We start from the raw sequence: 57671 nt of genomic DNA on the forward strand, positions 1-57671 counted from the left end.
TTTAAACATTGCTTCCATAATTGCATCTTTAAAAGTTGCCATTTCAACAGGTGATGTTAACAGTTCCACATCATCTTCCGTTAACAACTCTTTCTTTTCTTCATTTAATCGATTATGGATATAGATACTTTGATTGGCAAGCAGGGTAATTAACCAGACAATCTCGTCTAAAGCCATTTCAAAATTTTCAGCTTTCATTAACTTCTCACCTAAATCTTCAAGGCCACCATACCTTTTTGCAATTTCCTTTGTCGCTTTTGTTGTTAAGATTAATTCATAGTCCAAACCACCAATCGTAATCTTAGCACTTCTTTCATTCGTCATAATTGATCGCTCCTTTTATCCTTCAGTCCCCGCAGCAAATACTGGTTCATACACTTCGCTATACCAACCAGTAATTATTTCCTGATTCACACCATCGTCACCTTCACTTACTTCAGCTTTCCATGGATGCTTTCCTTGACCATCAAGTTTGTTTCTTCGTAAAACCGTACCCTCAATTGTTGGTGTAGAGAAAGTAATACTATCTCCTTTTGTTGCGAGGTTTGTTGCTGGGATACCAAACTTTACTCGGTATAGCCAAAAGTATCGGTATTTTCCATTTGCCTTTTTCGCTCTAAATCCAATTGCAACTGGGTCCCCGCCATCTTCACTTGTAGAAATCAATACATGGTTGTCATCAATTGTTGCTCCAGTTAAATCACTAGCTGCTGCCACACCGATATCATCAATACCAAGCGATAGTGTTCCGCTTTGAAATTCTTTAATCACTTCAGCCGCACCATCATCTGCATATAAAGTTGCCTCAGCTAATTCAACAGATAATTCAGCACTAATCGCCTTTGCTAAAGGAGTAGGAGTTTCATAGGTTTCATCACCGTTTTCTCCTTCTGTTATTGTTGCATAATAAAGCCGATCAAGACCAATAGTCGCCATAAATTATTCCTCCATTTCAAATTCATAATATTTTGCTACATCAATAGCTAAATGATGATATCCAGTATCATCTTCGTGACCAATATATCGCCTATCCGTAATAACAAAGTCCGCACCCAATAGAGTACGGACTATAATATTTTTAATTGATGTATAATTCTTTTTTGAAAACAACGAAACCCTAACTTCTTGTACATCATACTTTGGAATATTATCTGCATGTAATTCAAACATATCAACGATTGGTGTGATTACAATGTATAAATCAGGAGCAGTATCTGAAAAGATACCTGTTTCAACTGGAATACCACATTGTTCCGCAATTTGAGTTACTTCGGCTAATACATTCATATGCTTTCCACTTCTTCTTCCAATTTTTTAATCATCGCATCCATACAAGGTTGCCTTGATGTTCTTCTTGCTGGTTTTAAAAATGGCTTTGCAGGTTGACCCGATTTTCCGTATTCGATTATATTAGCTAATTTAGCGTTGCTAACCCCATCTTTACGTGGTTCATTAAACCCTACTTTAACATTATGATTTCCTCTTCGGTCAACTAAGGCAGGTGATACTCCTAATGCAGATACCAACTCACCAGTTGATCTACTCGGAAGTTTTGTGTCCTTCCCAATAACCGAGCTTAAATTAGACTTCATTTTATCTAATACAATTGCTCCTCCTGCTTCAAGAACCCTCGGAACGATTTCATCTGTTTTACTTCCCAATCTTGAAATCTTCATCAAGAATTCTTCTGGCATTTTAATATTAACTTTAGCCATCTGATGCCACCACCTTTTTTGTTAAAACCTCGATATACATATTTCTGTTTTTCACATTATCAACGCTTACTACTTCATATCGCCCATCATCACATACAATAAACATTTTCGGTTTAATGGTTAAATCGGGAATGTTTCTAAAACGAAATAACGCATTCGCTTCAGAAAAGGCTGCCCTATTTGCCCAAGTCTTACTACCAAAGCGTTCTTCTTTGTATGCTGTCACAGATGCTAGGATTCTATCGGTTTCTTCACTGAAAGACTCTTCATCTTTTACAATTTCACGTGTTACGATATCGATAAATGTACGCATTTTACCAAAACTCATACGCTATACCTTCCAATCTCTATCTAGCCTTAATAAAAGGTTGACTGTTTTCCAAACTTGCTCTCCAGCAAGTGCGCTATCTGCGAAAAATCCACCTGTACTGCCATCTCGACTTTCGTAAAAGTGTGATGCCAACATGATAACCGCTTGTTCCGTTGTCGCGGGCATATTCTCATCTAAATATGTGCCTTCTTTAATATGTTGATAACTCTCTGCATAAGAAATGGCGGCAGTGATGTACATTTCTATTAAAGCATCATCTTTATCATGTTGGAGTATTAAATTAGCCTTTACTTTTTCTAGTAATGTCATCACTTTCGCCACCTTTATTCTTCTGACATATAACCAGATGTTTTTAATTTCGATAGTAATGCATTAAAATCCGCAACTAAGTCTTCTATTGTTTCTGCTGTACTATCAGATTGATTTGCCATTTTTTCATTTGAAGAAGAAGGAAGGCCAGTGACCTTTGCTCCTTCTTCAATAACAAGTTCCCCGCCAATCACCGTTTTTTCTCCGCCTTGTTCTGTATAGTTTTTAGCGCTATACCCCATCGCACTCTACCCCTTTATTATTTTTGTTGTAAGACTTTGATTGCTTCTGGCAAGATTAACTTTCCATCGACACGTTGACTTGCTAGGAAACCAACTTGTCCTGTTGTTGCAAAAAGTTCATTTAAACGCTTGAATGAACGACCTTGTCTGTCTGCAATCCAATAATATCCGAAATCACCAAAGGCAATAGACTTAGCTTTCGTTTCAATAGTCGGTGCATAAGCTGAAGTGAATACTGGACGATTCAATAACGTATCTGGTGTACCGGCAGTTAGTGATGGTTGCCATAAGTACTGACCTTGACCATCTTTTAATTTTCGAATTGCTTTTATTGTTGCATCATTCATAATGAATACAGCATTTTTACGATATGGTGCTTTTAAAGAGTAAACTAAGTCAATAATTTCATCTGCAGTAATAGCTGTTGCTGATGATGCAGTAACTCCTAATTCTGCACCACCAGTATCATGAAACACTCCAGTCGGCTTTCCTGCTCCATCACCGACAAGAAACGCTTCTTCTTCTTTTGCTCCAATTCTTCGAGCAAATTCAGTTGAAATGTAATTCTCTAAATTAAATACACTATCGTTCAATAATTCATCCGAAACTTTAATCATTGTACCTAACTTATAAGCACTGATTGAAGTCTGTCCAAACACTGAATCGCTTTCTTCAAATTCTTCTCCTTCATCCAACCATGCCGCTGAACCTTTAGTAGTGACAACTGGAATTTTACGATCGCCACTGGACGTTTTTACAATCTTAGCAAGTTTTCGGAATACGTTCTCTTCTTCTAATGACTGTACAAGTGTACGCTCGAATTCATCGGGAACTAAAAATCCTCCTTCTGAATCTGTTCCCACTGATAGTGAGTTCATAATTTCTTGTGTTGGATTTTTACTTCTCATCGCATTCCAGAATGCCTTTGTATAACCTTCAGAAGCTCGTCCACTCTTTGTTTCCATTCCTGGAACAGATGGATTTCCAATGATAGGTGTATTTATTGGACGATTTAATTCTGCATCTAAAGCCTCTTGCCGTTCTAATCGTTGAATTTCTTTGCCTAAATTCATAATATCCTCTTCCATACGATCATACATCTGTGCATCTTCAGCCGCTACCAAACCATCACTTCCACGTTTAGTATCTAAAAAAGTTTTAGCAGCCTCCCATGCTTTTGCTCTTTTCTCACGTAATTCTAAAATTTTATTCATATTGGTTTCCTCCTAATATTTCAATAAATTAAGCCGCTCATAAAGCGGATCAACCGATTGACCTTTTTGTGGTTTTTGTATCTTGTTTATTAATGAATTTGTTACTGCTCGTCTACTAAAAACAAAGCTGTTCTCAGGTTGGTTTTCATCTTTACCATTTGCGAACATAATGGCATCCGCAAATCCGAGTTCAATTGCTTTAAGTGCATTAAGCCACGTTTCAGCATCCATTAATTCGGATAGTTTATTTCTTGATAAACTTGTTTTAATTTCATATGCGTTAATAATGCTTTCTTTTACTTCGTCAAGCATATGCACCGTCTTTTTCATTTCTTCACTATCACCAATTGCGACAGTAAATGGATTATGAATCATCATTAGGGACGTTGGTGACATTTGAATTTCAGTGCCTGCCATCGCAATCACAGATGCTGCCGATGCGGCAATCCCATCAATTTTGACAGTGACATCACCTGGATATTCCATCAACATGTTGTAAATTTGCGCAGCTGCAATACAATCACCCCCTGGCGAATTAATCCAAACTTCAATATCGCCTTTGCCTTGCACGAGTTCTTCCCTAAAGGCAGATGGTGTGACTTCATCATCAAACCAACTCTCCTCTGCTATTGCCCCATATAAATGAAGGGTTCGTTTATCAGTTTCATTATTCTTTGTCCAGTTCCAAAACTTCTTCATCTTCGGTTTCCTCCTTTTCATATTTCTTTGCAAACACACCTGCGTCTTGGAGTTTCGTCATATTCCCATTGATTAAATATAAATCTCCCCCAAGTTCATCCGGTATCCGGTCTAAATTCTCAAGTTCACGAATGTCATTAGCACTCATCCAGCCATTTTGCCTTGCTGTTGCATAGCCACTCATTCGTGAAGCATAATCACCTCTAAGCAATCCATCCACATTAAATTTCACAAAGTACGCTTTCTTTTCACTTTTAGTAAATAGTGAACGACTAATTGCTTGTTCCCACCGAATAACCCATGGATCAAGTGTGTATTTAACGAATTCTAACGATTGTTGCTCTATATTAGAAAAGCTCGACTTTTCCAAGTCACCTACCATGTGAGGTGGCACTCGGAAAATTCGAGCAATCTCGTTAATCTGAAATTTTCTTGTTTCAAGAAATTGTGCTTGATCGGGTGCAATTGCGATTTGTTGATACTTCATCCCTTCTTCTAATACAGCAACTCGATGGGCATTACTTGAACCTTGATAAGCTTTATTCCAACTATCCTTTACTCTTTGGGGGTCCTTGATAGTTCCCGGATGTTCTAAGACACCACCTGGTGCCGCTCCATTAGCAAAAAACTTTGCACCATATTCCTCAGTTGCCATTGCTAGACCCACTGCATTTTTAGCCATCGCAATTGGTGAATATCCAACTAAACCATCAAAACCAAGTCCGGGTATATGAAGTACATCTTCAGCTTTTAATGCAATAGTTGTCTTCTCTGACCCATTCATTTCCTCAAATGTTTTTGTGTATAAATAATACAGATTACCTCTCGCATCTCTTTCGACTGACATTTTATTTGGCATAAGTGGGTAAAGTGCAATAACCTCCCCTTTTCCATTGCGAATGATCTGAGCATACGCATTTCCCCATAATAAAAGATGAGTCATTAATGTTTCTCTAAACACAAATGAACTCATCTCAGGATTTGGTTCGTCATGAAGTAAAAAATATAAGGTATGGGATATTGCTTTTTCCTTCCCACCTGTATCTGTGTACTTATATAAGTGCAGTGGTAAACCAGCTACCGCTTCAGCTAATATGCGTACACACGAATATACTGCAGTCATTTGCATTGCTGTAAATTCATTAACGGATTTTCCACTACTAGAATTTCCAAAGATGAAACTATAATTGCTCCCAAATGAATAGTTTTGTGGTTTATCTCTTGCTTTAAATAAATTTGTAAACCACCGCATATGAACATCACCTCCTCAACGTTAGAACACAATCAATCCTCTATCATCATAAACGGAATCACTTGTTCCGCTTCTTCTTATCGCTCGGTCGAGTGCCATAATTGTTGCCACCGCACCATCAATCTTTTCCGTTGATTTTTCCTTGTCAGGTTTAATGTTTCCAGCTGGATCCGTTCGAACATGAATGTTATCCATCATCCAACGTAAAACTGGATGTCCGCCGTGAGCAAGTTTTTCTTCTAATGTTAATTTCATCAACTCTTTTGATGATGGGCTCATATCTTTAAAACCTTGTCCAAAAGGAACTACAGTAAAGCCTAATCCTTCGAGGTTTTGCGTCATCTGAACAGCTCCCCAACGGTCAAAGGCAATTTCCTTTATATTGTATTTCTTTCCTAATTCTTCGATGAACTTTTCAATATAAGCATAGTGAACAACGTTTCCTTCTGTTGTTTGCATGTGACCTTGTTGCTCCCACACATCGTAAGGTACTCTGTCCCTATCCACACGCTGTCTAATGTTTTCTTCAGGTATCCAAAAGTAAGGCAAAACAACATATTTATCATCTTCATATTCTGGTGGAAAGATTAAAACAAATGCTGTGATATCTGTTGTCGATGATAAGTCTAAACCCGCATAGCACTCTCTACCAATTAACCTTTTAGGGTCAACTGGCAAACCACATCTGTCCCACTTTTCCATTGGCATCCATCTGACAGATTGTTTTACCCATTGGTTCAATCGTAACTGCCTAAATAAGTTCTCCTCAGCAGGATTCTGTTTCGCACTTTCACATGCTTGTTCGACTTTCTCTATATCTACTGTAATTCCTAGTGATGGATTTGCCTTCTTCCAAACTTCAGGGTCTGTCCAATCATCATCTTCCTCTGCACCATAGATAACAGGATAAAAAGTAGGATCTATTTTTCTTCCCTCAAGTACATCTTTTGCTTTCTGATGTACTTCGTAACATATTGAATGCTGGTCATTTCCTGCAGTTGTGATTAAGAAATACAATGGTTGTTTCCTTGCGTCCCCTGAACCATGAGTCATAACATCGTATAGCCTTCGGTTCGGTTGTGCATGTAACTCATCAAAAACTACCCCATGGACGTTCAATCCATGTTTTGTATAAGCTTCCGCAGATAACACTTGATAGAAACTACCCAATGGTTTATAAATCAATCGTTTTTGTGAAAGGACGGGTTTAAATCGTGCCTTAAGTGCGGGTGATTGTTCCACCATATCAACTGCAACGTCAAATACAATCGATGCTTGTTGCCTATCCGCAGCACATCCATATACTTCTCCACCATGTTCAAAGTCACCACATGTTAAAAGTAAGGCAACCGCAGCGGCAAGTTCTGACTTTCCTTGTTTCTTAGCTATCTCAATATAGGCAGTATTAAACTGTCGATAGCCATTAGGCTTCATCGTCCCAAATACATCTCGAATAATCTGCTCCTGCCAATCTATCAAGTCAAAGTTTTTTCCAAACCATTCACCTTTTGTATGTTTTAAATAACTTATAAAGTTTACTGCCATATCAGCAGCATCCTTATCGTAGTAAGATTGTTCAGCTTTAAAGATTGTTGGTTTATAAATTTCTAGCTTTCTAATTATAACCACCCCCTTAGCAAATAAAAAAACTAAATGAATTTATAAAGTTTTGCACGACAAAAAAGCCCAGATTGCTATCTGAGCTTAAGACATCTATTTAATTGTTCCACAATCTGTACCCTTTTGCAGAACAATATTCACTGTTTAATTCACAATTTATGTGTTAAAATAACTTTAGGTTTAACAAGGAGGAATTTAAATGGGTAATTGTTCATTATTTGTAATTGACTTCTCCATTTTCGTCTAAGTTTTAACACTTAAAACGGAAGGAGAATTAGCACTTGGGTATTTTTAGCATTTTTGTAATAAATACAGTTCATTATCAACCAAATGAAAAATAATTGGTTATAATGAATTGTTAATATAGAAAATTCATTATAACCACATTGGAGTGGGTTATAATGAACAAAAAAGAGATAAAATTTAGTCAAAACTTTATTACCTCGAAACGACATATAAATAAAATTATGAGTAATTTAGAATTAAATAGCGATGATAATGTTTTTGAAATTGGTTCAGGAAAAGGCCATTTCACACTAGAACTGGTTCAAAAATGTAATTATGTAACAGCTATCGAGATAGATTCAAATTTATGTATTCAAACACAAAATAAAGTTACAAATTACGATAATTTTCGAATTATAAATAAGGATATATTACAGTTCAAGTTCCCAAACAACAGAACATATAAAATCTATGGTAATATACCTTATTATATAAGTACGGATATAGTACGAAAAATTGTCTTTGAAAGTAATGCAACAGTTAGTTACTTAATAGTCGAGGAAGGATTTGCTAAAAGGCTACTCAATACAAATCGTTCTCTAGCGTTACTTTTAATGACTGAAGTAGATATATCCATATTAAGTAAAATCCCTAAAGAATACTTTCATCCAAAACCTAAAATTAATAGTTCTTTAATTATGTTAAAAAGACACCCATCAAAAATATCACACAAAGATAAAAAAATATATAATAATTTTGTTATGAAATGGGTTAACCAAGAATACAGAGAACTATTTACTAAAAACCAGTTTAATAAAGCCTTAAGTTATGCAAAAATAAAGGATTTAAGGAACATTAACTTCGAACAATTTTTATCAGTATTTAATAGCTATAAATTGTTTAATAACTAAGTGACAAATTCCTTAGCATTTAATAAAAAGGATTGCCATCTAGGCAGTCCTTTTTTGGTATTTTCCATTCACCTAGTGTGTTCAACTTTGCTTATATATTATCATATTATTCGGACTACACTAATTTCCCTCCATTAGATTCGTTTTCTAAAGTAACACCGTCTTTTTTATATGAATTCTCAACTGCTCTACGTAAATATTCGACATCAAATCCTGCGCTTTGATAACCTTCTAAAATGGTTGAGTAATAGTAACAACTCGGCTGCTCAAGTGGTCTGCCTTCATTCATAATATAGACCATCGCATTTACTGTCTTTTTATCTACTTTAACTTTCATCATTTCTTTTCTATACAGATGTGGCCATCCTTCATAACGATCAAGTGCCTTTTCGTCACTAGAGGTAATCTGCCACACAAGGACCGGAACGCTTTCTCCCTTGCATGGTTCAACCGTTGCAACTGCATGCGCGTGTGGCCCCCTAAAAACGAGTTTGTGCCCCTTTATTTCACTTGGTCCTACTACTTTTGCAGTCGGACATCTATTTGCCATTTGTTCTAGATTTAAATTTGATCCGTAAGCAATATATAATTTACCCATCATGTCAATCCTTTCACAATTTATTTTTGAATGATTCCGGGTAGCTTATCCAACCCGGAACCTCCACGCTGCTGAGCCTGACAAAGGCTTGGTTAAGTGTGCCCTACAGTTTGCGAACTCTTCTCCAATCAATCCGATTCGATTGAGGTATGTTCGCATGGCAAATTTTTCATTTTCAACTTGCGGTTTTTTCGATGAAGCGCTTTTCTGTGTTAATGCTTGATTGTTGATTGCTAGGGATAAAACTATGAAGCTTCTTATTTTCCCTGCGTGAAGGACACTGTTAAAGCCTCGTAACTCAACCGTTCGGTTTCTTCTAAAAAAGCTATGTAGATTTAAGAAATGGTATCGGCTATTATGATAGTGTCTACTTCTGCTTTCGCTGTATCCTTCATACCAAATGTCTTCAATTTCCCGCATTGTCTTTGGCTTTTTCCGATTCATCTTTTCTACTAAAATGTCATCCATCCGTTTGCAATAACGCATTCTCTCATTCTTGATTTCTAGTGCCTTGTAAAACAAATCGTTCCTACTTGCGATGATGTTTACAAAGTTTCGTATGCTCCTTGGTGTATGTGGGCTCCCATCTAAGTGAATGTGAATTCCACAAGATGAATTGGTAAAGGCTCCCGCTTTCCGTATCCTTCGAACAAGCTCCTGTAAAGTGTCAATGTCTTTTCGGTAGGTTAGAATTGGGCTTACAATCTCAACGCTATAATCTCTGTTTGCATTAACCCTTCTACCGTTTCGACTAACTTGCGTCCGAATACTTCCATCATAAACAAATTCCCATATCCGTCCGTCTGGAACTTTCACTTTCTTTACATCGTAGTATGTTCCACCTTCGATGTATTTCCCCTCAAGAAACTTTGCTGCTACCTTCGCTGCTTTTTCTCTTGTGATTCCTGTGAATTCAATTTCAATTCCAAACTTTGCGTTTAACATTTCATCATCCCCTTTTAGAGTGTATGTGTGTTTTTGTTACATACATATATCACTCTAAAAGCCTTATATATCAAGTGTTATCTACAGTTATTTGAATGTATTTTTATTGTTCGATGATTAGACACTTATCAACTCCAAATACAATTCCGAGTGAACTTCCTTTATCCCATTTTATGTGTATTGTTCCTATATCATCGACATAAGAAACAGTTCCTTCATCACCTGGGATAAGATTTGAATATGGATCATCCATTTCAATCAAACGTACTCTTGTTCCAGGCTGATATTGTTTTTTTAACTTGGTCAGCGATTCTTTCGTTATATTGTTCATGAAGCTTCCACCATTTTTTTCGTTCTTTTAAATGAAGAATCACCTGACAGTTTTGACATCAAGAGCTTTCTGTCGGATTTATATTCATCGCCTATAAAATTTAGCTTTAACAGGAAACATCGAAATGCATATTTTTCGTTTTCGACTTGTTTTTCAACTGCCGTCACTCGTTTTTGCTTTAGAGCTGTTTCGCATAATGCGACAATAAACTTTGTGTATGTTTCTAATTCCTCTGGTGTCAATTTTCTTTCAAACCAAGGGAATATGATACGGTCGTCTTCTAGTGCAATTTTAGTTGTTTCAATAGCTAGTGCCAGTTTAATTAATGTGGTTTTACTCTGAATCAGTTTTTCTAAATTCTCTATTGTTTGCTCATCGAAGGGGTCTCGGGGATATTCAATGGAAAGTATGAACGTTTCCTTTGACTCATCCCGATCCGCTCCAAAGTTATATTTACTTTCTAATGTATGGATTAACTCTTCATTAGTCGGGCCTTCCAAAGTTCCAACCCTATCAACTACATACTCTCCAATCTCGTAAGCAAAGCTTGGTGTTCCTTTATACTCAAAAGGAATATTCAAATGTTCGCTGATTGCTTCCACTAACTTTTTCCGTTCTTTTCCCTTCACATTAAATTTTACAATCATTTTTTATTCCACCTTTCAATTTTGGTACATACATATATCACTCTAAAAGGTGTTTATATCAAGTGTTTTGAACAGATTCCATCTGACTTCCTAATCTTTATTTAATTGTATGGCAATTCCAGTTAAAACATATATAACACAAGGAAGTGCGACTCCATTTCCCCACATTTTATATTCAGCAGTATCAGAATGTGGCTGGCTTAACCATTTGACGATTTGCTTTCGAGTTTTAGGTCGCTTATTTTTACTAATCAATTGTCGGTGCGTTTCCCACACTTTCTCCCAAAAGTTAATCTCTTCATCCGATGGGTTGTCTTCACTTAAGTTATCGCACCATCCATCTGGGAAACCTTGCAATCTACCACATTCAGTAGGGGTGAGCCTCCTCACAATTAAATCTTCAACATTTACAAGTGGGGGATCCTTATAATCAGTAGCAACAAGCGTACTAGCGAGTTCTTTTTCGGCACTTGTAAAATGTGAGTTTTTACTAGATGAATAGGTTGATTGTTTTCCTTTTCTTAATTCATCTTTACTACTCACAATTGCAATTCCGCCTTGATTACTGTTTGGTGAGTTACCAGATGTATCTATTGTTCTTGACACATCACTTTCATAAATATTTGCTCGAACGTTAACCGTTCCTTCAGATGTCAAACGAATATCAAAGGTTCTCGGTTTCTCTAAAACAAATGGCTGATTGTTTCCACCAGTTCCATATAAAGACACAACGGTCTGGGCAACATCAACCGGTCCTTTAATTCTTGCATCCCTTCCATGGTTATCGAATACAAGTGGAGGATGATTTGATTTTGCTCGTAAAGTTGCTGTTACCCCTTTGGTTACATCCATTCGGCTACCACCTTGGTCATTTAAGCAGATATTGCTTGTTTCTTTAGCACTTTTTGAAGTATCTCCGGTAGTTCCTTGCTCCGCTGTTTTGCTCTGCGTAAAATACCCTCGCAAGCTCTCTGACTCAAATAATATTTTGGATGCACTTCTTCCATTAAAATCTGCGACAAGAAAGATTCGTTTTCTTCGCTGGGGTACTCCCCAATATTGCGCATCAAGGACTCGCCAGGCAATTGAGTAGTTATCTCCCAACACTTCTCCTGCATTTTCCCATTTATCTGGTTTAGGGATATCAACTTTCTCGGCCTTGACCTTACAGAATTTCTCGATGACACTTTTGAAGTCTTCTCCTTTATTTGAGGAGAAGGCTCCACAGACATTTTCCCACACTGCATATCTTGGATATTCACCATTTGTTTTACACCTCATTTCCTTTATAATTCGCATCGCTTCATAAAATAAAGAGGACTGACTTCCGTCTAGTCCTGCACGTTTTCCTGCAATTGATAGATCAGTACATGGTGAACCAAAAGTGATAATATTAACTGGTTCAACCTCTGCACCGTTGATTGAACTAATGTCCCCTAAATGTTTCATTTGAGGAATTCGTTTTGATGTAACACGAATTGGAAATGGTTCAACTTCAGATGCCCACTTTGGTTCAATTCCGCAAATGATACCTGCAAGTGGAAATCCTCCAGAACCATCAAAAAGCGAACCTAAAGTAAGTTTACGCACTTTCACTCACCTCAAGTTCGCTATAAGCAATCTTTTTATTATTTCGAATAACATACACACCTTCATCTGTTCCAACTTGTTCAATGTATCTTTTCGCAATCACATCACAAAACTTTTCATCTAATTCAATCATATAACATATTCGGTCGGTTTGTTCCGATGCAATTAAAGTCGAACCAGAACCACCAAATGGATCGAGTACAATACTGTTTGTTAAACTTGAATTCATAATTGGATAGGCAATTAAGGCAATTGGTTTCATCGTTGGATGGTCGGCATTTCGTTTAGGTTTATCAAACTCCCAAATAGTCGATTGCTTTCTATCTGAATACCAGCGGTGTCTACCATTCTTTTTCCAGCCAAATAATATCGGTTCGTGTTTCCACTGATAAGGTGAACGGCCAAGTACAAGTGATTGTTTCTTCCATATACAAGTTCCAGATAAATAAAAACCAGCTTCTTCAAATGCTCTGCGGAAATTAAGACCTTCTGTATCCGCATGAAACACATAAATGCTGCCATCTTTCGCAAGCGCATCTTCTGTGTTCTTAAAAGCATCCAATAAAAACTGGTAAAATGTATCATTATTCATATTGTCGTTTTTAATTTTCCCCGCACTGCCTTCATAATCAACATTATAAGGTGGATCAGTGACCACTAAGTTTGCTTTCTTGTCCTCCATTAACTTATCAAACGTTTCTTTTTTCGTACTATCTCCACATACAAGTCGATGTCTACCTAAAAGCCATATATCACCTTGCATTGTTATTGGTGGGTTTTGAAGTTCTTCATCGACATCAAAGTCATCATCTTCTACTCCATCTCGAAGTGTATCTTTAAACAAATCATCAATTTCAGCAGCGTCAAAACCTGTCAGTGAAACATCAAAGTCTGCTGCATCTAAATCTGTCATAAGTACAGCTAATTTTTCTTTATCCCAATCACCGCTAATTTTATTTAAAGCAACGTTTAATGCTTTCTCTTTTTCTTCGTCTAATTCGACCACGACACATTCGACTTCAGTTCTTCCCATACTTGCTAGAACTTTCAATCGTTGATGTCCACCAACTACTCTTCCAGTTGTTTTATTCCAAATAACGGGATCAACATATCCAAACTCTTCAAGTGACCGTTTAATCTTTTCATATTCACTATCGCCAGGTTGTAAATCTTTTCTCGGATTATAATCGGCGGGAATAAGTTGTTCAACTTTAATCTTCTCTATTATCATGTTTACTCACCGCCTGATTAAATTCTTTATACCTTTTCACGTCTTCCCATGGATATAACCAACTATCAAAATGTCCGTAAACTGCTGTATCGGCATACTGAACATCTCGCAACTGTAAGTATTCAATAATCGCTGCTGGTTTTAAGTTAAATACTGCTAGAGCTGCTTGTTCAAGTATTGAAACTGAAACACTTCCCGTGCCAAATGTATTTATTGAAAATGCGACAGGATTTGCCTTTCCTATGGCATATGAAATACTTACTTCACATTTTTCTGCGTAATCACACCACACGATATGCTTTGCAATATGCCTTGCCATATAAGCTCCACTTCTATCAACTTTGGTAGGATCCTTTCCTGAAAATGCCCCACCACCATGCGCTGTAAAACCTCCGTAAGTGTCAACCATTAGCTTTCTCCCAGTTAATCCTGTATCAGCTGTTGGTCCTCCAACAACAAATCGCCCTGATGGATTGATTAAAATATCTGTATTTTCATCAAACGGGAAGTCTTCAAAAACCTGCCATAAGACATTTTCAATAATATCTCTTTCAATTTCTGTTTGTCTTTTATAAGGCTCGTGCTGTACAGATACTACGATTGTTTTCACTCTAACTGGTTGATTATTTTTATATTCAATTGTGACCTGGGCTTTCCCATCTGGAAAATAACCTTTAATAATTTTTCCTTTGCGGACTTCATCTAATCGTTTTACAATTTTATGTGAAAGCACTAATGGTAATGGCAGCATTTCCTTTGTTTCATTTGTCGCATAACCATACATTGTTCCTTGGTCACCTGCGCCAATTGTTCCGTAAGGCTCTTTGATTCTCTGACGAGCTTCAAGTGCTGTATCTACCGCTTGTGCAATATCTGTACTTTGTTTCTGTACATATACAGATATTTTAAAATCTGTAGGTTTGTAACCCACATCAACTAATACACTTTTTACAACATCTTTAAGATTAAGTTTTTCGCTACAGGAGATTTCGCCCGCCACGATGATTCTTCCTTTTGTCGCAAGCACCTCACATGCCATACGTGAAGCTTTGTCTTTTGTTAAACAAGCATCCAAAATACTATCTGATATTAAATCACAAAGTTTATCCGGATGACCCGCACATACACTTTCAGCTGTTAAATATTTAATCGTCATCACATTACCTCGTTTCAGTTATTTGCCTTTACGCATCGTTAATAAACGCTCCATCATATCATCTTGTGGATTCGCACCAATGAATTCTGTTGCACTGTTTTCTCTTATAATTTGATAAATTTCTAACCAGAGTCGATTGGTTTGTGTCATGAAGTTTTGACTCATAGCAACATACGGGCTTTGCATAGCATTTCCCGTTGTTGGATGTTTTGCTAAAAAGCCAAACTCTGTCACAGCTGCCTCGCACTGCATCCATCTTGCTGCACTCATAGCATACCTTTCTAAAAGTTGCGGCATGATTAAATGAGCACAGTCCCTTTCATTTAACCAATTCCACGTTTCTTCATAAATTTCTGCCGCTTCAAGAGTTGAACCGTCCTTTTCAGTGGCAGATAGCATCTCTCTTGGCGGTGGCATTTCTTGTCCTTGAAGGTCAGGTGCATGTGTAAATTCGAGCACTTCTAATTTTCGTCTACCTGGATTTCCATCTTCTAATTTTTCGTATAATGGCTTTCTTTTACGTCCAGAACCAACCCGAGCACCGCCCCTATTTGTTCCATCCTTGGCCATTTCAACACCTCATTTCTGCTCGCCCCCTATATACCCTCTTTGAAATCGCGACTTTTTGCGTGACGTTCCCCGCCCGTTGTCCACATCATAAGTTGTAGAGATTGATTACCCCCTACCCCTTCGCCAACGATCACCATCTCGAGCAGTAATCGATGAGTGACAAGGGGTGCAAACAGACATGAGATTGCTTTCGTCATGCGTTCCACCTCTTGACAGCGGTAGGATGTGGTGTACTTCTTGCACTGGAGTCAGCTTCCCATTTCGCTTACATTCCTCGCAGAGCGGGTTCTTTGCAACGTAACGGTCACGTATCCTCTTCCAGGCACGTCCGTATCGCTTTGCGGTGTTTGGATCACGTTGATACCTTTCATATCTTCTCGCCTCTGCCTTCCGGTGTTCATCACAAAAGCGTTCATGCGTTAACTCAGGACATCCTGGCTGTGAACAAGGTCGCTTTGGTTTTCTCGGCATAGCTTTCACCTCCAAACAAAAAAGCCCCCGCAGGATTTATCCCACGAAGGCTCGCAATATTTTGTCTATATTAATACCATAACATGCTCAAAGTCAAAAAGCGTCCGCAATATTACTCACTTGAATATTCAAAGGTCCATTTTGTTTCTCTTTGATACTTTTACCATACTACCACTATAACCTGCGTAATGTCTAAATGCATCCGCGATTTTACTCACTTGCCATAAAGCAGTAGTGTCAACCTATCCAACGCTCTGTTCTTTTTATTGTAGGCAGATGACCTTTCAATTTTAAAGTAATCACAAATCGTATGCACAGCATCGGTTCGTCTTTGGTTTTCCACCATATAAAATTCATACAAAACAAACTGTTCATCTTCAGTTAACTCATCCCAAGCAGGCTGGAACCAATTCATATATTCGACGGCTTGTCTTAACCTTTCTTTCAGAACATCAATTTTATCGATGCTATAAGCAATACGGTTTTCATTTGCTTTTGGATTGTGTACAGACGGCATGCCATCATTCACTGGTGCACTTGGGGACATCATTCCATCATGAAGGATTGCAATATCGTCATCGGTATTATCTATAATGTGTTTCATACTATTATAATCTTTTATCACATCAATCGTTGCTGCTCGTTTATCTAGGTAGTGCCATACAATATTCATACAGGAATTCCCCCTTTTAACGTTGCTTTCACCGCATCAATGAGTGCTGACTGCGTATTATTCTTTTTATTTAAAGCATCCATCACACGCTCGTCCATTGTTTCTTTAGCGATTAAATGATGGATAATCACTGTGTCTGTTTGTCCTTGCCTGTACAGCCTTGCATTTGTTTGTTGGTATAACTCCAAGCTCCAAGTTAGTCCAAACCATACGAGTGTTGAACCACCCGCTTGTAAATTTAAACCATGTCCCGCTGATGCTGGATGAATGGCTGCAATTTGAATCTTTCCCTCGTTCCATTTTTTAATGGAATCACTACTTGTTAAAACTTCTACCTTAAATCGGTTTTGTATTCGGAGCAGGTCGTGTTTAAACCAATAAGCAATTAGCACAGGTTTTCCGTTTGCCGCTTCAATGATATCTTCTAGCTTTTCAAGTTTTCGGTCATGTATTTGAGAGACAGAACCGTTATCATCGTAAACTGCACCATTTGCCATTTGAAGAAGTTTATTTGATAAAGCCGCTGCATTTGAAGCGGTTATGTCCTCACCTTTTATCGTTGTAATCAAATCACGTTTCATGACATCAAGCGTTTCTTTTTCTTTCTGATTTAACGAAACAGGCATTTCATTCATGACTAAATCGGGTAGTTTTAAATAGTCCGTCCCTTTCATGCTGATAGTGATATCGCTTATTTTTTCATATATCGCTTCTTCTGCCCCTGGTTTTGGTTTATATGAAAAAATCATATGTTGATTTCTTTTGTCGGGATCGAAGTATGATTCTCTGAAACGTCCGATGAATTTCCCTAATCTTTCACCCATATCAAGTAATCGGTACTCCGCCCATAAGTCCATTAAGCCATTCGATGAAGGTGTTCCTGTTAAACCAACTATTCTTTTAATGTTAGGTCTCACTTTCATCAAACTTTTAAAGCGTTTTGATTGATGAGATTTAAACGATGATAATTCATCAATAACGACCATATCAAAATTAAAATCGATACCGCTTCTAGCAATCAACCATTCTACATTTTCACGATTAATGATATAAATGTGGGCATCTGAATATAGTGCTTCTAAGCGCTCTTTTTCTGTCCCAACAGCAACAGCATAAGTTAATCCTTTCAAGTGACTCCATTTTTCAATTTCTTCTGGCCACGTATTTCTAGCAACCCTGAGTGGTGCGATTACTAAAACCCTATCAACTTCAAATCGTTCTAACATCAATTCATAAATAGCAGTCAGTGTAATCACACTTTTACCGAGACCCATTTCAAGAAATATTGCCGTTATAGGATTTTCTATAATAAAATTTGTTGCAAACTCCTGATATTTATGTGGCTTGAATTTCATCCAACATCCCTCCAATACTTTCAGGATCATCTAGACAAAAGACGATAAAACCTAGTGATTCTAACTGCTGTTTTCTTTTCTGCTGAAGCGGTCTGAGTTTCTTCCCAGGTGCCTTCACTTCAACAAAGCCGATTTTTCCGTTTGGCAGTAACACTAACCGATCAGGCAAGCCATCAAAACCTGGAGATGTAAGTTTAATAGATAAACCCTTCATATTTCTAACTGCTTCACTTAATTTTAACTCGATAGATTTTTCTCGCATTCCAAACTCTCCTGTTCCAAACGTTTTTAAACTTTCTTACGCGCGTATATGCGTATTTGCGTGATTTAACCCTATATTCTTATATTTTCCTAATATCATATTTTTCTTGGAACATTGGAACAAGTTTTTCACAAACCCTTATACAACATAGGTTGATTGCTGTTCCTGACTATGTGACGAACTTCTTTTATTTTGTTCCAGGAACATAATATTCTGTTCCAATGTGATGTTTTTGTTCCAAACTCGATTTTTTGGAACGTCACTTTTTTAATTCATACACCCACTGCGTTCCGTAAATGGGAAGTCTCTTTTTCTTTGATAAACCTGTCCAGCCACCAATGCTGGCCATAATGGTTGATATTTCGTTACCATCTATCCGTTTTAAATTGGAACGTTCCTTTTGGAAACATTCGCACCAAATCTCCATATTAGAAACATGCTCCCGTTTCCAAACACCTTGTTTTGGACTATCGCCAAATTCAGTTCCATTGATAAATGCTCTACGTTCAAATAAGTCCATATCGTCCCAATCATCAGGAAGTAGCGTTTCAAGGTATTCACGAACCAAACCTTCTCGCTCGTCCGATTCCATCGCCATTCGTTGTTCTTCTTTCGCTAACTGATCAATATCATGTTCAAGGTACAGCTTTTCACCCTGCTTCACGTATTCGAGTGTTTCTGCCCATATTTGCAGCACTTCTTCTTCAGTTACTTCCCACGATTTTTTTACTCCATCGCCTGGAGTTTTCACAGGCCAAAATCGTCTGTTACCTGTCGTATCCCTTAAATAACCTTTTTCAGCATTAGTTGTTCCAAAGAATACACATTGCCTTAAATGTGGTGTAACTCTTTTAGCAAAACTCGCTCGATAAATGTCGTTTTGTCGTGAAAGGAAACTCCTAAGTGTTTCTACTTCTGCTTTTTTAAGTCCAGCAAGTTCTCCGATTTCAATGATCCAGTATCCTTGTAACTTCTCAGCAGCTGTCTTATCTTTTGTATCCGATAAACTTAAGCTATCCGAAAACCATTCACCACCAAGCCTTGCAATAAGCGTACTTTTCCCGACTCCTTGAGGTCCGTTTAAAACGAGCATTGAATCAAATTTAATGCCAGGTGTGAGAACTCTAGATATTGCCGCACATAATGTTTTCCTTGTTACAGCACGAACATATGGATTATCATCCGCTCCTAAATAATCAATTAATAACGTATCGACTCGCGGCACTTTATCCCACTCGGGCAATTCATCAAGATAATCACGAATCGGATGATACGACCTATCATCAGCTACTTTCGCAATTGCGATATCATAATTTCTAGCTGAAAACGTTCCATAGTGCGTATCGATATAACTAACTAACTGAGCATCATCCGCATCCCGCCAATATTTAGATGGATGCGCCCAAGGAACAGGACTAACAATCTCCAAGTTGTCTGATAGCTCATTAAAAACAATACCTTGAAGGTTTTCATCATGTTCCAAAATTAAAGTAAGGTTTCTAAGTGTATTTTTTACTGCACCTGTTTTATCAAGATCAAGTTGCCCTTCCCAGTCATCTTCTGTAAACTCAATCTCTGCTTGTTCTTTTCGTTCTTCTGCAAACTGCACCTTTACCTGCTCATCCTTTAAAGCAAACTCAGTCATAGCCTTAAAGGATGGAAGTTTTGTTACTGCGGTTGAATAAGATGTTTTATCATCTAAATCTTGAAACAAATGTAATCGAACTAGGTCAAATGCATTGAGTAAGTTCCCTGAAGCAGGATCTGTTGCATGATGGCTATAGGCAAACTTTCCGTTATATACAACAACCCCTGCAGACGAATCAGCTGGTATATAATCAAATCTTCCTTCCATCAAACTTGGTTCATACACATGCGACAAAAAACTATCAATGGCTTCTTCGATAGAATAAGCCCTACAAAAAGCGCCAATAATACCATCCTTCTCTAGAGGATCAGCCTGTCTTTTAATATTCCTTTGTACAACTTCGGATTGCCTTGATGATACTGGCCATGTTGTCGTATCACGCCAATCGTCATATTTCGACAAATAGAAATCAGGATCTAATAACTCACCATCTTTTTGTTCGAAAAAGAACTCACCATTTGACGGTGTCGATGGCCAGTACATTAATCTTGATGGTTCATATGTGGTATCATCAAAATAATCAATACCGATTTCTTTTGCGACCATTCTTGCGACCGCTGGATATTCATCTTCCGAAACATCACGTTTAAACGGAATAATTAAACGTAACCTTGGTTTTTCAGGAGTGTGTTTATGTGTTGAATATACGCAGCACTTAAAATCATAAAGAAGTTCAATTTGATCCCAAATACCAGGTACTGCATAGTCCATATCAAGGGTAAGAAGCGAACGAGACAAAACATGTCCGTTCCTTCTTTTCCCCTGCTTTAAAGCACCGCCAACAAAGCCACCAACATCCTTTGTTGCATCTTGTTTTGCACGATTCATTTTTCTATATTCAGCTACCGTTTCAGTTGTACGGATTGTCTGATTTACAAGATTAATAAACTCGTCCCACGTTACATCTTTGTTCTTCCACTTTCTGTCCATTCGACTATTTCCGACAGCTATTTTCATATTGATTACCTCCAATGCTTAACTGTCCATTTCAATTTTAGGTAAGATTCCTTTTGCTTTTAGTAAGTCATAAATAAACAATCGGCCTTTTTGTGTCCAGTACGTATGCACACTTGAGCGGGCATAACCATTAACTTGGAATGTATGAGTCTTGGTTGCTGTATAGCCATATTCCGCATAGCCCTGATAAAGCAACCAAATCTTCCCTTGTTTATATTGAACACCTTGTTCGTGTAAATATTTATTTAACCAACGGGCAGACTTTCCATAATCTTTTGCAATCACCGAAATCGCAACTGCATCCTTACAATTTAAAACAACATCGTAATAACTAGCTTTTGGTTTCATTTCAACAATTTGCTGTTCCTGGACTTTCACTGTTTCTGATAATTGATTATTTTTTAATCGCTCTGCCTTTAATTCTTCCAGTGCTTTAATCAAAATATCTGGATTAGCTAATACTTCATCTACTGCATACAAACCATGCTTTCGAATCGAAGGAAGAACGTCATGCGTAATCCATCTTCTAAATTTTTTAGCATTTGGTTTATTTGAGCGAATAATCAACGTGTATAAACCACTTTCATTTATACAAACCATATTTTGCGGCCCGCCAAGGGTGTCCACCTTTATCGGCTCCCTTTCATCAGCATCAAGTTTTTCAACAGCATCACGATGTTTTGATATACCTAAGACTTCACAAACATCCTTTGCGACCCACCATGGATTGCCTTCCTTTAATACCGTTCTAACTGAACTGCCTTCAAAATCAAATACTTTTAAATTGTTCATCATATTAATGAACCTCCTACAAATAGTTGTAGAGTAAATAAATTTACCCTCACCTATATGCGAAGAAAAAGGGGGATTCGAACCCCCTATAATTAATCTTTTTTATAAAAGCTTGTATCAAATCCGTCCGCACGTAATTCCAACGTTTCTGCCCAAGGGGGAGACTCACTCATTAAATCACTGATATATTCGACCGTTACATCGTTTAGTGCTTCAATTACTATTTCATCATGCACATGCATGACAATACGATAGCCTTCATCGTGAACACGCTGTAAGGCAAAACATAATAAATCCCTTGATATTGCTTGGACAATATTCTCGACAAACTTGGGACCATAGCTGAAAATTCGCTCCCACTTCTTTGTTGCACCAATACCTTCATACGAAACAGACTCATTTCCAAAACTATTTATCCCTATTCTCGGCTTTACATAAGAGAGCCATCTACCGGACGGTAAACCAATGAGTAACATTCCGCTTTGATATTCAAACTTAATACCATGGGTCATATGTGCTTTTCGTTGCCTCACAGTTTCTTTTGCTGCACGATCAACATCCCACCAAAATTTCACTATTTTTGAATTCGACTGCCGCCACACATCAACAAGTGGTTTTAATTCATGTTCTTCAAGTCCCATACTAAGTGCACCCATTGATTTCAGCGCACCAACAGAACCACCATAACCAAGTGCCAATTCGGCAATTTTACCTTTTTGTCTAAGTGGACTATCCTTAGTAATCTCATCCAAGGGAACTTTAAACATTTGAGAAGCAGATGCTTCATAGATTTTTCCGTGTGATGCAAACACTTCATTTCTCCATGTTTCTCCTGCAATCCAAGCAATCACGCGAGCTTCAATTGCACTAAAGTCAACGATTATGAAGCGATTGTTCCGAATAGGAACAAATGCTGTCCTTATAAGTTGAGAAAGTACACTCGGGACAGATTCATATAAAATTTGCAAGGCTTCAAAGTTCCCTTGTTTCAATAAAGCACGTGCCTCATCTAAATCGGATATATGGTTTTGCGGTAGGTTTTGAACTTGAATTAATCTTCCTGCAAATCTCCCCGTACGATTTGCACCGTAAAATTGAATTAATCCCCTTGCTCGTCCATCACGACAAACGACATTTTCCATAGCCGCATATTTTTTCACGCTGGACTTTGCTAGTTGTTTTCTCAATTGAAGGACTTCTTTAATTTCACCTTCATTGGTTTCAATTAAATGTGTCACTGCAGCCTTATTTAAACTATCTGTTTCTACACCTTTTGTTTGTAACCATTCCCGCATTTGCTTTACGGAATTTGGGTTTTCTAGCTTAGTTATTTCCTTCATACGACTGACTAACTGATTGCGAATTAAATCATCACATTTAATAGCCTGAGCAACTAACTCCAAATCTAGCTTTATTCCTCTATCATTTATTAACTGATCAAGAAGATAGTTATCCCACTCTGCTTCGGGCATTGGAAATTTAGATAGTTTATCTTGTATCGCAATTTCAGTTTCTACATCACGTTTGTTATATGCTTTAAAACTGTCCCATTTGTTAGGATCATGTTCTTTTAGATTTCTTGTTCGACTGCCATTTGTTTTTGTTGGCTTACAAGGGATAGAGAAAAAACGAATTAAATCTTTCCCTTCCGACAGCTTTTGTTTATCCGCTCCTGTTACCATTGCAGCACCTTCTAAAGATAGCGGTAAGCCTAAATAAGCAGACCACACCATAGTGCATCGCCAATCGACAGGTGATAAATGTTGCTTAAAATGTTTACTTAAACAAATCCGTTCAAACTGAGCATTAAATGCCCATTTTGTTATATTTTCATTAAATATCGCTTGTTCAATTTCAGACGGGATAGACTCACCATTCGCTAAATCAATAACATGAACAGGTCCACTATCCACACTGTAAGCAAATAGCATTACTTCAAAATCATCTGCCTCCACATAGCGATAGACCCCGCTTTTAGCGAGGTCCACACTACTATATGTTTCAATATCAATATTTAATGTTTTCATGATAAGAAGTCATCATCCACATCAGTAGCAAAGTCTACCGATGCATCCGTTCTTCCACCTAATGGCTCCCCATCACGAATCTTTTGAATGTTACCAAGACCACAGGCAATGCCTCGGTTACCATTTGAATTAAACGCATAAAAGTTAATACTTACCCGAGCATACACACCTGAATAAACTTCTGAGCGCTCTAAAATTGGATTAATATCAGCATCTACAATCTGTGGTGGTGTAATGCTGTTTGCATTTACAAAGAAACTATCTGCATACGCTTCATCATCCGAACGATCAATATCTCCATCACGAAGCGGTAATTTTAACGATGCCTTGTTTGGAATTTTCCCGCCAAACTTTCCGCGACCTTCTTCAATTGCAGCATCGACTGCTTTTTCAATTGCCTCTAAAGTTTTCGTATCACTTTTTGGAATAATAACACTCACACTATACTTTTCTTTTCCACCATTAATTGACTTTGGCTCCCACACGTTGGCATAAGATAAACGCACTACCCCTGTAATTACTTTTGTTGGATTTTTTACTGTTTTCGACATAATTATTTCTCCTCCATAAATTCATTTTTTGCTGTTGAAATATTTATTTCTGGACGCTTATCCGATACCGGAACAAGCGTTGGTTTCCCTTTTGGCTTAGTAATGAAATCACCAAGCAGTTCATTAAACTTCTTTTTACCCATCAGTTTTTCCATGTTGGTTATCGTTAGCAGACTTTGCTTGTAAATATCTTCATAGCCTGCCTTCTTTGCAGCTTCAGCTACCGCTTCTTCATCTGTATATTTACGATTAGACCGACCTTCTACAACCTTAAAACCTTTCCACTGTTTTCCTTGTTGAACAGCGGCATTCGTTGCATAAGCAAATATTTCATTTGCCCATTTAGTAAGGTCATTCACATGAAGCAAGATTTCTGCAATTTCATCATCTGTTAATAAAGGCGGATTTTTAAATTCAAATTTTGCTACCTTAAAATTTTCTTCCGCCCTTGCTTTGCACTCCACAGATGCCCTACAAAACCTACACCAATCACCAGGCTTATATTCGCCATCACCTTTGAACGCTAATTCTGCTTTTGGTTTAAGTGTATTTTCCGCCCAATCTATAAGATTCGTTTTGGGTATTTCAAAGGTTGAGATGTTTTCACGTCTCGGTTGATAAATGGTCATTTTTACTACATTGATATCATAAATTGCATCAAATAGATTAAGCGCCCCTAATGCATATAGCATCATTTGCGGATTATTTTCTGCTTCAACTAAAACACCTTGTCCATATTTAAAATCAATAACATGAGCTACATCGTCTGCAACAATCACACAGTCCCCTGTTCCAAACCCTTCTGGTACATAATTTGAAAAGTCCAATCGCTGTTCAATCAGAAGAAGTGGATCTTTCGTTATTTGTTTTACTGCCGCTAGTTCTTCCAAGATAAACTGGACATACTCATCGGTATAACGTTCCATCTCTTCAGAATCATAAATGGATGTTGGTTTCTTCGTTGGAATCTTTAACGCTTCTCTAAGCTTATGTTCCCCCAGTTCATGAGCGGCTGTTCCTTCCTTAGCCGCTTCACCACTAGAATCATCAAACTCTAATTCAAGACGTGCCGATGGAGTACAATTCATCCATCGATGTGCTCCTGACGCAGATAAAATGGCATGTTTCGTCATTTCAATTCCTCCGCATCTTTCATCAATGCTTCATAGTCTTTTTCTTCAATTTCGCTTAACTTAGTTGCACCATATTTTTCAAGTAACTTTTTAATATCAGATGTAAAACCCGCTTGGCTCTTTTGTGCAAGTAGTGTACGAACTTCGTCAAGTGATATTTTTTGCTTTTCCGGCTTCGCTTTTTTAACTGGTGCTTTTTCTTCCGTTCGTGGTGATTCTTCATTACTCGCCAACACTCCAGCAATCGTCTGAAGTGAGCCAGCTAAATTTTGCAAATCAGTGACTACATCAAGAAGTAATTTTGTTCTGCTCATATTAAGCCTCACCGCCTTTCCGAGTTTCTTTTATTTCCACTGTTTCTACTGAGTCACCAGGTGTGATAACAAGCAGATTTACTTTTTTACCAAACAATAAATCTAGCATTCGGCTACGTACAGTTTTACGTTTACCTTCAACTACTCTTGTTTTCTCACCATTTTCATCTTTAACATTGATGATTACCTTGTGTTTTAGACTCATCTGGAAACACTCCTTTCTAAGGGTTTTATTTCGTCCCTTACTAGTAAGCGAAAAATCATGCCCTTTCGAACCCCTTTTTTAAAATAAAATTTAAAAGGCTCAATTAAGAGCCCTTTCTTATCAGTTTTTCTAATCTTCTGTATATTTTATTTAAACGATTTCTGATAGCCGCTTCGGTCACACCCTCTTCGGCAGCAATCTCAACATTTGTTTTTTGGTCGTAAAACTTCTTTTGTATCGTTCTAAATTGTTTATCTGTTAACTGATCCATTGCTTTATGCAATTGTTCGATTAACTTTTGTTTCTCTTCATAGTTCTCCATTTCCAAAATTTCATTAAACGGATCTGCATCCCAATCTGCTAAATGTTTGTTATGTTCAGCTTTTGAATCTCCGTTTTCATCTACATAAGATTCTAAATTACAAGCAATTCGGTAATCATAGCGGCGACCTTCGTCCACTTCCTGATCATCTTCAGAATGTAAATATTCAATATCAACCTCTGTTACACCATTTTCTCCTGGTACGATGGTTGCTATCTTTTTACCTCCTGAATAGTAAATATAAGATTCTCTGTTCTTTTGGCTTGTTTTGTACTTTTTTGTCATTGTTTGGCATCCTCTCCGCCAATTTGCGGAGGGCAAAGGATGCAAACAATGAAGAGCTTGTCCTTTAGTAACCTGACCTTTACTTAAAAAAGTGCGCAACAAGGTAAGGGTACTAATATTGAGACACTACAATCCTGGTATGGATTGCGTACTTCAATATGTATCCTTTGCCCTTATTGCAAATCAGGCATTTGATATTTTTTTAATCTATCTAAAGTGTATAATGAAATTCTGCATTGCGGTCGGACATGGTTATGCCCGTTTTGAGCATAAAAAATAGGCTAATACTACTTCATTTATAAAAATGAAGTAGTATTAGCCCGCATAAAATCAACAAAACAAAAACGGACATGAGCATGTCCGCTTTTTCATAAAGTTACATCATATTTTTTTAAAAAATCTCTTGTTTCATCTACTGATTTCCCTTGAAAATACATTAAAACATATCGATACCATTGATGACTAGTTACTCTTGTTGATAATCGATGTGCGGATTGATCTATAATGTGAAAACTAATTTCAGGTGGTAAGTATAAAGCTATACATATCGCCACTAAAGTTTCCAAGCTACCATTAGATTCACCATTGAAAATCCTTCGTACTTGACGATCATCCATAGGGATTTTTGCTGCTATTTCTTTATAGGTTAACCCGCGCCAATCTTTAACTTTAGCTAAGCAATCACAAAAATCATTACTCATCTTTCCGTACATTTCCATATTCTCCATGATAACTTTTTCCAAAAATAATTCTTGTTTTTCTGGTGTTGAATTTTCGTAGCCTTGATGAAAACTAATATCAAATTCAAATGGGGAGTTCTCATCTCGATTCAGCACACATTCACTATGATAATTTGCACCTATTCTGTCACTCGAGCGTACTGTAATTGTAAAAACCAAACAACATTCATTCATGTTGTGCCTTGCATAATTTGTTAATGTTAAATTACCAAATAAATCTTTTTCAACATATTTAGGAGTGTTTAATACAAAATGCGAATCTATATAAACATAGCGACCGCTAGATGTAAGCTTTGCAAAATCAGCATCAGTGAATGATAATATTCCCGCATCGACTGCTCCAATTGAAAAAGTTTGATTTCTTTCTAATGTTCCTTTTTTAAAACTATGTGTAGGTATATACCTACCATCGATGAAGTTAAATGCACCAATAGCTTCCTCATAACCCACATCAATCATTCTGATTTTCGCAGCCAATCGAGAAACACCAAAAAACTCAGCTAATTTATCGATAGTCTCTTCTATTATAACTAACAAATCATTGGTGCCTTTTTCTTTCATTAAATCCTGAATTATAGAATATGCTTCTTGTTTAAACATATTCAGTGGCATCAATATCTTAGGAGCTAAGCTATTAGCCTGCCATTCCATCCAATCAATATATTCCTTTTTATTACCTTTAACTCCACCTGATACCTTACAATTAATTTTTGTTATATCTTCATCAAACAAATTTTTAAGCATAAATGCTTTTTTATGTAAATGCCAGTGAACACATTCATGAACAATAGTATTATTATATGAACCTAAGTTTCTAAGAAAAAAACAATTAGGGTCTACAAAAATGCTACCTTTTTCAACCTTTTTCTCTATTGTTTTATCATGCGTTTCATCGTAAAATGTACTTACAGTATCCTTAAAATAAATTTGCCCAAAGATACTATTATCTTTTGAAATTCTAGTCATATGAACAGTTAAACCCATCTGTCTTGCTAATAATTCTGGATCTATTTTGATTGGAGTAATTAAAGCTTCTGGATAATGTTCTTTTAAAAAATTAGTTGCCACATTATCTAAATCTTCCTTGTAAATAATGGGTACAAAATATTCAGATAATCCATTTTTGATTTTTTTTCGATTTTTTCTCTGGTTATATATATCGATGTGTTTAATAACAAAATTTTTAAAATGGGTATCCAAATTAATAGTACATTCATAGTGAAACCATTGATAACATATTTCTTGTTCATCAACTAACCGTTTATTTATATCACTAACCTCAATGTGAGCTTCTAATAAAATATCGAAATCGATTTTTGTTCCAGGTAAATCTTCTATGTAAATTTGTTTTATTTCTATATCTGATAAGTTTACTTCATCAATTTCTTCAACAACATTTAGGCGTAGTTCTAAATTTTCTACTTGGTCTGTTATGAAGTCCTGAAGGGCTTCAAACAACTCATTATAATATTTCTCTTTCACATAATTAGTAAATGAATGTTCTAGCCCCATACGCAAGACTCCCTTTCTATTTATATTTACCAATATGCATTTTATACGTGTCCCAGGTAAAGTGTACGATAGTTAATGATGCGTTCATTGCTAATTTAGCGTATCGCACAGGTAATTCTGTATAATTCTTTCCTTTACCATGCCCATCACCTTTATCATTTCTAAGAGAATTTAAACCATCAACTACCTGAATGAAACTACTTAGTATTTTCTTAACATCATTATTATTTTTAGCTGAGACATTTTCTTTCGGATCTAGATTTAATTTTAAAAACACTTGTTTTCTTAATTGTACTACAGTGGATGATGGAGAATATTCCTCGTCAAATTCATCTAAAATGTGTTTGAAACAGGACTCTAATAGTTCTTTAGATTTCCCTATCACATCCGAAGGTGATTCTTCAACTAATGACATCATTATGCTGAGTTGACTAGCTATATAGACATCATTAAACTTTTCTTTGACATCAGTAACCAATGTACTGCTAAATGTTTGATTAGTTGAAAACTTTGACATAAGCGCTTTCAATTTCGGATAAAGATTTCTCTTTTCAACCGTAAGTAAATCTTCAATGTTTTGATATTCTATATATTCAATTAAATCAGTAACTAATTTTATAATTTCACCATCGTCAGCTTGATTTATAAACTCAACAAAGGATTTTCCTTTTGATAACTTATATTGCGTTTGGAGTGGTATTCCAACAGAATTCAGCGTAAAATCATCAAATTCTGAATTACTAAAATTCAAAACATACCCACCATCATTAAAAAAAGTACTAATGAAATTTTTATCATTAAAGCTAAGCAAACCCTTACACACCTCGCAGTCTTACTACATGTTTTAAGGATAACATCGACTCTTTATGCATCAAACGATATGCATAAAGAGTCATAACACTATAATTACTAATCAATCTTTATATCTAGTAATGTCTTTTCAACTGTATCCACAAATAGATTAATAGATTTCAGGAAATCTTTTCCTGATTTATCAGCAATATTTATAAAACAAGCCGTTATTACATAAGGATTAAATATATCTGAATTTAAAGTGAGCGTCTCCGGTCTTTTGTTTAAAAAAGAAGGATACAGTAGAATTACTTTTTTACTATTTAATAATCTTGCATATGTAACAATTTGATAAATATCGCTATTATTAAAGACATTATAAGCTTTATTTTTAACATCTAAAACTCCATAAGCAGAAGGTAAATAGTCATAACTTTCATCTTCTACAAGATAACGATAAACGATATCCGGTTGATATTCTCTACTATCATAACAATTATCACTTTTTAGAATATCTGCAAATTTCTTGGAATTTTCCCATGTGAAAAACTCCCTTTTATCTGGAGTTTCTTTTAATATTTTAATAACAAAATCCTCAAATAACCTATCGAAATTTATAATAAAACTTTCTGTTCCAATTGTGTTTCCCACATCTTCATAATCTAATTGATCTATTATCATTGATGCGTAAATCAATGTATTTCGATACCTTGAAGTATTGGAATTAAAATTTATATTCTTTAATAATTCGCTACCATTTTTAACATTTGGAGATACATTTTCAAAATACATTAAAAGTTTTGTAGCAGTTGAAGTATATTTCTTTACATTTTTTAGTTTCATTAAAGCAGTAGCAATAAGTCTATTAATATCATTATTTAATGAGAGTCTTGATACCTTTGTGTCGACATATTTCTTTTTGTTTAAAAGATAATTCTTGTAGGTGCTGGGATAATGGACATTACCTTTAATAGTTCCAAGCTTTTCATTCGATATTCGATAGGACTGTATAATACCCAACTGAATATTTTTTTGAAGGTTTTCCAAAAAAAGCTCCGCAACATCTACCTCATTTTGGGCTTCTGAGATATCTAATACAGACGAACTATCAGAAGTCCTATACCCATAAACATATAAGTACATTCGAAAAATATGCTCGAATCCTATTTCATTATACTTTGGTTCCAAATTTATTTTGCGAACAGGTGTTACAAGATACCCAACATAGGATTGGCTTATAGTTAAAATAGAGTTGTTCTTTTCTTCTCTCGCCCATCTTATATTGTTCTTATGTACAAATTGTTCAAAATAACTAAATTCTTCATCCAATACATTTATAATTGTTTGTCCAGCAGTCTCAATTTTATTAAACATTCACTCACCTACACTTGAAACTCTGCTTGAAAAGCTATTTTAAATTCATCTATATCTTGAATACCATCTGCAAGGTTTTCACCAACTATAGTATTTATTGCATTAATATCATTAAAACTATATTCCACCAAAGTTGGTAATAGCACAAAATTAAATTGATTTTTAAACTCTTCAAAGTTCCAAATAAAGTCATCACCTGTTTTGTTTGGAATGAAATAAGATTGCCCTAAAATCAATTCGGAATCACCTAACGTTTCTAAAATTCTTTGATTTATAATTTTTAATATGTTACCTAGGTCAAAATCTTCAAGAATGACCTTTTCTGATAAAAAGTCGTAATTTGGTAATAAATTTATAAAAGCAAAACGCCTTCTGATTGCTAAATCTAAAAATGCTATGTTTCTATCACTAGTATTCATCGTTCCTACAATATATAAATTATCGGGAATGTTTAATTCTTTAATTCCTTTAATTGGACGTGAAAGTTTTACCGAATATCCTCTATCTAAAGTAAGGATTGTCTCACCAAATATTTCTGCAATATTACCTCGATTTAATTCATCGATTACAAATAGGTATTTATTATTTTTATCCTGCTTTGCTTTTTCTACAAAGTCTAAAAACAAGCCTTTTTGAGTTGAAACAATCGTTGCATTTTGGTCATTTACCGTCAACGTCTCAGATCCTATAAAATCTTCATAAGAATAGTTAGCGTGAAATTGAACCATTTCTGTTTCTGCAAACTCTCCACTATTTTTTAATAGATTGGTGTATCTAGATTTCCCAACTCCAGGAACCCCCGTCAATACAATTTGCTTTTTATAAAGTAGCGTATCTAGTATTTCCTTATCTGAGGGATTATCACCACTTAAAGCTAAATATTGTGTCGTTTCTTCTTTGGTCAATAGATTTTGTTGGTACTCCTCTGAAGTACTGATTGATTCAACCTCAGGTTGTTTTTTAGTATCAAACTCAAACTTATCTCTTATTTCCGAACCTTTGATAATAGTTTTAGAAGGTGCAATTCTATTAAAAGATATATCATCATCAAAAAGCCATAAAAAATCCTTTTTATTTATTTTAAATAACTTTTTAATCACTTTTTCTAATACACGTGTAAATTCTTTTTCATTCGGTTCATGTTCAAATTCAAATCTTGTAAAACGAAGCACCCATGCAGTAAAATGCGATAATGATATCCTATTCCCTTTAAGATAATATTCTTCTAATATTTCTTGATAGTTATGTTTTAATGTTAAATTTGAATTATTATCCTCATAGATAGGGATATTGAAATTTTTCTTTTCTATTGTGTCCTTAATTCTACCAATAATTCTAGTAAATTCTGTAGCTGGTTGATATAACTCAAGTTTTCTAAAACCGTTCGGGAACATCAACACTTTACTTTTAGGTTTCTCAGTTGAATCAAATAATCCACCTAACATCCACAATGACTTTAAGTAATCAGTTTTTTGCTCTTCAGAAAGACTTCCACTTTTGTATGTTACCGGAAACGAGTGGGAAATCCCAATTCTTTTAGACAATAGAAAAAGAAACAATGAAGAGTCAGGATCCACTTGAAGATTTTCAAAATAATCTATTGAGTTTAAAACATTTTCTTTTGAAATATAATAATTCAATTTATCTCACTCCATATAATAAATTTAATATCCCGCTTCAATTAGCTGCTGTACTATAGATTTACCAATAATCTCTCCTAATTTGGGTGGAACAGCATTTCCTATAATTGTATATTTAGCTGATACTGAATCTCCGACAAAAATGTAATTATCGGGAAATGATTGAATTCTAGCAATCTCCCTGACAGAATATCTTCTATCCTCCAAAGGATGTAAAATCCCACTATTTTCAGGGGTACTAGCAGCTGTGATTGTTCCATTAATCTCATTTCTAGCAAACCTTCTATAGAAATTAGGAGAACGATATTTTTTCATATTATCCCTAATCTTTTTTAATCTCTCAGGTAAATGTTCGTATGGGATGTCTTTCCATGAACCTCCCTCAGGAATGAATGGGACTAGTTTCTTGCTCTGAGGAGACAACTCCCACACCTCATTTTGATTAGGTAATCCTTCAACACCTTTTAATACATATCCTACAGTTAACTTTTCAGGATCATAATCAATTGGTTCTGGAAATTCATAATCAATGTTTATATCGCTTCTAATGCCGATAATTATAACTCGAAATCTATTTTGTGGCACTCCATAGTTGCTAGCTTTTAAAAGTTTATATTTAACTTTATAACCAGGCTCTGTGTTTTCTAATAGAGTAACAATAGAATCCATTAATTTGGAGCCATCTTTATTTTTCATAGATAATAAGCCACGAACATTTTCCATGATAACAACTTTTGGCTTTTTGGCATTTATAACCTTTAATACTTCCAAATATAAATTTCCTCTGTCATCTTTTGTACCTAATCTGTTACCTGCACTTGAAAATGGTTGACAGGGAAAACCAGCTACAACTACATCAGCATTCGGCATATCGTTAGCATTAATTTTTGTGATATCTTCTTCAGTTATCTCTCCGATATTAGCACGATAATTTTCAATTGCTGGTTTTAGAATATCATTAGCAAACACTATGTTAAATCCAGAATTAATTAAACCTAGATCTAACCCTCCTGCTCCACTAAATAATGAAATAGTATCTAGTGACATTGATAAATCTTTTTTTTCATTTACATACTCAACAATATCTTCTAATCTACAATCTAATGTTTTACAAATACGACCTAATATTTCCATACTTACATTTTGATTTTTACTTAGACGTGATAGTGTTTGATTAGTTATTTTTGCTCTATCTCTCAATTGAGTTTTATTAATATTTTTCTCTAATATTAACTTCCATAATGGTTTATAAGAAAATGCCAATTCACTCACTCTTTCTAGAATAAAATTCTCTATTAATAGAATATCACATTTGGATATCAATTCAAAATGAAAACATCTGTTCTGTCAACTCCCCCCACCCAAAAGTCATCCTATCAACTCAACCCTACCTTTACTGAAAACTACTCTTCCTTTTCAGCAAAATAAAAATAAGATTCCCCAGCTTGGACATTCTCCAAAACCACTGGAAAACCTTATTCTATCAACACTTCAACTCTTCTTATTCATCCACCCTAGACATCAATGCTACCAACTCCACATGTGTCGTATGCGGGAACATATCCACTGGCTGCACTTGCACCGTTGCATATCCGCCATCTGTAAGAATTCGCAGATCCCGCGCCAATGTGGCCGGATTGCAGGAAACGTAGACGACTTTCTCGGGTTTCATGTCGATGATTGTTCGTAACAAGGATTCGTCGCAGCCTTTTCTTGGCGGGTCGACGACGAGGGTGTCTGCTCGCACTCCTTCCTCATACCATTTTGGAATGACGCGCTCTGCCTCCCCCACCGCGAATTTGACGTTGGAAATACCGTTTAGTTCCGCATTGCGTTTGGCGTCTTCTATTGCTTCGGGAACGATTTCGACGCCGTACACTTTTTTGGCTTTTTGAGCCAGGAATAGTGAAATGGTGCCGATGCCGCAGTAGGCGTCGATGACGGTTTCTTTTCCTGTGAGTTGAGCGTATTCGAGTGCTTTTTCATATAATACCTTCGTCTGTGCAGGGTTGACTTGGTAAAAAGAGCGGGCGGAAATGGCGAATTTGATATGACCGATGTAATCGTAAATGAATTCATCGCCCCAAATGACGTTTGTTTGCTCGCCGAAAATAACGTTTGTCCGCTTTGGATTGATGTTCTGGACGATTGATTTGACTTCTGGAAGCGCATCAACGATAGCTTCTACCAGTTTTTTTCGGTTGGGGATGTCTGATGTCCTTGTGATCAGGACGACCATGATGTCTCCTGTCGCCTTACCGCTTCGCACCATGATATGCCGGAGTGTTCCTTTATGCGTCTTCTCGTTGTACGCCCTGAGTCCAAATTGGCTGCAAATCGCTTTGATTTTCTGAAGCACAACATCATTTTCTTCTTGCTGGATGAGGCATGCTTCCATGTCAATGATGTCATGTGTGCGCTGTTTGTAAAAGCCGCCGACAAGCCCCCCTTCCCGCTCCCCAATCGGCACTTGCGCCTTGTTCCTGTACCGCCACGGATCGTCCATACCCAACACGGGATGAACAGGAACGCTATCGAGCTTCCCAATTCGTTGCATGGCCTCCCGTACTTGTTTTTCTTTAGCAAGGAGCTGTCCTTGATACTTCATGTGCTGAAGTTGGCAGCCGCCGCATTCTTCATAAATGGGACAAGCTGGAGCCACCCGGAACTCGCTCTTTTCCTGCAGTTCAACGAGCCGTCCAAACCCGTATCCTTTATTTAATTTTGTTGCTTGTATTTTCGCTTTTTCTCCTGGGAGCACACCGGCAATAAAAAGCGGGTAGCCGTCTATTTTTGCCACGCCTTTTCCGTCATGCGTCAAGTCTTCCACATAAACGTCATAATACTCATTTTTTCGAATGTCTGGATGTTTGTTCATGATTTACGCCTTCTTCTTTGCAGTTTGCTGATAAGATTGTAACATACATCACCGAGGGAGTCGTAATTCCAGCCATAACAGCTTCTCAATCAGTGAGAATAAGCCGACAGGAATAGGTTAAGATTCTTAGTCGTAAACCTCAATTTCCGCAAAACAATGGCAAGATCGCAGCATCATCAAGCAGCACAGTCCTTGAAAAAGCACACACTTTTTCTTCGTTCGATGCCGATGTTGTTAAAGCTTTCTTTGTTCTGACGTGCGCTTGCACTCGTACATCCTGTAATCGCCCCCCTTGAAAAAAATGCGATTCGATGTATCTATGGCCGAAGTTTTTTTCTTACCCTGCTTATCAGGACGAATCATCCTTTGACGAGCTTTTCGTTACTGCCAATTGATCCTGTATAAACTGAAACTTCAATCAGCGAAGGCTTTTCATTCACGTTGATTGCTAGTCAAGACAATCGGACTTTTACTGGCAGATGGATCACTCACCCCGATACTGTCAGTTAAAGCGGGATTAGGAGAAATTCCAATCAGCTAAGGCTTGTATTCACGCTGTTTGCTAGTCAAGACAATCGGACTTTTACTGGCAGATGGATCACTCACCCCGATACTGTCAGTTAAAGCGGGATTAGGAGAAATTCCAATCAGCTAAGGCTTGTATTCACGCTGTTTGCTAGTCAAGACAATCGGACTTTTACTGGCAAATGGACTACTCACCCCGTTACTGCCAATTAAAGCGGGATTAGGAGAAATTCCAATCAGCGAAGGCTTTTTATTCACGTTGATTGCTAGTCAAGACAATCGGACTTTTACTGGCAGATGGATCACTCATTCCGTTACTGCCAGTTGATGCAGGATAAAACTCGCCTGATACACGTCGGCCCATTGGTTGAATATGATACGTTAAAACGATGTGGAGTTGTGTATGCCATGCTGAACGCCTTGCCGGTAAACATTCAAACGAGTAAAGCATACTTTGGCCCTCAGCAATCTGTTTTTTATCCCCAAGTGTCTGAAATGAAAAATCGCGATTTGGAAAAAATGATCAATCGAACGATCATGCAGCAAACAAAACAGCTCATTCAGCAGCAAGCGGGTGATATACCGACACCGATAGAAGAGATGATCGGCTCTTATGAAATCAAGAACAATCAACGCAACATTCTTAGCATGTCATTATCCAATTATGCTTACCACTACCATGCCGCCCATGGCATGACGTATATTAAATCTTTAACATTTGACTTAAAAAAAGGAAAGCTTTGTGCTCTTCAAAACTTATTTAAACCGGGAAGCGATTATGTTGAAAGACTTTCGGCCATCATTCAATCACAAATAAAGCAACGCAACATCCCTCTTCTCAATGGCCAAGTACGCATTGGGCCGAACCAGGATTTTTACATTGCGGACAAAGCGCTCGTCATCTTTTTTCAATTGTATGAAATCACCCCATATGTCTTTGGCTTTCCCATGTTTCCCATCTCTGTGTATGATATACAGGACATCATTGACGAAAATGGACCGCTTGGCCGAATGGCCGTCAATAATTAAGGACAGGTCAGCAAGATTATAAAAAATAGAGAATTTTTCTACCTTTACAAAACTTCATAGATCATTAACAATATTTTAAAATGAACCCCTTAAAATAGATGTATAAATAGACAAAGAAGGTGCATACATGAACCACTCATCGTCTTTCCTTTCTTGGGCCGATCATTTTATTTCCTACTTAAAGTATTTACATTATCGACTCAAGAAAGAGAGTTTGTATCATAAAAGATTTATGATGCTGCAAAAGATTATGCGAAACCAATTATTGGACACCTTCTTTCAGCCCATTGTCTGCCTGCAATCCGGTACAACGATAGGGTATGAAGCTTTGAACCGACCGGCGCCTTCAAAGTGGTTCCCCAGCACTGAAAGTTTTTACGATTTTGTCGGACAAACAGATCAAGTTTTCTTGTTTGATTATTTTTGCAGAAATATTTCTTTGCAACGCTTTATGGAGTTGTCTGAACATCTTGAAGCCCGTGAGGATACATTGCTTTTTATTAATATACATCCCCATGTTTTACTCGATTCCAGCTATCATAGCGGGGAAACACTAGGTCTTTTGCAGGATTTGGGAATTGATCCGGGAAACATTGTATTGGAATTGACAGAAAGAAGTGCAGTGACTGATTTCGTCCAGTTTGAACAAGTTCTCTCCAACTATCGTTCACAAGGCTTCCGTATTGCCGTAGATGATATGGGGGCAGGATATAACAGCTTGAAAACACTCGTTCATTTAAAGCCGGAATTTATCAAGCTTGACAAATCATTGACTCAAAATATTGATCAAAACAACGCGCAACAGCAAATGGTTACGTTAATCATTGAGTTTGCCAAAAAGACAATGACACATGTGATTGCGGAAGGTATTGAAAGGGTGGAAGATCTTGCCTATTTGAGCTACAAAGAAGTGGATTTTGGCCAAGGATATGCTTTGGGCAAGCCTAAAAAGGAGGTTATGCCGGGGAAGATCCCAGATTTTTTTCAAAAACGGAAAATATTGTGAGAAAGGTGAGCGTATGGCAACACATATCGGTGAGATCGCTGAACCAGTCCCTTGTATTTCCCCAGATACAAAAAGCCAAGAGGTTGATAAAATTTTTAGCGAAAACCATCAATTGCAAGGAATTGTTGTCATAGAACAAGGCATACCGATCGGACTGATTACAAAAATACAGTTCTATCAAAAAATTGGCACACTGTACGGTTATCATTTATATATGGGAAGACCGATTCCATTATTGGGACCCAAAAAACCCCTCATCGCACATTATTATGACTCTATTACAGAAGTAAGTAAATTGGCAATGTCACGCAAGGAAGAAAAACTTTACGATTATGTCGTCATCATTCAAGATCATAAGTTTGTAGAAATTGTGAGAATTCAAAGGCTGCTCATGAAGTTAGTCGAAATTCAAGTGGAAATTGCAAGCTATTTAAATCCTTTAAGAGGTTTTCCCGGCAATCATATTATCGAGGCAAAGCTGAAAGAAATCATTGGAAAAGAACCATTCAGCATACTGTACTTTGATCTCGATCATTTTAAAGAATATAACGATACATATGGTTTTAAAAGAGGAGATGACCTCCTTAAATCGACTGCAGAATTGTTGAAAAGGATTATTGTACAAAATGGCGTTTTTCTGGGGCATATCGGCGGAGATGATTTTATCGCTATTTTAAATCATTATCATTATCAATTCAGCTTTGAAAAAATAATTGAAGAATATGGTAAAATGATCACGTCATTTTATAGTCCCGTTCATCTGTTGCAACAATATGTTGTCACCGATAATCGTTTAGGCGTGCTGGAAGAAGTATCGCTCGTTTCATTGTCCATAGCGGTCGCCACAAATGAAGCACAGCAGTTTAACAGTATAGAAGAATTGGCCGAATTTGCAGCGGTAGTAAAAAAGCGCTGTAAAAAGGTGAAAGGTAGCTGCTATTATGTGAATGACAGCCATTAGGCGATTATGGTATCACAACGCCTTTCTTCCGGCTTGATATGTGCTTCCATATAGATGTTGTATGGGAGCACCGGGTCCCGCCTTGCTCCTAGCCAACCTTACAGTGCCTTGCACCGGGATATCATCATGTTTCTCTATATGGTTCCCATGCATCGCGGTGGCCGCCGCTTCTCTTTCTTCTCCCCCTTCTCTTGAAAATCTTCATCCGAACTCATACTTTTTTTCGATTTCCCAGCATGGCTCCAGCTTCAAACTACATATGTTTTTACTATTGATTGTTCGCGTATCCACCCACTTCTTTGCAGTTTGCTGTGAAGATTGTATGATAAGTACTGGATTCGTAATTATGATGACTAAGGTGTGTGAATATGAAAGAAACAGGAAGCAAAATTAACAGTCTGGAAAAAGCATTGGCTCTGCTGGATTTATTCTCCGAAGAAGTCGCCTCTCTGACATTAGATGAAATCGTTGCATTATCGGGCTACTCAAAATCAACCGTTTTTCGGATGGTCAGTTCCTTTGAAAAGTTCGGATATTTATCGAAGGTACAAAAAGGAGGCGAAATGAAAATATCGTTGGGGATGCGTTTCCTTGAAAAAAGCCGCTATGTTTCCTCCCAGTTAGAAATAAAAAGAGCGGCAAAGATGCCGATGCTACAGTTGCGGCAAAAGACCGGGCTTTCTGTTCAACTTGCCGTCAAATCGGGTTTGGATGCCATTTATATTGAGCAATTTGAATCTATGAAAGCCGTACGTGTTTATCCCCAGGTGGGCCGAAAAGTTCCTTTATATGCCGCTGCCTGTCCACGGGTGTTGCTCTCCGGTCTGAGCGAAAAAGATATTCGGACTTATATTCGTAATCAAGAGCTTTCCTCCTTTACTGAACAAACTTTAAATGAAAAAGAAGAGCTCCTGAACGAAATGATGAAAATAAAAGAACAAGGCTATTCGATCAGTAAGGGTGAGCTTTACTCTGGAACTTTAGCCATTGCCGTACCGATCTACCACCCTCCGGGCCATATTGTGGCCGCTTTGAGTGTTATTGGATTGGAGCAAGATTTTGAAACCGAAAGCTTGGAACATTTCTTACAGCTTTTAAACGATGCTTCCAAAAAAATAACAGATTATTTGACTTCCAAATGATAAAGCAGCTTGTAGAGAAAGGATGAGATTTTCTCTACAAGCTTTTTTTAGGATAATTGTAAAAAATATGGATTCATCCCGACCTTTGATACAAGCCCTGCAAGCCATCCTTATACGTATTGGATGTAATGCAGGTTTTGAAAACAATCCCTGGTAGAACAGTATGTTCAGCACTCACATGTTTCCGTCATCATTGGTGTAAATGGCTGTAGTAATAGCTTCACTAATATAACGAAGCGCTTCTTTTGCTCTTTTTCATTATCGAAGTGTTATGTCGGCGAAGCTGGCCTCGGCTGAGATTTTTTACGTTAACACAAAACAGTTATTGATTATAATTCACGCCGTGTTAAAATATAACTAAATTCGTATTATGGAATTACTATTTCACAATGCGGAATATGGGGGTTAAAAATGTCTGTTCAAAAAGTACACGCGGACGGGGCCCAAGGCGCAAAGCTGTCTAGAGGCCTCGGTTTTATTGATTTATGGAGCGTTGGTGTCGGCGCTTTAATTGGCGGCGGAATTTTCACCGTCATTGGCCCGGCCGCAGCGCAGGCGGGGCCGGCATTGTTCGTTGCCTTTTTAATTGCGGGAGTAGTAGCATTGCTCTCCAGCTTGAGTTATGCAGAAATGGCTTCACTATGGCCATATGAAGGAGCATCTTATGCCTATTCAAAGTTTGCTTTTTTGCCCATTTCCAAAGATTTGGCACAATGGATGGCATTGCTCTGTTCTATGCTCTATTTCTTATCTTTTGCGTTTGCCGCAGGTGCGGTCAATATGGGGTTTGCCGGCTATTTTCAATATTTATTCCCTTCGCTTTCACCCCAATTCGTCGCACCAATTGTTTCGGTTTTAATTACTCTGCTGTTACTGGCCGGTATTAAAACGACTGGGAAAGTGAATACCATTTTTTCCATTATTCAAGTCGCGGCTTTATTTGTCATTTCAATTATCGCCATGTTCTCCAATCCGTCTGGTCCTTTCACGTATCCTGAATTTTTACCAAATGGATGGACAGGAGTCTTTGCTGCCACCGCTTTGATTGCTTTTGGACAAATGCAAGTCGAGGCTGTCCTTACACTGGGGGAAGAGGCAAAGAATCCTCGGAGGAATTTGCCTCTTGCACAAATTTCGGCTTTGGCAACGGTCGTTGTTTTGTATATATGCACCGGATATGGGGTCGTTTCCGCCGCCGACATTAAAGCGTTAAGTGAATCATCGGCTCCCCTTTCACTGGCTGTTGAAAAAGTGCTTCCAGTTGGAGGGGCCATGCTCATTTCGATTGCCGCGTTAACAGCAACTGGCACTTCGACTGTCGGGTGCCTGCTCGGTTCTTCCAGAATGCTATTTGCGGCGGCACGCGAAAAAGCCATTCCGGCGATTTTTGGAAAAGTGAATGAAAAAACGAAAGTACCAGCCAATGCCATTATTTTTACAGGTGTCATCGCTTTGGCTACAACACTGATGAGCTCTTTCGGGCTTGGACAAGCAATCTCGATTGCTGTTGGCGCCGCTGTTTTTTCCAACTGGCTGATGATGGCTTTAATGAATATCGCGCTTATCATTACAAGAATCAAACAGCCCCATTTGCGGGCATCGTTTCGCTATCCGCTCAATATCAAAAATATTCCCGTGCTGGCGATCATTGCGACAGTTGCCGCAATGGCCATTTTGGCTTATATTGAGCCGATTCCACTGCTGATCGGAATCTCATGGGTCATCGTTATTACGATTTGGTATTTTGCCTATTCTCGAAAACGCTGGGAATTTTTAGATGAAAGTGAATTGGAAGATTAAGAGGGAGTGTTTTTTTATGAAAAGCGTCTGGCTTCAAGAAAATAAATCACACGATGTAGAGGAATATTTAAAACATAAGAAGAGCATCATTGTGCCAATCGGCAGTGTTGAGCAGCATGCAAGACATCTTCCTCTCGGTACGGATTCCATGGTTGCCATCAAAGTGGCTGAAGAGGCCGCAAAACAATCGGGAATACTCGTGAGTCCCCCGCTTTGGCTTGGATGGGCTCCCCATCACATGGCATTTCCTGGAACGATTACGCTTAAGCCGGAAACATTAATCGAACTTGTCTATGATGTATGTAAAAGCTTAATCTACCATGGATTTGAGAAGATTCATATTTTTAATGGCCACCGTGAAGCAAACTTGCCGCCTTTAAAAATTGCGGCGACGAAACTCCGGAATGAGACAGGTGCTTATATTTCAATTTTGGACCCTTTTTATGTCGCTTATGAAATTGGCAAAGAAATCAAGGTGTCAGAACCTGGAGGAGTCGGCCATGCGGCTGAGATGGAGACGTCCCATATGCTCTATATCCATCCGGAGCTGTGCAATCTGGAAGAGGCGGTCAAGAACATTCAGGAAAAACATCGCTTCCTATCCCATGATCCTTTTGTTGAAGGGGATACCGTGTTTGTTCCGAGTGACGTGGCCCTGTACCGCGAAGGCGCATTAAATATCGGTGTCGTTGGGGATCCGACCGTTTCGACTAAAGAGAATGGCGAAAAATATCATAAGCAACTCGTAGAAAATGTGGTCGAATTTATTCATTACTGTGAAAATGAAATTGAGGTAGACATCCGCAAAAAAGAAATACCTTTATAAAATACAATTAAAGTCCGCAGAGAACGATTGACTGATCTCTGCGGATTTTTTGAATACCCTACTCTTTCAATTGATGATCCAATTCCTTTAAGAGCGAGCCGATTTTCCGGTTATGAATGGTCATGTCGGCATATATGTCCAGCTCGGTCGGCTCCATATTCACAATGACAAGATAGGCTCCGTTTTGTTTCGCGATGAGTGGAAACTGGTTGGCAGGTGTAACACTGAGTGAAGACCCGAGAACGATAAACAGCTCTGCCTTTTCACTCTCTTCCGCGGCTTGAAAAAGCGCATCCTCCGGAAGCATTTCTCCAAACAACACAACAGACGGGCGAAGTTTGCCGCCGCACTCACATTCATATTGCTTATTAATGTAAGTATCATTTCTATACTGTTTTCCACACGATTGGCAATGAACCTTTTGCAGTGTTCCGTGGAGTTCCGCGACATTTTTGCTGCCCGCTTCCGTATGAAATCCATCCACATTTTGTGTGATGATACTTTGGATGATTCCGTCTTTTTCCCATTTGGCCAAAATTTCGTGGCCAATATGAGGCTTGCAATCTTTCAAGCCTAGCACACGGTGGCGGTAAAATTCGAAAAATTTTTCCACATTGCGGTTCAGCGCATCAGTACTTGCAATCCGGCTTGGATCTTCTTTCTGCCAAAGGCCGCCGCTTTGAGAACGGAAATCGGGAAGGCCACTCTCCGTCGACATGCCTGCTCCTGTCAGGACAACTGTATAATTGGATTTTTTCAATTTTTCGAGCAACACCTGGTACAGCACTCCTTTCAGCTTCTCACTTCAGTATAGCATGGAAATAGAAATGTGATGGGTTGTGGCAAAACGGAAAGTGAATCATTTCTAAGCTGCTGGATGAAATGGCATTTTTGGATGACATTCCGATGACAAGCCGTTTTGAACGTCCTCCCCCTTGCTAGCGGAGAGCCGCTTCCCCGCTTTTAGAGTCCTGCCTTTGCCATGTCGCGGCTCTGCGGTGTTGCTTCCACAATTGATTCTAATTTGTCTTTAGGATGCGTTCGGGATGAACACCCGATTGATCGAAGAACGATTATCACGACCAAATCCTCGCGGAAACCTAGAAACGGGCAGCACCTTTTTGCACAATAAAGGCCCTCTTCGATTGTTACACTGCGTCTAACAATATAGATGCGGTTCGTTTACCTTTACATAACGGGTATCAAGTCCGCTTTTTCTTCCTCGATCAGGGGTATCCAGCAAATCTGGTATTCGGTTTTTGGTCTCCCTCCTGCTTGCCTATTATCTTTTTAAGCCAGAATTGGAATCTGATAAATGATTCTTTTTATAGAAAACAAGATAACACATAATATTCTGTAAATAATAGCACTCCTAACCAATAAAGATGAGGCCAATCGCAAGATATAAAATAGCGGCGATACAAGCAACCGTTAAAGCGTATGGCAATTGTGTCCTAATATGATCAATATGATCTGAAGCTGCCCCCGTTGAAGCTAAAATGGATGTATCTGAAAGCGGCGAACAATGGTCACCGAAGACACCGCCTCCCGCGACTGCGGCAATGGTGGCAAGCACCACAGTACTGATTTCTCCTCCTGAAAAATGAAAGGCCATCGGAACCGATAAGGGAATCATAATCGCAAAAGTTCCCCAAGACGTGCCTGTCGAAAATGAAATGACCGCCGCGATGAGAAAGGTTAGTAATGGCAGTAAACTGGCCGACATCCACCCTTCAGTGATCGAAACAATATAAGATGCAGTCCCCAGTTGTTGACTCAAATGATTAAGCGAATAAGCAAACGCCAAAATAATAACGGCGGGCATAATTCCCTTCACTCCATCTGTAGCCGTTTTCATGATTTCTTGCAATGGGATGCCTTGAATTCGCATAATGATACCGAGCACGACAACGGCCGCCAAGAACGCTTCCATCGTTTTGGCAGATTGAACAGCCATAAAGGTCCCGACAGCGATCGAAATGACAATAGCGACCGGAAAGAAAAAGTTCAAAAAAATATTCGTTTTTATCCCTTCGTAAGGAGGTGTATTCGTCAACTCCTCCCCCATTAATGGCTCAGCCCCATCACGCAATACTTTTCCTTCTTCCATCGCACGCCGTTCCGCCTCCTTCATGGGACCGTATTCAGGAATGAACCGGAGAGCCAACAATCCAACGAAAAGGACGGACAGAATGGCGTAAAAATTGAATGGAATCGATTGGACAAATACATTTATCGCAGATGATTGATCACTAACACTCCCTAAACCGATCAGCAGCCCGGAAATATAAACTGCCCAACCCGAAATCGGGATCATGACACTGACGGGAGCAGATGTCGAATCTGCGATGTACGCTAGTTTTTCCCTCGAAATTTTTGCCTTGTCTGATACATTTCGCATCGTTGATCCGACAAATAGCGGACTGAAATAATCGCTAAAAAAAACAAACATACCTAATAACCATGAGAGGACTTGTGTTTTGACACGGGTTAAATTTCTCCTATCAATTATCTTTGTAAAGTTTTGAATGGCCCCGGTGCGCTGAAAGAAGGCAATTAAAATACCAATAAACAATTCCAGTAAAAATATCCACGAAAAACTCGTCGTTCCTAAAGAATCTTTTAATAAGTTAGGAAAGCCCATTAACCCTTGTCCCGCAAATAAGACACCGACAAAGCAGGCCACAGCCAAAGAAAAAACTGTATTTCGGGTTATAAAAGCCAAAGCAATGGCAACCGTTGCCGGAATGATCGAAACAATGCCTAAGTGTTCGGCCGCTTCCATATTCTTCTCCTCCAAGTATAATATGGGCAACTGCTTGTGATCAGTTTTTGTTAAACGAAATCGTAATCCCTCTCTTCTTCAACTCTGTCATGAAACCATGAAATTTCTCTCCAGTTATTAATTGTTCAATCGGGAGAACGCCCTGATCAGCAATCTTGCCTCTCGCCATCCAATCTGCCACTACTACTGCTGGAAAAGCTGTCGTTTTCGCCATCGAAGTAATGTTACGTTCCCGGTCGTACAGGTCGACCATCTCCCATGTAAATGTTGCTGTTTCCCCATCTCGTTTTCCTTTTGCAATGACCCTTAATACGGTTGTATCTTCAATGGAGCCGCTTTTCAGTTTGGGCTCCAACAATGCGGTCGTCACCTGTTGCGGACTGATCATAATGCCGTCTATGTTGAGTGTTTTTTCATCCAAAAATCCCAACTCGGCCAAAACCCCCATTTTGGTCCAGTGACCCTTGTAACGCACTGTTTTTTCATATATTTTTTTGACTTTATTTTTTAAAGTATGGGGGACACTATGGGCATCAGTAATAACAGCCTCGCACGCGCCCACTGGTTCCGGAAAATGAATATCTTCCAATCCCGAGAGTGGGGGAAATTCAATGATTTTACCATTTTCAGCTGCCAAAGCTGGCCTTGTGTACAGTTTCATCACGCTCTCCAAGCGAAAAACGACTTGGTACCATAATGGGGGTTTGGGATGACGGGGTAACCCGCCGCAAATCATTGTCACTTCATCCGCTTCGTCCAACAATTCAGCTCCACGCGCCGCTAAAGCGTTTACAATTCCAGGCGCGACACCGCACCCCGGTACGATCAAGACGTTACTGTCTTGTGCGGCACCGTTTAACCTTTCTTTTTCTACATATTGAGAGCCGACTAAGTCCACGAGGTGGCACTTTGCTGATATCGCCGCTTGCACAGCCAGAAAACTGAGGGAATGGGGCAAGCAGGCGATCGCAATATCAGCTTCCCGCATCACGTCTGTCAGGCCTTCAACCTCGTTTAATTGTGCCAGTTTGCCTTTTACTTTCACATTATTCGCCTGCGATACACACTGATCCAAATTCTTTTGTAAACCATCTACCGCCAGTACCTCGGCAACTGCCTCACTTTTGGCAATCTCGCATACGACTAAGTTGCCAATCATTCCGGTTCCTAGCACAACAACTCGCATAAAGTTCAACTCCTCTATCCAATCTGGGTTCAGGGACGCGCGCTATTTTCACCCGCCCGCTTGTCCCGCATTACATATTTATGCAAAAGGTGTCCCAATAAATACGTTTCGTTATAAATTGACCGTAAGCATCGATGAAACGGCACACTTACACACAAAAAAAGCGGAATGATGTTTCATCCGCTTTTGTTTTATGGTCATTTTTTTGGTAAAGTTTATCCGATTTTACATGCAATGATCTGCCCGGGATGGTGGAAGAGTGGCTCACAACATGCTGAGTCGATGAACCCATACATAACATAGCGTGCGGCCGCTTTTTCACGGCTTTTTTCTACAATAAACAGAAGAGTATGGGACACAAGCAAAGCCGTAGGACTCCCACTTCAAAATCTTGAATGAATACAAAAGGTCTAAGTGTGTGAAAACGGCACCTAAATGCCCGATTCGTTCAACTAACATTCAGTAGGAGCCCTACTGAATGAAGTTTCACTTTATTATTCTTTATTTCATCAGCTGATTTATTTGTGTCCCAGACTCCCACATCTTTACATTATGCTTCTTCTGTCGGTGTTGGTTCTGCATAACCTTCTTTATATTTTTGATCAATTTCAGAACGTATTTCCTTTATGGGTTTTCCTTCCTGAAAATCCATCACCGCTTTTGCGGCAATTTCCAGGCAAACGATGCATTTTGTACCGTGATCATCCCATACGACTGCACCATTTTCCTTATTTTCATGAACAAAGCAATCATAATTGTCTTTATGCCCGACAGAATCTCCGCAGCCGCAATAACAAGGCATTTTCTCTAATAAATCTTTGTTAAGTGCCGCCGCTTTATAAATCGTTTGCATGTCTTCCGGCTTTTCTTTTAAAAACTCGGGAAGCACCGTTGTCCCGCTCGTTTCTTCGCGAATATCCGCAGCAGCGACTTGTTGATCTTTATTTGAATCATCTTGTGGTTTTTCTTTCCCTGACTGTGAACAGGCCGCCAGCAGCAGCATCCCAAACAACATCCCACTGATTATGATCTTTTTCATGAAAGCTTCCTTTCTTTTTAAATTCTCCAATGTATATTCTACTGTTGTTCATAGCCAATCTCAACACATGTCACATGAAATTTTGTTTCTCCGCCGTTTTTACTACTGCAAAAAAGGGAAAACTGCGAGATTCCGTAAATTATGGTAAAATAGAACTGGTGAAATGGGGGAGTTAGTATGTCCAGCGGTTTATGGACTATGATGTTAGCATTTATAATTATCGGAATTTTAACTGCTTGGGGGGTTAAACAAACAAAAAGAAATATCCAAAAAGGGAAAAGATATACGACAGGTTCGATCTTATTTTTTGCGGGAGTAGCCTTGGGAATTGGATTTATTATTTTCGCCAGAAGTATGACCAATTTAGACTTGATTCTTTTCTGGCTTATTTTGGCTATGGGGTGTATGGCTGCAGCTTCGATCGCGCTTCTCATCGGGTTTTATTCCGAAAAAAGCGGTAAATAAAATTTGAAATAGAAAGTAGGAATGACGCCTATGAACATCAGGCATATCCGCCTGGAGGACGCCGAGCAGTTTACTCATTTACTTGTAAGCATCGATTCTTCCAATATGATGTTGTTTGATCCTGGAGAAAGAAAAACGAGCATAGAACAGGAAGAACAACGCATTGAAAAAATTCTTCTGCAAAGCAATTCTACAATCATTGTATCCGAAGAAGAGGATAGACTGGTCGGTTATGTGATGGTCCTCGGCGGGACAACAACAAGAAACCAGCATTCTGCCCGTATTGTAACCGGAGTTGTAGAGGAACACCGCGGAAAAGGTGTTGCCGAAAAAATGTTGAAGGAGGCTTTCCGGTGGGCGAAAGAAGTTGGGGTGACCCGACTCGGCCTTACAATGATAAAACACAATGAAAAGGCTTACAAATTATATAAAAAGCTTGGCTTTGAAGTTGAGGGCGAAAGGGTCCATTCACTGATGGTCAACGGAAAGCCGATTAACGAACTATATTTATATAAACTTTTATCGTAAACAAGAATGTGAATGTGATAGAAAGCAGCTGCTTGCACTAAACCGTTTGGCGATCGTCACGGTGGGCAAAAGGAGCTGCTTTTCTATTACCATTTACTCTGCCTTGTCTTCAGGTCTGATGTCATCAATGGGAACAAATACTTCCAAATGCCTGTACAAGTTGTTAAACTCGGCTGGCAAAAGTCCTCCATATTCTCCATCAATGTTTAATTGCATTTTTTCTTTCGACTTGACTTTGATATGGTTTGCTTTTGAATAAATTAAATTGGGATCGTTGATATGTTCTCCCCGGAGTGCGAGTGTTGCAATCCTGATAAACTCGGCCAGATTTGTTTTTTTCAAGATAAGCAATGTAAACAAGCCATCGTTAATGGAAGAGTCCGGCGCCAGCTTTTCAAACCCGCCAACGGAATTTGTCAGCGCGACCAGAAATAACATGATTTCCCCTTCAAACAGTTTCCCGTCATATTCGATGCTCACTTCTGAGGAACGAATGGATGGCAGCATTTCGATGCCTTTTAAGTAATAGGCAAGCTGTCCAAGGACCGTTTTCAATTTGGCAGGTACTTCATACGTCAGTTCGGTCAGTCTTCCGCCTCCGGCAATATTTATAAAATAACTGTCATTCATCTTGCCTATGTCAATTGGGATCGTATGGCCAGCCGTAATGATATCGACGGCGGCTTCAATATCCCGGGGCATTTGCAAAGCACGGGCGAAGTCATTCGTTGTTCCCGTAGGGATCACTCCCAATTTTGGGCGGTAATCCTGCTCCGCAAGGCCGTTGACCACTTCATTGATCGTTCCATCCCCGCCCGCACAGATGACAACATCATACTTTCTTTCTACAGCTACACGTGCAGCTTTTTTCGCGTCGCCCGCACCAGTTGTTGCGTGGCAAGAAGTTTCATAGCCGGCCATTTCCAGTTTTTGAAGGACTTCGGCAATATGGCGTTTAAAGATTTCTCGCCCGGCTGTGGGATTATAAATTATTCGTGCTCTTTTCATGTACATCCATCCTTCATCAGCTAACAACCAAAAATTCCTGAAATATATTGTAAGAAGATTTTTTCGAAAGATCTTTCCTCAACAATCATACCTTTTTTTCTCCAGAAAATCTACTTAGTGGACATTCACTGCACCAGCTCCGACGATTGTTAGCGTGTGTGCGCCTTTTCCAATCGTCATAGTAGCTGAAAGAGGGCCATACTCTCCCCTATTTTCTCTTTCGTTGCTTTTATCTTGGACATTTTCCCAGTCTCCTTGTCCGAGACTGTGAATGTTTTGAACGGAAATATTCATGTTTGCCGATTTTTCCGCTTTCACTTCAACAACCCCTGCTCCCTTGATTTTCCAATCGTTTTCCATTTGCCGGGGGCTGGCTTTGATCATATGGTTTTCTGCATTTACTTCCAACTTCATTCCCGCTGGCACGAGTAATGTTGCTTCGGCGGTCAAATGTTCGGAAAACCGATGATACGGAAGCTCCTTCATTTTGATAAATAAGGTGTCGCCTTTTTTTTCAACGAGTGCGTAATCTGAAACTTCTTTTATTGAGGGCGAGGAAGTTTCATTTGCCTTTTCTTCTTCATATGTTCCAAATAGTGAAACGTGTTGCTCTTGAGTACCTTCGATGTTAAGCGGGTAGGACCAGGAATCCACAACGATTCGTTTGACCCCCACCAAGGAGGTTTCCTCATATTTCGGCAAATTCTCCGTTCTCACTTCCGCCTTCATGACTTGCTCCGCCACCGCCAATATACCTGTTGAATGGGCCAGCACCATGGCAATACCTGCCGTTCCGATTAAACCGATAAAAATGATGCTAATAAAATCATATTGGACTACAGCATTTTCCTTTTTCGCTATTCTCAAATAAATGAGGATCTCAAGACCTAAAATGATAAGCAGCGTTGGCCACCAGGACAATAATACATATCCGGGATCCCATTGGAAAACCTGGGTTAATAAAAGGAACAAGCCCAATAATAATAGGGCAGCCCCCATGGAAAATGAGCCAACTCTACACATTCTCATTTCGCATCCCCCTCTTTGGCTGTCGCGCTTGATTTTTTTCCCATTAATACCTTAATTCCGCCTCCGATGAGAATCAGGCAAAGAATCGCCTGCTGGAGATAACCGTAGACAAAATCGTAAAAGTTCGTATTTAGAAATTCTTCAAGTGCCGGCTCAGCTAACGGAATAAAAATGTTCATAACCAGGTAGTAGAAACCAAGAACAATTAACCCTAAACCAAGCCATTTCTGGTGATTGGCCAGATATGATACGAGTGGCTCATCCTCTACTTCCCCGGTACCGTATAGAGCGGCTTTTTGCATGCTGTCAAAAAAGCTGTAAAACCAAATGATCGGAATGATAAAGAGGAAAAGCCCCAGGCTTAACACATCCAATATATAGATGGAGAACAAAAAGGCAGCCATAAGTTGAATTCCGCGTTTTTGCAGGCCAAGATACAGGTGCCCCGCCCCCGGCATGATAGAAAGCAACGCAGCTACTGATTTGCTTTTTTTGCCGCCCGCCCTCCGCTTTTCTAAGTCTTCCAAAACGGAGATGTCCTCAAGTGTTTCCCCTTTCTGTTTCCGTTCAAGTAATTGCATGATATCAAAAAATCCATAAATCCAAATGAGCGGAAGTGCCCCCAGGAAAATGAGAAATTCACCATATCCTGACATCATGGCCACGAAAAGCACCATAACAGCCAGCCCGATAAAGATGGCAAGCAGTGTTACCCCCCTGTAAACCAATCCTAGTTGAAAGTGGCCAAGCCCGGGCACGAAAGAGAGAATGATGGCAAAAAAACGTTCCGAATCCGGTGTCTTTTCCATCAATTGCCCGTCGGCTGGCACTTCGTTTGGATTGTATAGCTTTGAGGCGGTGATCGTCGTATCAACAAAATTGATGATATACATGATCAGCCCGCCAAAAGCAAATACAAGGAAAAAATCACTGTTAGTAACACCGGTCGCCACCACTGAAAGGACCGGAAAGCCAAATACGATAGCCGTATAAAAAAGCCCGCGTAATACTTTTCCGAGATACATGAGCCCCCCGCCCGGAAAGAAGGCGAGCAAAAATGCAATGATCGGATTTTTATTCATCTTTATTTTCCTCCTCAAGGGTGGTTTCAATTTTTTCAGTAATGGAATCAGTGTTTTGCAAAAAGCCATTCACGATGGAACGATCCTCGTTGGCGGCAAAGGTACTGGCTATGTTCACCAATTGTGAGAATGCCCCGGTAGACATTAGCAAAACCGTCATGGCAGCAGCCACCCCGTAATGCATTAATGTTTGCTTCTTTATATTGCCGCCCGCTTTTTCCCGCGGCACTTCTTTCGGCTTTTCAATATGTTTCATCACCGAGTCGGAAAAGCTTGCTCCAACAGAATCAGCGAGAGAAGGATAATCCGCTTCCTCAACGGCTTTTACGTACAGCTCGAGGCAGTGGTCGCAGCTGTATAGATGGTTTTCATATTGAACACGCAATTCTTCATCAAGTTCGTCTTTGGCATAATGGAGCCATTGCCCATACGTCTGGTGGTTCATGAAAAATCATCCTCCTTCCAGTGCTTTTTCATCCATTGCCTTGCCCTGTACAATCTTACTTCGACCGTTTTCAATTTTACATCCAGTTTTTCAGCCAGTTCTTCATAGGTCTGTTCTTTTATGTAAAAACCTTCCACAACGTCCCTGTAATTGTCGGGAAGTTCATTCAGTCTTTTGCGGATAAGCCGTTTCCTTTCACGTTGGATCACAAGTAGTTCAACACTTTCTCCAGGCGGGGCATGACTCTTTTCCTCATATTCAACATTCATTTCTTCATGTCTTCGCGTTTTCTTTCTTTTGATATCAATGGCATGATTGACAGCAATTCTGGTAACCCACGTTGTAAAACCTTGCTTCTCATATTGGGGGAGAGAAGTATAGATTTTAAGAAATACTTCTTGCGCGGCGTCTTCCGCATCTTTTTCATTGCGCAAAACGCCATATGCAGTATGAAAAACCAGATTCCGGTATTTCTCAACGAGTATCCGGAACGCATGGTCATTTCCGCTCTTGATTTTTTCAATGAGCTGATCATCCAATCCTTCTCTCCCCCCCTTTCAAACGTACGTCACCTATATAGACGCAGGGCACCTGGATTTCCCTACAGTATTATGTAAAATTTATTCAAGCCTTGATTATTGTATCATTATGCCGTCCATAGAGGAGCTTCATTCGAGTGAATCAGCGATTCAAAAAGAAAATAGAGTGGGAATTTCAAAAAATTTTTATAAGATCCTTTGTACTATCCGGTTTTTTCGCAATTATCTCCCTGTTTCCGGAATTTCTTTAATAAATATCGGAATATTTGTATTTTTCGCAACCGACAAGGGGGGGCAAAAGATCATAATTAGTACTCCTATAATATTGCTCGAGTTTGACAATTTATTGAGTTCGGTAGCTTCAATGTCAGACAAGGCGGGGTGAGAGTGATTTGAGTGAAAAAAATACATGATAGCTTGTTGATTTCATTAAATTGAGCTTTTTCCTTGTGAGAACAGTTTGAGCGATCCATGAGTAATCGTGGTTTAACGAGGCCTAACATCTTAAATCAAAATATATGGACATATGGTCCATCGGGGAGCGGCGTATTTATTGATCGCTGCTTTTCAAACCCGATGGTCACTTTAGAAAATGCTTGTTTATCTTTCAATAAAATCAAGAGAAAAGTTGGAGATGAATCAATGTATAATTGGCAAGCTCTATTGCCACCTGATATTCAATTTCCCGATCATCTTGAATCCCTTAGAGTATAATAATTTTTCATCTGTCAACAAAACTCGCTTGTTTAAGAATGTACAAAACCACTCGGACTCTTTCGTTAAATGATCCATCAAATGATAGGAACCGCCCATAATTGTGACAACAGTTGCGTGATGCAACGGCTAATATCGCATTGGCCAACTTATCATGGCTTAGGATAGGGCAAGTCATGGTTGATATAAAAAGAATTAGGCAAAGCCCAGTTCGCCAAATCAGGTCGTTTTGTGATCTTTACCTTTTTCATGATTCAGCAATTTTCAAAATAAAAAAACCGCTTATAAAAAGAATGAGAGAACTGACATAAAAAATGATATCAAGCGTAAACAGATCAATCATGAGGCCGCCAAGCATGACAGCAAGACCCGCAAAGACCGTCGTCCAAAAATGATAGTTTCCGATGGCGGCCCCCCTGTTTGTTTCGTCAGTAAAATCCCCGAGAATTGCCTTTTCGCCAGTCTTTTGCATGGCGCCGACAACTCCAAGAAAAATTTGCAGTATATATACTTGCCATACATGAACAACCAATGGAAAAAACAACAATAAAAAGGCCATGCCCCAACTATTGATGAGCAGCAGCCATTTTCTTTCTGTCCTGTCAGACCATTTTCCAATCATTAAATGAACAAAAGCAGAACTAATCGTAAACAGTCCGTAAGAAATGCCATATTGGAAAAAACTGCCGCCGACTTCTTTGATGAAAATTAAATAAAACGGAAATACAAGGCTGCTCCCAAGGACTGTCGCACTCTGTGAAAAGACGATCCATCTCATTGACCGTATTCCTCATAAAATTCATTCATAAAACGTTCCTCCGGGTCATAGGCTCTTTTTTTGTCAAAAAATTCTTTGGCATGCGGATAAGCTTCTTGCATTTGCCTTTTTGTCGGATAATGATAATAAGGCAAATAGTAAGAGCCATCCAATTCCAATGTCAGGTCAATTATTTCTCTCACGGCTTTCCCTGTTTGATCAATATCCTTTTGGGATAGCCCTTGATTGATGAAAAATACGAGTGAGAACATATCCTCGTTTGGTGCATAGGACAAAAACGCTTCATCATTTTTCGGAACATACCGCACGGTAATATTCAGGACGTTCAATTCATTATGAGAAAGGATTTCTCTGAGCCGATCAATAAACAATGGAAAATCATCGACTGGAACGAAATATTCCTGAAGGATATCCGCATCATTTTTTCCATTATATTCCAAAAATTGAACTTCCGGCCGCATGACATTATTGCGTGAAATCCATTCTTCTTTTCCATCTTTAAAAGCTTGCTTTTGCACATACCAGACAAAGTTTTTTCCCCAATCAAACCTTCTGGAAAGTCCAAAAGCAAATTTGTTGCGGCGAACATATTCTTCATCCTGTAATTCATTGTAATCTGCCAATGACTTCCCTTTTACACGATGATAATTAGTCGCGTACATTTCCGTTAAAAAGTGCTTTGGAGCAACAGAAATCCTTGCGTTATGCATCTCGATTTCAGGATTCGCCAATACCTTTTCTTTAAAATATGTCGGATATTCGCGATAATCTATCCATTCATGGACCGACCGGTATAAAACATCATCTGTCAATTCAATATCCACGTCCAATATGATCCCGAACAAGCCGTACCCGCCATTTACAAGGCGAAACAGCTCTTCATTTTCTGTCCGGCTGACATTCACAATTTCCCCGTCCACTTTCATAAGCCGAAAAGACCGAATGCTGTCAATAAGGGGACCGTAACGAATATCCCGGCCGTGCACGTTGACGCTCATAGACCCGCCAATGGTAAAAATATTGGGCGCCTGCATTGTTTTGACTGATAATCCATATGGATTGATTGCTTCCTGTACATCGGCCCATGTGGCGCCGCTTTGAACGGTAACTATCTTTTTTTCCTTATCTACTCTAATCACTTGATTAAAAGTTGTCATATCCAAGACTACCGCATCTTTATAATATGTATGACCACCTTGGCTATGCTGTTTCCCGGCAATGGAAACTGTTAGATCTTTCTCGTTAGCCTCCTGTAAAATGTCTTTGATCTGGTCTTCTTCCCGCCCCTGAATGACTTCTTTTACATCAGTGGGAACGAGACGTCCTACATCTGTCATGAGACGCGCGTCCTGATTTTTGTCATGTGCGGATATCGTAAAGACCGAGATATAGCACCCGACAATGAGTATGATAAGGAAAACAGGCAATTTTTTTCGTAAAATGACTCTCCCCCTCATCACAACAGCCTCCTTTACCATATCATAAGGCTTTTTTTCCAAGTTGAATAGAGTAAACCGTTTATGGAATGGTCATCAAGATACTTCGGTCTATGACGGGATGATGTGACAGCCCTTCCGTTCATTTCGTACCTTTCGCTTATTTCGGCAGTGATTGTCCCCTCCTTTTTTGTTCAAGCATTCGACGTACATCCTATTTTTTCAGCTGTCTTTTTTCCCGCCGTCGGCTTTTGGACAAATCTCGGACAAAAAAACAGGCAAATTTCTGATCCTCCTTGCTTTTTTAACAGCGATGGGCGGTGGCGGCTTTCTTAATTTTTCAGCCGCGGAAGGTGTTTATGACTCTTGCAGTTTTTATTATGACTATCTCTATTTTCTATACCATTCACCTATGTTCAAGGCAGATTGCCTTCTTTATGCGTTTTTTCTTTCCGGAATCCCTGACACCATTTATGTCGTGGAGCCATTGACCGCTGTATCCGGCCGTATTTCTCACTGCCTTCGGATGCTTCTGGTTGATACGAATCGACCTCTTACATTCATGTAGCAGAGCTTGATTGTTGCAATAGGTTCTTTGTCCAACTAAAAAATGCAGGGTGATTGACTGCACACTGCATTTTGTCACTGAAGATATTTGGGATTTTTCTTGTCATTGTCTTGAATTTCTTTAAATAGATTGTCGGTCTGTTGACTCGTTGCCGGGTCACTATGATTACTTTGCAAATAAACGTCCATCCACTTTTTGAATTCGCCTGCGGTCAACGGTTTGGCATCTTCCATTAGCTCATAGCCCAATTGACCATTCGGTTCAATTGTGGCTGTTTTTATATCTCCGATTTTGTCAATTCCACTCGTTCGGAGCCTCATCTCCAACTGGTCAACCGTCATCCTCATCTTTTTTAATTCAGCCACATTCAAAACCCCGTCTTGAATGACAATTTTGGACTTTCCCGTCAATAATTTTTCAACTCCATTTATTTTTACCTGTAAAAATTCTAACAGCAGCAATATGGCCACAAACGTTGCAATGACGATGAATGTATTTACCATACCTTTATTCGTGATCGGATGGACGAGAATAGTCCCGACCGCCAGCATGACAGTCGTTTGAGGCAAGGTCATTTGGGCAATTGATTTTCTTCCGGATAACCGTAACAACAAGATTGCTGCCATCAGGATAATGGCAGCTTGCAAAACGGCGTTCATTACATCATCTCCCTTAACCATTATCCTTTGCGGCAGCTGGAAAAAATATTTACAAATATTTTATGTAGTATTTCTTGCTTTTCGATCGTCTAATAGATAAATGCATTTTTCAAAGGACGGGATCAGGATGATTGAGGTTAAAAATCTATGTCATGCTTTTCGGGTGGGGAGAAAAGGTACAAGGCAAAAAATTCACGTGCTGAAAGATATATCCTTTTCAGTAAAAAAAGGTGAGCTGGTTGCCATTGCGGGCAGGAGCGGTTCAGGGAAATCTACGTTGCTGAATATCATAAGCGGCTTCCTGAAACCAAACCGGGGCGAGGTGAAAATTGCAGGAACGTTCGTTACAAATTTGAATGAGACTCGGTTTGCCGAATTCCGCCTCCACCATATCGGTTTTATTTTCCAAAACTTTCAATTGATCCTAAGCATGACCGTCTTTCAAAATGTCGAACTGCCGCTTATATTAAAAGGAATGCCGGAAGCCGAACGAAGTATGAAAGTGGATGAAGCATTGGAAAGGGTTGGTTTACTTACATACAAGTCTCACTATCCCAGTGAGTTATCGGGAGGCCAGCAGCAGCGTGTCAGTATCGCACGCGCG

Annotated in this window: 61 protein-coding genes (2 of these 61 only partly in view); 11 read left to right on the forward strand and 50 right to left on the reverse strand. The window is 38.7% G+C overall.

The window, feature by feature from the left end:
* The 11 genes in view from JOC94_RS01270 to JOC94_RS01320 are tightly spaced (at most 21 nt apart) and all read right to left on the reverse strand, a layout consistent with a single transcriptional unit that may run on beyond the window.
* Nucleotides 1–324 carry the 5' portion of a hypothetical protein gene (locus JOC94_RS01270; protein ID WP_205178010.1) on the reverse strand. 60 nt of this gene lie to the left of the window's left edge, so 324 of the gene's 384 nt are visible here — the first part of the coding sequence; it begins with the start codon at nt 322–324; its stop codon lies off the left edge, out of view.
* Between the two features lie 15 nt (nt 325–339).
* Nucleotides 340–936, reverse strand: coding sequence for a major tail protein (locus JOC94_RS01275; protein ID WP_205178012.1), 597 nt, complete (start codon nt 934–936; stop codon nt 340–342).
* Nucleotides 937–939: 3 nt separating this feature from the next.
* Nucleotides 940–1287 carry a hypothetical protein gene (locus JOC94_RS01280; RefSeq protein ID WP_205178014.1) on the reverse strand — a complete coding sequence of 116 codons (348 nt, stop codon included), beginning with the start codon at nt 1285–1287 and terminating at the stop codon, nt 940–942.
* On the reverse strand, nt 1284–1715 hold the full coding sequence (locus JOC94_RS01285) for an HK97-gp10 family putative phage morphogenesis protein (RefSeq protein WP_205178016.1): 432 nt from the start codon (nt 1713–1715) through the stop codon (nt 1284–1286). Before JOC94_RS01285 ends, JOC94_RS01280 begins: the two co-directional genes overlap by 4 nt.
* A complete protein-coding gene (locus tag JOC94_RS01290) occupies nt 1708–2043 on the reverse strand; it encodes a head-tail adaptor protein (protein ID WP_061114368.1) in 336 nt (111 codons plus the stop codon). The genes JOC94_RS01285 and JOC94_RS01290 overlap by 8 nt, the downstream gene beginning before the upstream one ends.
* 3 nt (nt 2044–2046) lie before the next feature.
* Nucleotides 2047–2355 carry a head-tail connector protein gene (locus tag JOC94_RS01295; protein WP_061114369.1) on the reverse strand — a complete coding sequence of 103 codons (309 nt, stop codon included), beginning with the start codon at nt 2353–2355 and terminating at the stop codon, nt 2047–2049.
* A gap of 14 nt (nt 2356–2369) precedes the next feature.
* Complete coding sequence (locus JOC94_RS01300) at nt 2370–2597, reverse strand: Head fiber protein (RefSeq protein ID WP_205178018.1); 228 nt, start codon at nt 2595–2597, stop codon at nt 2370–2372.
* Between the two features lie 17 nt (nt 2598–2614).
* Entirely contained in the window at nt 2615–3811 is a 1197-nt protein-coding gene (locus JOC94_RS01305) for a phage major capsid protein (protein WP_205178020.1), read from the reverse strand.
* A 12-nt stretch (nt 3812–3823) separates the two neighbouring features.
* Nucleotides 3824–4510, reverse strand: coding sequence for a head maturation protease, ClpP-related (locus JOC94_RS01310; protein ID WP_205178021.1), 687 nt, complete (start codon nt 4508–4510; stop codon nt 3824–3826).
* A complete protein-coding gene (locus JOC94_RS01315) occupies nt 4479–5762 on the reverse strand; it encodes a phage portal protein (RefSeq protein ID WP_205178023.1) in 1284 nt (427 codons plus the stop codon). The genes JOC94_RS01310 and JOC94_RS01315 overlap by 32 nt, the downstream gene beginning before the upstream one ends.
* A gap of 21 nt (nt 5763–5783) precedes the next feature.
* Nucleotides 5784–7382, reverse strand: coding sequence for a terminase large subunit (locus JOC94_RS01320; protein ID WP_205178098.1), 1599 nt, complete (start codon nt 7380–7382; stop codon nt 5784–5786).
* Nucleotides 7383–7663: 281 nt separating this feature from the next.
* Between JOC94_RS01320 and ermCL the strand changes: the two genes are divergently transcribed.
* On the forward strand, nt 7664–7723 hold the full coding sequence (ermCL, locus tag JOC94_RS01325) for a 23S rRNA methylase leader peptide ErmCL (RefSeq protein WP_123317386.1): 60 nt from the start codon (nt 7664–7666) through the stop codon (nt 7721–7723).
* Between the two features lie 60 nt (nt 7724–7783).
* Entirely contained in the window at nt 7784–8518 is a 735-nt protein-coding gene (gene erm / locus JOC94_RS01330) for a 23S ribosomal RNA methyltransferase Erm (RefSeq protein WP_070458552.1), read from the forward strand.
* Nucleotides 8519–8633: 115 nt separating this feature from the next.
* Here erm and JOC94_RS01335 read toward each other — a convergent pair whose 3' ends face one another.
* From JOC94_RS01335 to rlmD, 27 genes are all read right to left on the reverse strand, one after another.
* Nucleotides 8634–9119, reverse strand: a complete 486-nt coding sequence (locus JOC94_RS01335) for a gamma-glutamylcyclotransferase family protein (RefSeq protein ID WP_078756219.1) — start codon at nt 9117–9119, stop codon at nt 8634–8636.
* Between the two features lie 42 nt (nt 9120–9161).
* Nucleotides 9162–10061 carry an amidoligase family protein gene (locus JOC94_RS01340; RefSeq protein ID WP_205178025.1) on the reverse strand — a complete coding sequence of 300 codons (900 nt, stop codon included), beginning with the start codon at nt 10059–10061 and terminating at the stop codon, nt 9162–9164.
* A 103-nt stretch (nt 10062–10164) separates the two neighbouring features.
* Complete coding sequence (locus tag JOC94_RS01345; RefSeq protein WP_078756217.1) at nt 10165–10392, reverse strand: DUF4314 domain-containing protein; 228 nt, start codon at nt 10390–10392, stop codon at nt 10165–10167.
* On the reverse strand, nt 10389–11039 hold the full coding sequence (locus tag JOC94_RS01350; protein ID WP_205178027.1) for a virulence protein: 651 nt from the start codon (nt 11037–11039) through the stop codon (nt 10389–10391). The genes JOC94_RS01345 and JOC94_RS01350 overlap by 4 nt, the downstream gene beginning before the upstream one ends.
* A gap of 90 nt (nt 11040–11129) precedes the next feature.
* The gene (locus tag JOC94_RS01355) at nt 11130–12629 is read right to left on the reverse strand and encodes a DNA cytosine methyltransferase (protein ID WP_205178029.1); all 1500 of its coding nucleotides are present in this window, start codon (nt 12627–12629) and stop codon (nt 11130–11132) included.
* Entirely contained in the window at nt 12622–13860 is a 1239-nt protein-coding gene (locus JOC94_RS01360) for a site-specific DNA-methyltransferase (RefSeq protein ID WP_205178031.1), read from the reverse strand. The genes JOC94_RS01355 and JOC94_RS01360 overlap by 8 nt, the downstream gene beginning before the upstream one ends.
* Nucleotides 13841–15016 carry a methionine adenosyltransferase gene (metK, locus tag JOC94_RS01365; protein ID WP_205178033.1) on the reverse strand — a complete coding sequence of 392 codons (1176 nt, stop codon included), beginning with the start codon at nt 15014–15016 and terminating at the stop codon, nt 13841–13843. The genes JOC94_RS01360 and metK overlap by 20 nt, the downstream gene beginning before the upstream one ends.
* 18 nt (nt 15017–15034) lie before the next feature.
* Entirely contained in the window at nt 15035–15586 is a 552-nt protein-coding gene (locus tag JOC94_RS01370) for a P27 family phage terminase small subunit (protein ID WP_061114380.1), read from the reverse strand.
* A gap of 105 nt (nt 15587–15691) precedes the next feature.
* The gene (locus tag JOC94_RS23615) at nt 15692–15829 is read right to left on the reverse strand and encodes an HNH endonuclease (protein WP_432711449.1); all 138 of its coding nucleotides are present in this window, start codon (nt 15827–15829) and stop codon (nt 15692–15694) included.
* Nucleotides 15830–15834: 5 nt separating this feature from the next.
* Nucleotides 15835–16002 (reverse strand): hypothetical protein, encoded by a 168-nt coding sequence (locus JOC94_RS23620; protein ID WP_268920940.1) that lies wholly within the window; start codon nt 16000–16002, stop codon nt 15835–15837.
* 269 nt (nt 16003–16271) lie between these two features.
* Entirely contained in the window at nt 16272–16730 is a 459-nt protein-coding gene (locus JOC94_RS01380; protein WP_057995364.1) for a hypothetical protein, read from the reverse strand.
* The gene (locus JOC94_RS01385; RefSeq protein WP_205178035.1) at nt 16727–18085 is read right to left on the reverse strand and encodes a DEAD/DEAH box helicase; all 1359 of its coding nucleotides are present in this window, start codon (nt 18083–18085) and stop codon (nt 16727–16729) included. Before JOC94_RS01385 ends, JOC94_RS01380 begins: the two co-directional genes overlap by 4 nt.
* Nucleotides 18066–18347 (reverse strand): VRR-NUC domain-containing protein, encoded by a 282-nt coding sequence (locus JOC94_RS01390; protein ID WP_205178037.1) that lies wholly within the window; start codon nt 18345–18347, stop codon nt 18066–18068. Before JOC94_RS01390 ends, JOC94_RS01385 begins: the two co-directional genes overlap by 20 nt.
* Nucleotides 18348–18606: 259 nt before the next feature.
* Entirely contained in the window at nt 18607–20952 is a 2346-nt protein-coding gene (locus JOC94_RS01395) for a virulence-associated E family protein (RefSeq protein WP_205178039.1), read from the reverse strand.
* A gap of 18 nt (nt 20953–20970) precedes the next feature.
* A complete protein-coding gene (locus JOC94_RS01400) occupies nt 20971–21747 on the reverse strand; it encodes a phage antirepressor (protein ID WP_456356006.1) in 777 nt (258 codons plus the stop codon).
* An 89-nt stretch (nt 21748–21836) separates the two neighbouring features.
* A complete protein-coding gene (locus JOC94_RS01405) occupies nt 21837–23771 on the reverse strand; it encodes a DNA polymerase (RefSeq protein WP_205178048.1) in 1935 nt (644 codons plus the stop codon).
* The gene (locus JOC94_RS01410; protein ID WP_205178050.1) at nt 23768–24322 is read right to left on the reverse strand and encodes a DUF2815 family protein; all 555 of its coding nucleotides are present in this window, start codon (nt 24320–24322) and stop codon (nt 23768–23770) included. The genes JOC94_RS01405 and JOC94_RS01410 overlap by 4 nt, the downstream gene beginning before the upstream one ends.
* A gap of 2 nt (nt 24323–24324) precedes the next feature.
* Nucleotides 24325–25455, reverse strand: a complete 1131-nt coding sequence (locus JOC94_RS01415) for a DUF2800 domain-containing protein (protein ID WP_205178052.1) — start codon at nt 25453–25455, stop codon at nt 24325–24327.
* Nucleotides 25452–25769: an rRNA biogenesis protein rrp5 gene (locus tag JOC94_RS01420; RefSeq protein WP_205178054.1), complete on the reverse strand. Its 318-nt coding sequence runs from the start codon at nt 25767–25769 to the stop codon at nt 25452–25454. The genes JOC94_RS01415 and JOC94_RS01420 overlap by 4 nt, the downstream gene beginning before the upstream one ends.
* 1 nt (nt 25770) lies before the next feature.
* Nucleotides 25771–25974 (reverse strand): hypothetical protein, encoded by a 204-nt coding sequence (locus JOC94_RS01425; RefSeq protein WP_008357760.1) that lies wholly within the window; start codon nt 25972–25974, stop codon nt 25771–25773.
* A 103-nt stretch (nt 25975–26077) separates the two neighbouring features.
* Nucleotides 26078–26581, reverse strand: a complete 504-nt coding sequence (locus JOC94_RS01430; RefSeq protein WP_205178056.1) for a sigma-70 family RNA polymerase sigma factor — start codon at nt 26579–26581, stop codon at nt 26078–26080.
* Between the two features lie 368 nt (nt 26582–26949).
* Complete coding sequence (locus tag JOC94_RS01435) at nt 26950–28833, reverse strand: helix-turn-helix domain-containing protein (RefSeq protein WP_213088937.1); 1884 nt, start codon at nt 28831–28833, stop codon at nt 26950–26952.
* A gap of 16 nt (nt 28834–28849) precedes the next feature.
* Nucleotides 28850–29644 (reverse strand): abortive infection family protein, encoded by a 795-nt coding sequence (locus tag JOC94_RS01440; protein ID WP_205178058.1) that lies wholly within the window; start codon nt 29642–29644, stop codon nt 28850–28852.
* Between the two features lie 98 nt (nt 29645–29742).
* Nucleotides 29743–30999, reverse strand: a complete 1257-nt coding sequence (locus JOC94_RS01445; RefSeq protein ID WP_205178060.1) for a 5-methylcytosine restriction system specificity protein McrC — start codon at nt 30997–30999, stop codon at nt 29743–29745.
* Between the two features lie 8 nt (nt 31000–31007).
* Nucleotides 31008–32639 carry an McrB family protein gene (locus JOC94_RS01450; protein ID WP_205178062.1) on the reverse strand — a complete coding sequence of 544 codons (1632 nt, stop codon included), beginning with the start codon at nt 32637–32639 and terminating at the stop codon, nt 31008–31010.
* 24 nt (nt 32640–32663) lie between these two features.
* Nucleotides 32664–33902 (reverse strand): DNA (cytosine-5-)-methyltransferase, encoded by a 1239-nt coding sequence (dcm, locus tag JOC94_RS01455; RefSeq protein WP_205178064.1) that lies wholly within the window; start codon nt 33900–33902, stop codon nt 32664–32666.
* Between the two features lie 238 nt (nt 33903–34140).
* On the reverse strand, nt 34141–35517 hold the full coding sequence (rlmD, locus tag JOC94_RS01460; protein ID WP_205178066.1) for a 23S rRNA (uracil(1939)-C(5))-methyltransferase RlmD: 1377 nt from the start codon (nt 35515–35517) through the stop codon (nt 34141–34143).
* Between the two features lie 933 nt (nt 35518–36450).
* Here rlmD and JOC94_RS01465 point away from each other — a divergent pair.
* The 6 genes from JOC94_RS01465 (at nt 36451) to JOC94_RS01490 (ending at nt 42806) form a co-directional block, all read left to right on the forward strand.
* The gene (locus JOC94_RS01465; RefSeq protein WP_077110066.1) at nt 36451–37071 is read left to right on the forward strand and encodes a DUF3298 and DUF4163 domain-containing protein; all 621 of its coding nucleotides are present in this window, start codon (nt 36451–36453) and stop codon (nt 37069–37071) included.
* A 127-nt stretch (nt 37072–37198) separates the two neighbouring features.
* Complete coding sequence (locus tag JOC94_RS01470) at nt 37199–38077, forward strand: EAL domain-containing protein (RefSeq protein ID WP_077110065.1); 879 nt, start codon at nt 37199–37201, stop codon at nt 38075–38077.
* A gap of 13 nt (nt 38078–38090) precedes the next feature.
* Nucleotides 38091–39038, forward strand: a complete 948-nt coding sequence (locus tag JOC94_RS01475; protein ID WP_077110064.1) for a GGDEF domain-containing protein — start codon at nt 38091–38093, stop codon at nt 39036–39038.
* Between the two features lie 368 nt (nt 39039–39406).
* Nucleotides 39407–40180: an IclR family transcriptional regulator gene (locus JOC94_RS01480; protein ID WP_077110063.1), complete on the forward strand. Its 774-nt coding sequence runs from the start codon at nt 39407–39409 to the stop codon at nt 40178–40180.
* Nucleotides 40181–40591: 411 nt separating this feature from the next.
* On the forward strand, nt 40592–41980 hold the full coding sequence (locus tag JOC94_RS01485) for an APC family permease (protein ID WP_077110062.1): 1389 nt from the start codon (nt 40592–40594) through the stop codon (nt 41978–41980).
* Between the two features lie 16 nt (nt 41981–41996).
* Entirely contained in the window at nt 41997–42806 is an 810-nt protein-coding gene (locus JOC94_RS01490) for a creatininase family protein (protein ID WP_077110061.1), read from the forward strand.
* Between the two features lie 58 nt (nt 42807–42864).
* On the opposite strand, the gene JOC94_RS01495 is transcribed toward JOC94_RS01490, so the two are convergent.
* The 4 genes from JOC94_RS01495 to JOC94_RS01510 all read right to left on the reverse strand — a co-directional run bounded on the left by JOC94_RS01495 (nt 42865) and on the right by JOC94_RS01510 (nt 47816).
* The gene (locus JOC94_RS01495; RefSeq protein WP_205178068.1) at nt 42865–43581 is read right to left on the reverse strand and encodes an NAD-dependent protein deacylase; all 717 of its coding nucleotides are present in this window, start codon (nt 43579–43581) and stop codon (nt 42865–42867) included.
* Between the two features lie 597 nt (nt 43582–44178).
* On the reverse strand, nt 44179–45591 hold the full coding sequence (locus JOC94_RS01500; RefSeq protein WP_205178071.1) for a Na+/H+ antiporter NhaC family protein: 1413 nt from the start codon (nt 45589–45591) through the stop codon (nt 44179–44181).
* A 40-nt stretch (nt 45592–45631) separates the two neighbouring features.
* Nucleotides 45632–46777 (reverse strand): saccharopine dehydrogenase family protein, encoded by a 1146-nt coding sequence (locus tag JOC94_RS01505; protein ID WP_077110059.1) that lies wholly within the window; start codon nt 46775–46777, stop codon nt 45632–45634.
* A gap of 550 nt (nt 46778–47327) precedes the next feature.
* Complete coding sequence (locus JOC94_RS01510; RefSeq protein WP_077110058.1) at nt 47328–47816, reverse strand: PCYCGC motif-containing (lipo)protein; 489 nt, start codon at nt 47814–47816, stop codon at nt 47328–47330.
* Between the two features lie 177 nt (nt 47817–47993).
* Between JOC94_RS01510 and JOC94_RS01515 the strand changes: the two genes are divergently transcribed.
* Both JOC94_RS01515 and JOC94_RS01520 read left to right on the forward strand, forming a co-directional pair.
* Nucleotides 47994–48281 carry a hypothetical protein gene (locus tag JOC94_RS01515; protein ID WP_077110057.1) on the forward strand — a complete coding sequence of 96 codons (288 nt, stop codon included), beginning with the start codon at nt 47994–47996 and terminating at the stop codon, nt 48279–48281.
* A 30-nt stretch (nt 48282–48311) separates the two neighbouring features.
* Complete coding sequence (locus JOC94_RS01520; RefSeq protein ID WP_077110056.1) at nt 48312–48809, forward strand: GNAT family N-acetyltransferase; 498 nt, start codon at nt 48312–48314, stop codon at nt 48807–48809.
* Between the two features lie 93 nt (nt 48810–48902).
* Here JOC94_RS01520 and JOC94_RS01525 read toward each other — a convergent pair whose 3' ends face one another.
* The 8 genes from JOC94_RS01525 to JOC94_RS01560 form a co-directional block, all read right to left on the reverse strand.
* Complete coding sequence (locus tag JOC94_RS01525; RefSeq protein WP_077110055.1) at nt 48903–49817, reverse strand: diacylglycerol kinase; 915 nt, start codon at nt 49815–49817, stop codon at nt 48903–48905.
* Between the two features lie 114 nt (nt 49818–49931).
* Nucleotides 49932–50846, reverse strand: coding sequence for a hypothetical protein (locus JOC94_RS01530; RefSeq protein WP_205178073.1), 915 nt, complete (start codon nt 50844–50846; stop codon nt 49932–49934).
* Nucleotides 50843–51928, reverse strand: a complete 1086-nt coding sequence (locus JOC94_RS01535; RefSeq protein WP_077110053.1) for a hypothetical protein — start codon at nt 51926–51928, stop codon at nt 50843–50845. Before JOC94_RS01535 ends, JOC94_RS01530 begins: the two co-directional genes overlap by 4 nt.
* Entirely contained in the window at nt 51921–52373 is a 453-nt protein-coding gene (locus tag JOC94_RS01540) for an anti-sigma factor family protein (RefSeq protein WP_077110052.1), read from the reverse strand. Before JOC94_RS01540 ends, JOC94_RS01535 begins: the two co-directional genes overlap by 8 nt.
* Nucleotides 52370–52912, reverse strand: a complete 543-nt coding sequence (locus JOC94_RS01545; protein WP_077110079.1) for an RNA polymerase sigma factor — start codon at nt 52910–52912, stop codon at nt 52370–52372. Before JOC94_RS01545 ends, JOC94_RS01540 begins: the two co-directional genes overlap by 4 nt.
* A 961-nt stretch (nt 52913–53873) precedes the next feature.
* Nucleotides 53874–54404: an MFS transporter gene (locus JOC94_RS01550; protein WP_077110051.1), complete on the reverse strand. Its 531-nt coding sequence runs from the start codon at nt 54402–54404 to the stop codon at nt 53874–53876.
* Nucleotides 54401–55861, reverse strand: a complete 1461-nt coding sequence (locus tag JOC94_RS01555; protein WP_077110050.1) for an FAD-binding protein — start codon at nt 55859–55861, stop codon at nt 54401–54403. The genes JOC94_RS01550 and JOC94_RS01555 overlap by 4 nt, the downstream gene beginning before the upstream one ends.
* Before the next feature lie 621 nt (nt 55862–56482).
* On the reverse strand, nt 56483–57067 hold the full coding sequence (locus JOC94_RS01560; RefSeq protein WP_077110048.1) for a DUF421 domain-containing protein: 585 nt from the start codon (nt 57065–57067) through the stop codon (nt 56483–56485).
* Nucleotides 57068–57194: 127 nt separating this feature from the next.
* On the opposite strand from JOC94_RS01560, the gene JOC94_RS01565 reads away from it, so the two are divergent.
* On the forward strand, nt 57195–57671 hold the 5' portion of the coding sequence (locus JOC94_RS01565; protein WP_077110047.1) for an ABC transporter ATP-binding protein. The gene runs 213 nt beyond the window's last position; only the first 477 of its 690 coding nucleotides appear in the window; its start codon is at nt 57195–57197; its stop codon lies off the right edge, out of view.

This window comes from Siminovitchia thermophila (genome assembly GCF_016909185.1).
In the GTDB taxonomy this organism is placed as follows: Bacteria; Bacillota; Bacilli; order Bacillales; family Bacillaceae_C; genus Siminovitchia; species Siminovitchia thermophila.

Coding starts and splice junctions, on each gene's coding strand:
- JOC94_RS01275 (WP_205178012.1), bottom strand. CDS start 936: ATGGCGACTATTGGTCTTGATCGGCTTTATTATGCAACAATAACAGAA.
- JOC94_RS01280 (WP_205178014.1), bottom strand. CDS start 1,287: ATGAATGTATTAGCCGAAGTAACTCAAATTGCGGAACAATGTGGTATT.
- JOC94_RS01285 (WP_205178016.1), bottom strand. CDS start 1,715: ATGGCTAAAGTTAATATTAAAATGCCAGAAGAATTCTTGATGAAGATT.
- JOC94_RS01290 (WP_061114368.1), bottom strand. CDS start 2,043: ATGAGTTTTGGTAAAATGCGTACATTTATCGATATCGTAACACGTGAA.
- JOC94_RS01295 (WP_061114369.1), bottom strand. CDS start 2,355: ATGACATTACTAGAAAAAGTAAAGGCTAATTTAATACTCCAACATGAT.
- JOC94_RS01300 (WP_205178018.1), bottom strand. CDS start 2,597: ATGGGGTATAGCGCTAAAAACTATACAGAACAAGGCGGAGAAAAAACG.
- JOC94_RS01305 (WP_205178020.1), bottom strand. CDS start 3,811: ATGAATAAAATTTTAGAATTACGTGAGAAAAGAGCAAAAGCATGGGAG.
- JOC94_RS01310 (WP_205178021.1), bottom strand. CDS start 4,510: ATGAAGAAGTTTTGGAACTGGACAAAGAATAATGAAACTGATAAACGA.
- JOC94_RS01315 (WP_205178023.1), bottom strand. CDS start 5,762: ATGCGGTGGTTTACAAATTTATTTAAAGCAAGAGATAAACCACAAAAC.
- erm (WP_070458552.1), top strand. CDS start 7,784: ATGAACAAAAAAGAGATAAAATTTAGTCAAAACTTTATTACCTCGAAA.
- JOC94_RS01335 (WP_078756219.1), bottom strand. CDS start 9,119: ATGATGGGTAAATTATATATTGCTTACGGATCAAATTTAAATCTAGAA.
- JOC94_RS01340 (WP_205178025.1), bottom strand. CDS start 10,061: ATGTTAAACGCAAAGTTTGGAATTGAAATTGAATTCACAGGAATCACA.
- JOC94_RS01345 (WP_078756217.1), bottom strand. CDS start 10,392: ATGAACAATATAACGAAAGAATCGCTGACCAAGTTAAAAAAACAATAT.
- JOC94_RS01350 (WP_205178027.1), bottom strand. CDS start 11,039: ATGATTGTAAAATTTAATGTGAAGGGAAAAGAACGGAAAAAGTTAGTG.
- JOC94_RS01360 (WP_205178031.1), bottom strand. CDS start 13,860: ATGATAATAGAGAAGATTAAAGTTGAACAACTTATTCCCGCCGATTAT.
- metK (WP_205178033.1), bottom strand. CDS start 15,016: ATGACGATTAAATATTTAACAGCTGAAAGTGTATGTGCGGGTCATCCG.
- JOC94_RS01370 (WP_061114380.1), bottom strand. CDS start 15,586: ATGGCCAAGGATGGAACAAATAGGGGCGGTGCTCGGGTTGGTTCTGGA.
- JOC94_RS23620 (WP_268920940.1), bottom strand. CDS start 16,002: ATGAACGCTTTTGTGATGAACACCGGAAGGCAGAGGCGAGAAGATATG.
- JOC94_RS01380 (WP_057995364.1), bottom strand. CDS start 16,730: ATGAATATTGTATGGCACTACCTAGATAAACGAGCAGCAACGATTGAT.
- JOC94_RS01385 (WP_205178035.1), bottom strand. CDS start 18,085: ATGAAATTCAAGCCACATAAATATCAGGAGTTTGCAACAAATTTTATT.
- JOC94_RS01390 (WP_205178037.1), bottom strand. CDS start 18,347: ATGCGAGAAAAATCTATCGAGTTAAAATTAAGTGAAGCAGTTAGAAAT.
- JOC94_RS01395 (WP_205178039.1), bottom strand. CDS start 20,952: ATGAAAATAGCTGTCGGAAATAGTCGAATGGACAGAAAGTGGAAGAAC.
- JOC94_RS01400 (WP_456356006.1), bottom strand. CDS start 21,747: ATGATGAACAATTTAAAAGTATTTGATTTTGAAGGCAGTTCAGTTAGA.
- JOC94_RS01405 (WP_205178048.1), bottom strand. CDS start 23,771: ATGAAAACATTAAATATTGATATTGAAACATATAGTAGTGTGGACCTC.
- JOC94_RS01410 (WP_205178050.1), bottom strand. CDS start 24,322: ATGTCGAAAACAGTAAAAAATCCAACAAAAGTAATTACAGGGGTAGTG.
- JOC94_RS01415 (WP_205178052.1), bottom strand. CDS start 25,455: ATGACGAAACATGCCATTTTATCTGCGTCAGGAGCACATCGATGGATG.
- JOC94_RS01420 (WP_205178054.1), bottom strand. CDS start 25,769: ATGAGCAGAACAAAATTACTTCTTGATGTAGTCACTGATTTGCAAAAT.
- JOC94_RS01425 (WP_008357760.1), bottom strand. CDS start 25,974: ATGAGTCTAAAACACAAGGTAATCATCAATGTTAAAGATGAAAATGGT.
- JOC94_RS01430 (WP_205178056.1), bottom strand. CDS start 26,581: ATGACAAAAAAGTACAAAACAAGCCAAAAGAACAGAGAATCTTATATT.
- JOC94_RS01435 (WP_213088937.1), bottom strand. CDS start 28,833: ATGGGGCTAGAACATTCATTTACTAATTATGTGAAAGAGAAATATTAT.
- JOC94_RS01445 (WP_205178060.1), bottom strand. CDS start 30,999: ATGTTTAATAAAATTGAGACTGCTGGACAAACAATTATAAATGTATTG.
- rlmD (WP_205178066.1), bottom strand. CDS start 35,517: ATGAACAAACATCCAGACATTCGAAAAAATGAGTATTATGACGTTTAT.
- JOC94_RS01465 (WP_077110066.1), top strand. CDS start 36,451: ATGCTGAACGCCTTGCCGGTAAACATTCAAACGAGTAAAGCATACTTT.
- JOC94_RS01470 (WP_077110065.1), top strand. CDS start 37,199: ATGAACCACTCATCGTCTTTCCTTTCTTGGGCCGATCATTTTATTTCC.
- JOC94_RS01475 (WP_077110064.1), top strand. CDS start 38,091: ATGGCAACACATATCGGTGAGATCGCTGAACCAGTCCCTTGTATTTCC.
- JOC94_RS01480 (WP_077110063.1), top strand. CDS start 39,407: ATGAAAGAAACAGGAAGCAAAATTAACAGTCTGGAAAAAGCATTGGCT.
- JOC94_RS01485 (WP_077110062.1), top strand. CDS start 40,592: ATGTCTGTTCAAAAAGTACACGCGGACGGGGCCCAAGGCGCAAAGCTG.
- JOC94_RS01490 (WP_077110061.1), top strand. CDS start 41,997: ATGAAAAGCGTCTGGCTTCAAGAAAATAAATCACACGATGTAGAGGAA.
- JOC94_RS01500 (WP_205178071.1), bottom strand. CDS start 45,591: ATGGAAGCGGCCGAACACTTAGGCATTGTTTCGATCATTCCGGCAACG.
- JOC94_RS01505 (WP_077110059.1), bottom strand. CDS start 46,777: ATGCGAGTTGTTGTGCTAGGAACCGGAATGATTGGCAACTTAGTCGTA.
- JOC94_RS01510 (WP_077110058.1), bottom strand. CDS start 47,816: ATGAAAAAGATCATAATCAGTGGGATGTTGTTTGGGATGCTGCTGCTG.
- JOC94_RS01515 (WP_077110057.1), top strand. CDS start 47,994: ATGTCCAGCGGTTTATGGACTATGATGTTAGCATTTATAATTATCGGA.
- JOC94_RS01520 (WP_077110056.1), top strand. CDS start 48,312: ATGAACATCAGGCATATCCGCCTGGAGGACGCCGAGCAGTTTACTCAT.
- JOC94_RS01525 (WP_077110055.1), bottom strand. CDS start 49,817: ATGAAAAGAGCACGAATAATTTATAATCCCACAGCCGGGCGAGAAATC.
- JOC94_RS01530 (WP_205178073.1), bottom strand. CDS start 50,846: ATGAGAATGTGTAGAGTTGGCTCATTTTCCATGGGGGCTGCCCTATTA.
- JOC94_RS01535 (WP_077110053.1), bottom strand. CDS start 51,928: ATGAATAAAAATCCGATCATTGCATTTTTGCTCGCCTTCTTTCCGGGC.
- JOC94_RS01540 (WP_077110052.1), bottom strand. CDS start 52,373: ATGAACCACCAGACGTATGGGCAATGGCTCCATTATGCCAAAGACGAA.
- JOC94_RS01550 (WP_077110051.1), bottom strand. CDS start 54,404: ATGAGATGGATCGTCTTTTCACAGAGTGCGACAGTCCTTGGGAGCAGC.
- JOC94_RS01555 (WP_077110050.1), bottom strand. CDS start 55,861: ATGAGGGGGAGAGTCATTTTACGAAAAAAATTGCCTGTTTTCCTTATC.
- JOC94_RS01560 (WP_077110048.1), bottom strand. CDS start 57,067: ATGAACGCCGTTTTGCAAGCTGCCATTATCCTGATGGCAGCAATCTTG.